A 57,671-nucleotide genomic window follows, 5' to 3' on the forward strand; every position below is an offset into this window, starting at 1 on the left:
TTTCAAAATCACTATATTAAAGTCGATAAAGTGTATTTGAAGTCTAATTGAGAAATGAGGAAGGGATGATGAAGGAACAAGTATCTATCTGAATGGGCAGTTTGTAAATAAAAAAGATGCTGTTGTATCAGTGTATGATTACGGTTTTTTATATGGAGACGGGGTATTCGAATGTATGAAGGCAATATTTTTCGGCTTCAAGATCGCATTAATCGACTTTATGACTCAGCAAAGTCAATCTTGTTATCCATTCCACATAGCAGAAAAGTAGTCATTGAAGATGGAATAAAAGTATATGAGCAATTAAATGTTCGAATTTTAAGATAGGAGTGAGTTAATATACGTAGTGACATGATTAAGAAAGGAGTCGACCGTGCTCCACACCGAAGTTTACTTTACGCAACGGGAGTAAAATTAAAGGATCTTGATAAACCTTTTATTGGCGTTTGTAATTCCTATGTAGATATTATTCCAGGACACATCCACTTAGACACCACTGTTGCTTTCGGTTCTGCTAACTGCGCACCTATGGCTGCTGGAAATCCAAACTCAATGGTAGCCCCTGGGAAAGGGTTACATGAAATGATTGGGGTGAAACCATGAAAAAGCAGAGAATCACGGCACTAATTCAAAATCAAAATGGAATCTTAACACGCCTAATGGGTCTATTTGCAAAGCATCAATTTCAAATCGAAAACCTTACAGTCGGATACACAGAGTTAGAAGGAGTTTCAAAAATGACTGTAATTGTAGAAGCAAAGGATAATCATAAGTTCTTGCAACTATTGAAGCAAATAAATAAACAGATTGAAGTTCTTTTCGTAACGGATTTAACTGATCAACAGGTAATTGAGGAAGAACTCGCATTGATTAAGGAACTTACTGATATAAAAACATTTGAGTCGAAAAAATAAACATACAAAAAGGAGTGATTTATGATGGTAAAAGTTTATTATGATGCTGATGTTAATGAGGGAATTTTAAAAGGAAAGACAATCGCAATCATTCCCCCTAAAACATAATTATATTTTTCCTTCGCTCATCTTTTTGTGCTGTAGATAATATTAGTAAAGAATTAAAGAAAGAAAACTTACAATTTACGTTACAACATGGGGAATTGAACAATAAACCTGTTGAATTCACAGTAAAATTCCCTGTTGAACAAAAAGTAGATAAAGCTTTAAAAGACAAGATACAGAGTATAGCTTCTAGTGTAATAAAGAAAAACAAATTTAATCCAGAGCAAATTAAAATCAATGTAATCAATGTTCTTTCCGAAACACAAGATTTTAAATCCCAAATAGACGATTTAGGTGGTCAAATTGGTCTTAAATTAATTGAAAATAACTACAAAGCATTTGCAATAGAACCTAATGCTTTATCTGAAAAAGAAGCTAAAATACACATTAAATTACCTGTTGAAAATCTTGATGAAAACACTAAGTTAAAAATACAAAAGATAGCTACAGATGTTATACAAGAACATCATTTTGATCTATCTAAATTTACGATTGATGTTCAAGGATATTTAGAAGGTCAAACATATTAAATTTACATTCCAAATTGTATTCCATTACTATTACCTGCACATGGTGAATATTGATAGGCTGAAGCATAATAGAAACCAGGTTTTAAATATTCCGTTACTGTAGAAGTACCATTAGTTGCCTTTAGATATGAACTAGCAACAACTTCATCAGTACCAAATTTAGTAATATCAAATTTCACAGTATTCCCTGGATTACTTTTAACAATAAAAACAACTTTACCGGTTTGTAAATTTTGTTCAAATATAGTTAATGAAACATTAATACACGCAGCTAAAGCAGAAGCTTCTGTTTCTTCAGAAGCTTCTGCTTTAGCCATATTTACTCCTGTAAAACCAAATAACCCTGTAATCAAAAAGATAGTTAACACAGTAAGAATCATTTTTTCTTCAACATTCTACTATCAATTTATACACTACATAAATATACCAATTCTACCAATATTTATTATATCCTTCTTAATTCGAGATAATTTTACTTTTATATATTTTCATACATGATAAGTTGACATAACAACAGAAAAAGGAAGTAAATTCCAAGTCAAATCCCTGTATTCTCAAGGCTTAAAAAATATCTCCCTACCACAACCAGTATCATTTTTTATACAAGGTTGATAAACGCTAAAGTGCAGACCATAGAAGACTCCTAACTATGTATAAAACCCTGCATTTAAAAAGCACTGCTCTACACCGAAAACGGCACCAACTATATAAAGAGCGTATCCTGACTCCTAAAAAAGCCCACCAGCATTAGTTTGGTGGGTTGTTTATATCTTTCAGCAAATACAACACCTCTACTCTATAATTTTCAGTTAGTTTTTGTTAATTTTTATTTTTATACTAGTTTTGTACTTATCCAACATTTCAATCAATGCAACTTCTACAAGCTGTGATACTACCAAGTCAAAAACGCGTTTTTGGGAAGTGTGCGCACACTTCCGTTGCTTGCCCTACTCTGACTAAACAAATGATTGATATATGATCGTTTTTAAATGGTCATGAGACAGGGTTAGCTTGTTTTGTTGGAGTCCCGTCAGATTTTTGTGGATTTACACCATGAAGGAAAAGGAAAGAATTGTGACCAAACTGCGCTTCGGAAACTTGTTTACTTCAATCAAGCGCAGAAGAGTTAAGTAAATATTGGAATTTTATGGTACTATTAAATTTACTTAATAAAGTTATTAAAAAGACAATTTTAACTCTACTGATGACTATACGAAAAAAAGCAACCAGACGACGAATGACGCTTTGGAGACTTTTTTTATTCAACTAACGGTGCAGAAGAGTTCAAGAAGAATTTTAACGGGAGGTGTCCAAATGGTAGGTTTAGTTATTGTACTTCCGATTATCTCTATTTTGATTGGACTATATTTTATAACATTAGGGCTATGGGAATTAAAAGAAGGCGTAAATAGAAAACAATACATAAAATATATGTTCACTGGCTTATTTTTGCTGGTGGTTTTATCCCCTATGATTTGGCTATTTTGAAGTAGCTAAAAAAGGACACCTTTATTAGGTGTCTTTTCTCAGAATTTCTACAGCTACTAAATTAATCAAGAAACCAAAACCTAGCACAATGTATATATGTTTTGGCCAATCAAAAATAAATGTCAAAATTACAAGCAATAAACAGATCAAAGCAATCTCTACATAATTTCGTAATCTACTTTGTTTCTTTTTCAAAAAGATAATAAGCGCTCCCTTATATTTCATTTTTGCTTACCTTCAATAAGAATTTATAACATATACATTCATAAAGCCAATAACGTTCCCAAATGATAGTGTGGGGGCACACCAAAAAGGCGAAACTGTTGATTTCACAACATTTCCGCCTTTTCTATTGGAACATTGTTTATGCGTGATTTTATACACTTTCCGACAAAGCCACTTGTAGCAGTAGTTGAACGCTCTTTTATAAAATTATGCATCATTTACTTTCTTGCATAAAATCCTGCATATCCTTAGCGTATGTTTTGCGCGTTTTGTTGGCAGGACTAGCACTATTTTCGTTTTCGGTTCGAGTTAGGCTGCTGTCTCATTCGCTGACGCTGTGCCTGCAACTTCTCAAACTCCTCATATTCAAGCTCATCTAAAATCCGATTAATCGCTTTTCCTTTAAAGAACTGCTCAAATAAAAATGGTGCACCGTACACTTTTAATTGCTTACCACCAAACGTATCATTGTAACGAACAACACCATCTTTCGTCTGCACAACCGTAACGGCTAAATGACGGTTTGCCTGTTCTTCCGATAAAATACCTTCGCCTATGCAATCACTTAATACAAAAGCTCGGTGACGAGGATGATTGAGGTCTTTCACAAGTCGTTCCTCTAACTGTTTCTGCAATGCTAATAACTGCTGAGGCGATGCCTGTTCACCTTTTAAAATCACAATGTCGTACGCTTGCTTAAGCATTAAATAACGATCCACCAATTGCAGCTGCTCTTTTTCATACTTTTTCGGTGGCATCCGAGGAAAATCCCTTAACTGCTCTTTCGTAAATACCTCGCCATAATAATCCATCGCTGTCACAAGCCATTCACGCTCTACAAGTGACTTATCCGTAACATCCAAACTTGGCATCCGTAAATGAATCCGTTCATCGTAGTAAGCACCAAAAACCTTCAATGCAAGCTGCAAAAGTTTCAATTCTTTTAACTGCTTTTCAAACTTTACACGTTCTGCCTTTGGTAAACGCTCAATCGTCGCTTTATTTTGCAGAGATACACCATGCTGTTGCATAAAAGCTGCTGTCTGTTGCTGTACTTTTTGTAATCGCTCCTCAGCTCCTACAACCGTAGCAATCGGCTGCTTCACAATCGACTGAATCTGACGAATAACTTCTTCAGCCCGAGCGTCCATTAAAACCTCATTTACTTCTGCCTCATTTAAAGTTTTTCCAAGACGAGCTGTACCATTTAATACCTCACGTTTTTCAAATGGCGTCCACGTGCTCGTATCAAGCGTAGAATAATATTTGAAGAGCAAACGGTCGGCTTCCTTTTCAAACAGCTCCTCAGCCCGTTTAAATGCCTTTTCCTGAGCTTCAAAACCTTTATAACTTTGCTCATTAAAATTCCCTAAATCTAACTGTACTTGCAGCTTCACATCCCATAAATAAAGCATCCTTCTTTTATCTGCTAATGTTTCCGGCTGCACATACATTTTCAACACTTTCGATAACTGGCCAAGCTCCTGTTTTTCAGCTGGCGATAATGCCTTTAAAATGAGTTCATGTTTTTCTAATTGCTCTAATCTTTGCTCAACGCCCTGAAGCGCTAGTTTCTTCTCATTACGCTCCTTCAATTCGCGATTAATGGCCACTCGATCAGAAGAACGCCCTTCTTGCTCCATCTTCCTTGCAACATACCCTTCATGAATCGTCGGCTGCTGCTCTAACCCTAATTCAGCATGTGACTTCTCTGAAATTTCTAAGTCCACCCCAGCAAGCAATAAATGCTGATTTGCATAAACTGCCCAAGCTGTTCGCCACTGCTGTAATTTCTCTTTTCGATTCCAATCATTCACATCAATTTTTCGAGACTTTTTCACACCACTTTCCGTAAATAAAGCCTTTCCGTTTTCGTCAACAATATATTCTTTTCGAGACTTCGCTCCCCATGAACCATCTTCTAAAAATGGACGCATCGTTAACATCACATGAGCATGTGGATTTTTAACATCATCACGGTGAATCGCCACATCTGCAACCATGCCCTCATCTACAAATACCTCTTGTACAAAATGACGCAGTAATTCTCTTTGTTGCTGCTTTGATAACTCTACTGGCAAAGCAACTGTAAATTCACGTGCGAGTTGTGCATTTTTCGCCTTCTCAATCTTCTCTACTTCATTCCATAGCCTCTCTCGATCTAAACACCACTCAGGCGCATGTACAGGCTTTAAAAGCATCGTTTCCGGTAATACATCACGGTGATGATAAGAACTCACCTTATCATACCGTTCACTATATAATTGTTCCCCACTTCGATAAGCTGCACTGGCGATTGCTGATTGTCCTTTACCTCTAGAAATAATCTGCATACTAAAATGATAAATTGCCATCAAGCATCCCTCTTTTCACATGAGCGCTAGCGAATTTTTCACGTGAAGCGTGACCGTGTTTTCGCACATACACCAAATGAGAGCGTAGCGAACAAATGGTGTATAAGTGCGCCCTTAGTTACACACATTTTATCATAAATCTCTTATTGTTTGAATTATTTTCTCTTTTATGCTCTAATATTGTTAAATATAATATTCAGGGATGAGAGGAGAACAACCTATGAATGACATTCGTAAAAAACTCGAAAAGCTGGAAGAAATGAAAGAACAAATTCGCCAAGAAAAAGAGAAAATGAATGCACACCTCGGACGCCAACTCTTAACGAAATTAAATATTCAACATGAAGATCTTTCTAAAACACAGTTTGATGACTTAATTGAAACACTGGTTACACTTTATCAAGATTACAACACACCAAAAACAACTCCTGAACAAAGCCATGACGAATAATTCATTACACAAACTAATTGCTGAAAAAAATCGCCTAGAACTTGAAATCACAAAGCTCACAAAGCAACAAAACCGTAGAGAACATACGCATACACTTATTCAAAAAGGCGCTTTACTAGACAAATACTTTGATACACACCATTTATCCATTGAAGAAACAGAAGAATTACTCCAACTCTTTTCAAACTTCATAAAAGAAAAACGACCACAGCGATTTAATAAATCTACCTAACAAAGGTGGAAATTTCTACTTTTGTTAGGTTACTAAAAGAGCCTATCTATACAACTATTATCAAATGCAATTAGAGACCATATCAAAAAAACTCATGCAAAAGCAAATCATAACAGTTTCTGAGCTAGCAAGACGATCTGGTTTAACCCAATCAACGGTAGATTCCGTACTTCATACACAAAATACAAATCCTCATATTTACACATTCCACAAAATAATTAAAATCCCTAACATATCTGTTCTAGAATTCTTTAATCATCCTAAATTTAAAGACCTTGAATAACCTTAAACAGAAGGTCCTCGCCCAGCAAGCTGGCCTGCGGAACGCCTCCCGCTCAGGGCTCTATTCTCCTACAAACATAAAAAATATACCTAAGAATCAACACCCATTCTAACCTATCTCCTCCACCAAAAACACACGTAATTAAAAATATGTAAGGCAGACTGGAGTATTAATTTAACTAGAGCCACGAATACGATGTTCATCTGTGACGGATGGGCTTTCTTTAAAGAATAGAGATTCTAAATAGCTCATTAATGGTGCATAGCCGGCAACGATTTCTAACCCCTCTGTCCATTCATTTATAACTTGAATCAGCTGCTTGCGATATGTCGCTTTTTTCTCTCTTGCCGTATTCATAAGCTCCATCGCATATTGAATGAACAGCTTTACTGTTGTCCAACCTGTTTTGGCACCTCTACCTTTTCCTGTTACCGTTTTAACGAGCTGCGTAGAACGCTTTAGCACCTCATTTAATGTACTTTGCGCCATACCGATTGCCTCACAAAGCTCTTTTTGTGTACGCCAAACAAACGGCTCTGAAGACGCTTTTTCAGCCGTAATGTATTTGATAATATCTTCTTCCCACTCATCATAATGGCTACGTGTACGGTCCTCTCGCTCCTTTTTAAACTTGTACCAGGCACGACTGCCAAATGACACCGTATATTCAGTCCCATTTTTCACGTGTAAAGCCAGTATCGCCTCTACATATTCCTTGCTTGGACCACTATATTTGCCTGAATACGCTGACTGTAAAATGGCATATAAGTCCTGACCATTTAAAGGATCTTGTAAGCGTGAGTTAAATTCATCTAAAAAGTTCTCAGTACGCTCTAAATCCCAGCCTTCTGCATAGCAAATAAGCGCTAGTGTAAACAGCGTATTATTACGCCCTAGCATGCCTTTATTGCCTTTAATATTCACCGTATGCACTAATGCATCAAACCACTCTGTATGCAGTACAGACTGCTTATGTTTCTTTGTAGGTAACACAAATAAAGGACGCTGCATATCATCATCCTGACGCATCGACCATTGAATCAGTGCCGCAATGGAATATTGATTATTGAAATCTTTATACACGATATTTTTTTCTGTTGGTAAACGGAAAAAGCCAAAGTCATTGCAAAACAAATCAGCTTCAACCGACTGCAAACTACGCTTTAAATTATCGCAAATGCGCTTGGCCACTTTTAAGCCACGAAAGTTTTCTTTATTCGAAATAAACAGTGGTGCTTCCAGTACAAAATACAGCTGATAACCACGATCAGATTCGACAATAAACGTAGGTAAACCAATTGAAGCGTCCATGCATGCCATAAGTAGCTCGTTCACGCTATATTTTTTCGTATCAATATCCACGACGAACGTATTAATTTGCTGGAGGTTACGCTCCTCAAACCCGTAAATAAAACGGCGTGAATCATCCGTATAACCAAACGTACGGTACACGTTCGGCGTAAAATGCGTTAGCGAAGGCGCGTCCTCTAATAACGTTTCCTTCGACGTCACAATGTACCCCTTTACGCCATTTGCTGTAAAATCTGCTTTTTGACGCACCACGAAAATTGCGCCTTGGCGTGTCGCTTGCTCCTTTTTCTCTTCTTCAACACGTGCCGGTAAGCTTGCTTTTGAATGTTTCTTTTTATATGTATGAATTCCTTTATGTAACAACGCATCAAATAGCTGCACCATCTCATGCTTTTCTAACGCAAAAATAGCCATGGATATAGCTCTCCTTTCTTCAAAGTGAGCGTCCACAGCTATCTCGTTCAAAGACACACCTAAAAAAGGGTGCATGAAGCCAATTTTCAATCAGAAATATTGAAAATTACGTCTACAATTGCTATAATTAGCGTAATATGTTTTACAAATGGCGTGTTACCAGCACACCATTTATTTAATCTAATTATAAGCAACAAATAGGCTTCTACCAAAAGCTCATTTTGTTGTAGATCAACGACGATAAGTTAGTTACCAGCTAACCGCTCGGACGCTCACTTATTTAGTTGTTATTTTTGTTGAAGTCATTCCTTGTCCTGCCAAAGACGAATAGGAATGGCTTTTTTATTTTGCCTAAAATCTTTATTACTATTAAATAAAACATAAAATGTGAGGGTTGTAAACTCATAAAAAGTGTTGATATTCTTATGTTTTCTCGCTATTTTCTACTTTTCCACTTTTGCGAAAAAGTTGACTTTGGGTAGAAATTGCAAATTTCCACTTTTCCACCTTTGCGAAGTAGAAATGATTTTTCGCGTTTTAAAAAGCACATAAAAATCTCCTCTCATGCCTTACTACATAAGGATTTTCATGAAAGGGGACGAATAGATACTTTCTTTCAAAAGTAGAAATTTCTACTTTTGTTAAGTAGATGTGTTTCTCGCAAAGGTGGAAATTTCTACTTTTCTACTTTTGTGAGGGAAGGGGCTTTATATTACATTTTTGTTACAAAAGAAATTGTTACTTGATTAACTCATTTTCTATTTGCTGACTCAATTGAACTAACCAAACTGCTTGCATAGACTTTAATATTTCCGCATTCATTTTTTCTAATTGTTGTGTTGAATTATCTAATTTTTGAATTTTTTTATTTTGTAACCTTAATACCTTAGTTAATTCATTGGTTTGCGTATCTAAATTTTCATTTGTCAGCTTTTCTAAATTAGAGATTTGTTCAGTAATGTAGAGATTATTGTTACTCACTACTTCCATTTGTTTATTGAGTAATAATAAAAATTGTTCATTTTGCTGAGACATCGTTTGCAAAATTTCATTCATTCTTGTTTCAACTATTTGATTTTTACTTTGATTTTCAATTATTTGCTTTAACAGCTGTATTTCTTCATGTAACTGTTCATTATCTTTCTTACTAGATAATCCTAAAATATTCCAAAAACCCACTATTTCTAACCCTCCTTAACTAACAGCCTCTTCTAGGTGCTCAACACTTTTTAATAATATAGCTGGTTTCAACTTAGCAGCTTCTTTATCAATCATTTCTCCATTAGCTTGTTCTAAAATCTCATTAAATTGAGATTGAATTTGATTTAAATTCTTTTCTTGTTGTTCTAACAATTGATTTAACAAATCATGTAATTCTAAATTATATTTTTGGACTGTCTGTTCTGTTTGCTTGGCTAATTGATCTAAACCTTCTTTAAGTACTTTGTTACCGAACTTATCCATTTTAGATGTTTTTTCATTTCCTGGTGCCAACGCTAAAATATCTAGACACTCTTGGTCATCAATAGATACTCGTTTTGCCAAATGAGATTTTAATTTCCCTTTTATATTTCGTTCTGTTTGTGTCATAGCTCTACGGAATTGTTTAGTCGGAATTTCAACTCCAGAATCCTCAATTTGACTAATAACATCTTCAAAATATTCACGAACATCTCTAAGTACATTTTCTTCTAATTCATCTGCTTGATCCTTAAGTTTAGAACTAAATAGGGTTAACAATTCATTAATGTTCGCTGTATCAGCAGCTGACGCCGTATCTTTATTATATGAATGGTACTCCCCAACATCACTACAGAAATCTTTTATATTTCGGCCTACATTTTCCCATTTTTCATTTCCAGTCAATATTCCAGCAGATTCTATAACCGTCCCTACAGCTCGTCCAACTGCCCTTCCGACTGAACTCACAGCCCTAGTAAACCAACCCATTATTAATCATTCCTCACTATTCTTATTCGAATATATATTCTATTTTTTTCATACTTTCTAACTTCTTATAAGCATCCAATTGAAGGTGTTCATTTTTTATATTACCTTCCTTATATGTGCCTTCTAGCAATATTAATTGCTTTAATAAATCTTCGTCTACTCGTTTAAGTTGTGTTATTTGTTCTAGTAAATCTTCTTCAATTATTGAGGATAAATAGCTAACTTCTTCTTGAAAAAAATCCGCAAAATTATTTAAGGACTTTTCAATAACCCTTGTAATGAGGTTATTAAGTGCTATCTCCTTTTTTTGACCTGGGAGCATCATCAAAATTTGATGTACTTCAGGATTCATTAAATTAATAGACGTAGCTATTTCTTGTTCTATAAAACCATTACATTGCTTGCTAATACGTCTGATTTCACGTTCATACTTCGATGTAGGAATATGATATTTTCCTTTTAAAATTGAATTCGATGTTAATAAAAAAACAAGTTGCTCTAAATACTCATTTATTTCTAATGCAACTTTTTTTTCTAATTCTTGTACCGTAGAACCAACTTGTTGCTGCAGTTCTGTAAACAATTTTTGCACTTCCTGAAAATCTGATGCAGAAGACTCTTTTGTTAAAGGTTGTTTTTCACTCACAGTTTTGATTTTCTTATCAATCCAGCTTTCAATTAACTGCCAAGCTTTTTTCCCAGCCTCAACTATCAAAGGTATCATTTTAGGGTCAATAGATGGAATAGGAGGTATAAATTTCATTATTTCACCGCCATTCCTCTAATAACCTGTGTAAGTTCTGCTACACGTGCTGAAGTCGTTTGTTTTACCATTGTTAGCAAAGATTCTAATTCCTTTTTATCTGTCTCCAATTCTAATACTTCCTGCTCCTGCTCTGCTTTTTTCTTTTGAATTTCTTGAATGTCCTTTTCACTATATTCAATAATCTCTAGTTGACCTGTTTTAATTTGTTTCGAAAGATTTAAAATATCTTCTTTACATAATAAATATGACTCTCTAATATCTTGCACTAATAATAATTTATGATTATTCACAATTTCCGTTTCAATTTGATGCTTTAGCGCATCTACGCCTGTAAAATCTAATAAACGCTGTGCATGTTCCCCTATATTATTTGGCATGATTCTAAATTTCATTAAAATAGAAGCCAAATCAAAATATTGTTCACTACCTTCTTCAATTTTGTCGTAATTTTTGATTAATGAATAAAGGTAGCCAGATACCGGAATTAAATTACGATTAGCCAATTGAGCGTCACCATAAGCTCCTTCATCCGTAATATATTTTAACCATTCAACACGTTGTTCTTTCCAGTTTTCTTCAGGTCGATTTAACGTGTCTAATTGTGTAGCAATAACATATACTTTTTCAGGATTGTATCGTGTATTCGCAAAAACGCTGTAAATAGTTGCCATTTCAGGTCCCGTTAGGGCATCAGATTTAACGCAAACCAATACTGCATTTGCACGATTAATATAATCTCTTGTAATATCTGATCGGTAAGCAACTACATCATCTAATCCTGGTGTATCGACAAAAACAACACCTTCTGGCATATCAAAGTCTGTTAGACCCACTTCTACTTCTTTAACAAAATAATGTGTCGCTGCTTTCGATGAACTCCATTTATGAATTTCTTCTTTTAATTCTTCAACAGTTTCACAGTATACGGTTAATGATTCGCGATTCAACCACTCATCTTTAATTGAATCAGCTTCAAGTTTTGCATACTCCTCCAAAAATACTTTTGCTCGTGAATCCTGTGCACTTTTCCAAAGGCGATCCCATTCGGCGCTAGAATAAAAGGAAACCTTCACAAAATTTTTATCTTTAGTTGAACGAAATTTTGTTAAAGAAGCAGTCTCAGGTGTAACACGTATTGAAGCTAGATTATAACCCAACAAAGCATTGATTAAAGTTGATTTGCCAGCTTTAATTGCGCCCACCAGTGCAATATGAAATTCTGCAGATTTGCATCGTTGCAATAGATTATCCATGTCTTTAAATGTTTTTGAGGCTACTTGATCTTTTATCATATCCAGATTAAGAATCTCTGTTGCTTTTTCAATTTTATGAGCAAATTTGGAAACGGACTCATCCCACATATAATCGGGACTTGGAATATTTGATTCTACAATAGTTGCAATCTCCGAAACCTTATTTTTAAACTCAACTTGTAGTTCATCATTATTAAAGATATATTTTTCATTCAATGTTTGACATTTTGGACAAAATAAATTTCTATTCCCAACTTCAGTATTACAATTAGTACAATTCACTCAAATCACTCCTATGTTTAATTACCCTTATTATACCTTATTTTGGGTTTTTTAAATATTTAATATCTATTTTTCGAAAGTAGAAATTTGCAAAGAAGTTTTTTGCAAAGTATCTTTTTATAAGTTATACTTTAGTTATTAAATGATAAGTTCGAAAATATATATTTATGAGGAGATGGTGAGATGGCAATAACAATCGTGGTTGGTAACTTTAAAGGTGGCGTAGGTAAGACGAAAGTGTCGGTGATGGCGAGTTGGGAGCTAGCTTTTGCACGTGATAAAAAGGTTCTTTTAGTCGATATGGACCCTCAAGGAAATGCGAGTACATTAATCGCTCGTTCAACAGGTGTAACGGAGATTAACACAAGTATTTTTGAAGGATTCCAGAATGGCTCATTGAAAGAGTGTATTGTTAAAATGACGGATAACCTACATATAATTCCGGCACAAGTATCATTCAAAAACTTTCCGAAATTTTTATATTCAAATATAAAGGAAGAAATCGACCAAGTTTCTTATTTAAAGAAGCTACTTGATCCAATTCGTGACGACTACGACTATATTTTCATCGATGTACCACCAACAATTAGTGACTTCTCGGATAATGCAATGATGGCTGCGGATTACGTACTAATTATCTTACAAGCTCAGGAACTATCGCTTGAAGGTGCTGAAACGTACGTAAAATACCTACAATTCATGGCCGACAACTACGATGCAGATATTCAAGTAGCTGGCGTATTACCAGTACTACTTCGTCCAGGTGGTCGTGTAGATATGTCAACAATTGAACGTGCCAAAGAAATGTTCGGTGAAGACAACGTAATGGAAAACGTCATCAAACACCTAGAGCGCTTAAAAGCTTGGGACGTAACAGGCATCACAAATAACGATATGCATGACAAAAAAGCCCACCAAGTGTTTTTAGACGTCATCGATGAGCTTGAAGAAAAATTAGCTCAGTTTGAGGAGGCAGGTAAGTATGAGTAATGAAAAAGGCGGTTTAATTAAGAAAAAGAAAAAACCGACAATCATGCAGCCAGCTGTTCCTGTAAAGAAAAGTGACATGGACTTTGGTTACTCGTCTCCTGCAAAACAAGACGAGCCGGTAACACCTGTTGAAGCACCTACTCCTGTGGTTGTTGAAAAAGAGGTAACGAAAATTGAGCCTGCTCAACCACGTAAAAAGCTTGGCGTTGGAAAATCGAACAGCACGAAAAGCTTGAAGGTACCGACTGTTATTCACAGTGAAATTAATTTACTTGGTTCGTTTATGGATGAAGGTAAAACGTATGTCATTTTGCAGAAGTTGATTGATAGTTATGTGAAGAACGAATTAACCGATCGTCAACAGCGACAGTTTGAGTTTATGGTTGAGGCGTTTCATGAGGAGAAGTAACAAAACAAAAAAGAGAACGCGTGTACCAAGCGACACGAGCTCTCTTTATCTGATACGCCAACGCGTGTACCAAGCGACACGAGTTAAACGTTTCTTTAGTAATTTATATTCCCATTATGTCAAAGAAATATACATTTTGTCAAGATTGGAGGTACAAATCAGTGCAATCTACTCATGAACAAGTTACAACAAATTTACTCATTTGTTTTGATGAAAGCGGAAAAAATAGCAGTGATCCTATACAATTAATGGGTGCTCTTTCTATCCCACTTAATATCTATATGCATCCAAGCTTTAATGATTTCCATGCGTTAAATCAAGAATTTTCATTTCATTGGACAAAATATGGTGGAGATTCAAAAATTGCTAGAGGTATTGAACAATTATTTGAACAAGCGCTCCCTTTAGCTGAATACATGAACTTTAATATGATTCGATATGCTAGTTCTGTTTTAAATTCACAGGCTCAAAATGTTTTTAAAGACATCTATAAACCTAAAAAAGCTATTGTTGATAAGACTATCTATACAAAATTACCTGAACGCATATGCTATGGTTTAGTTAGGGGTTATGGTGTACACAATGATGTACAAGCTAAAATTCTGATTGAGGAATCTTCTGAATATCGTTCACGAAATCTTGATTCTATGTTAAAAGAAGCTTTAAATATACATTCATTATATCGTGGAGAAAATTTTGTAATTAGTGAGTGTGGCTACCGTAGTAAAGGTGAAGAAATAGGCATTGAATTTATCGATATATTTTTAGGAATTGTAGGAATCATTTTTACATGCCCTTCTCATAAAGAAATATCAGGTAAGAAAAAAGCAAAGGTTAAGTTAGTTTTAAAATTATTAAAACAAAATAAATTACAGCCATTTCTCCAGAACTTACGCCTATTTGAACTACAACAATTCAATCAATTAAAAGAAGCGAATATAGAGGCAAGTATTAAATTATTTATTGCTAAAAATTATGAAGAATTTATTTCACTTTAGATGCTGTTTTTTAAATTAGCCGTAAAACCTAATTATTTTAGATCCCTACCAAATTATAACAAGAATAAGGTGCCTAATTATGGAAAATAAACAAATAAAATCAAAAAATCGTGTGGTCGATCATGGCGAAGTTTTAACACCTGATTGGTTAGTTAATGATATGTTGGATTTAATTCCATTAGACGCATCTAAAATTAGTAGTCGATATTTAGAAAATAGTTCTGGTGAAGGTGCTTTCCTTCTTGGGATATTACAAAGGAAATTAGATATAGTTTTCGAAATGTATGATGCTCCAGAAGAATTAGAATTTTATACAATCGTTGGCTTAGCGAACATATATGGAATAGAACTCCTAAAAGATAATTTAGAAATTAGCCAAGTACGATTACGTAGGCTAATTCAAGCATACTTCAAACAGCATTCCATTACACCAAGCCCAAGCTTTTTAGAAACTATTGATCACATTTTAAATATAAATATCATTAATATGAACGCAATAAACTTTTTTGTCCCCCTATTTAATAATCACGTGCTAGTACGAGATAACGAAAATAATATTCTATATGAAGATTTAGGTAGAATTTCTGAGTGGGAAATTGATTATCGTAATAAACAAATTCAACGTGTTGAATATATTTATAAAGACGTTGTCGAGGAACAACAAGGCCGTTTTCATTATGAGCAAAGTTTATTAAACGAGGAACCTATGCAATTGAGTTTGTTTGATTTAACAGGAGAACAAGATCTATTTGTTGAAGAAAAGTATATTAAAAAAGCAATACCCATTCGTATATTTGAAAAAGTACCATTTTTAGATTTAGTTAAGGCAACTATTGTGAAGGATGGCGAATTAAGTGACTAAAGATTATTATCAGACGTTTAATTTTAAAGTGATTTATATTTTTTCAATTCCACATGCATCTCATAAAGGGAGACTAAAAATCGGCGATACGGTTTTTGAAGGGAATCCTTACGATAAAGAAGCAATGAAAGTGGCTGTAAAACAACGTATTGACCAATATACCAAAACAGCAGATATAGAATACAATTTATTACATTTCGATCTAGCAGTAACGAATAAAGGCAAGGCGTTTAGAGATTATGACGTTCATTCTGCCTTAAAACGCTCAGGTATCAAACAAACTTCAACAACTAAAGGTCGAGAATGGTTTGAAGTTGACCTAGATACAGCTATCGCTGCAATTGAAGCTGTAAAAAAAGGAGAATCTTCTATTGGCCAGGTTAAGGTGACTGGTAATATAGAGCAAATTATTTTCCGTCCTGAACAAGAGAAAGCAATTGTTGAAACATTGACATCTATTGAAAAAGGAAAAACGAAAAAGCTTTGGAATGCCAAAATGCGTTTCGGTAAAACAGTTAGTGCTTTAGAGCTTGTAAAACGAGCTGGATTCAAAAAAACGATTATTATTACGCATCGTCCTGTTGTCAGTGCCGGATGGTTTGAAGATTTCCATAAGATTTTCAATAATAATTATCGCTTTGGTTCAAAATATAAAGGCGAATCCTTTACCAACTTAATAAAAGGAACAAATCCATTTGTATATTTCGCTTCTATGCAAGATTTACGAGGCTCCTCGAAAATTGGGGGAGACCATAATAAAAATGATTTAATCTTTGAAACTAAGTGGGATTGCGTAATTGTTGACGAAGCACACGAAGGTAATAAAACAGAACTAGCTCAAAGCGTACATAAACATCTCGAAAGATCCTTTACTCTTGAATTATCTGGCACACCATTTAACCTCTTTGAAGATTATGAGGATGAGACAGATATTTACACATGGGACTACGTTATGGAACAACAAGCTAAGTATGATTGGGATCGAAATAATTTTGGTGATTCAAACCCATACGCAAGCTTGCCTAAGTTATCCATCTTTACATATCACCTTGATAAAGAATTCATCAATCAGCAGTATGTCGACATTGAAGATAAAGCCTTTAACTTCAGAGAGTTCTTCAGAGCGCATGACAATAACGAGCCAGACTTTTCGTTACGTGGGAAATTTGTTCACGAGAAAGATGTATGGGATTTTTTAAATTTGATTTCTAAAAAAGATCGTTATGAAGAACATCAAACAAACTTCCCATTTTCAACAGATTATTATCGCGATAATTTAAGAAATACACTTTGGTTAGTACCAGGCGTTCAAGAGGCTCGCGCTTTAAGTGAATTAATGAAAGAACATGATGTATTTAGCCAATTTGATATTATTAATGTTGCTGGTTCAGGAGATAATAATTCAGAAAATATAGAGGCTTTAGAAAAAGTAAAGAAAGCTATTGGAGACGACCCAGAGAACGCTTATACAATCACTATTACATGCGGCAAATTAACAACTGGTGTAAGTGTACCAGCTTGGACTGGTGTGATGATGCTATCTAACACAACTTCGCCATCTACTTACTTACAAACAGCTTTCCGTGTACAAACACCTGCTAATATTGGTGGTCAAATTAAAACAGAATGCTATGTTTTCGATTTCGCACCTGATAGAACTTTAAAAATGGTAGCTCAAGCTGCGCAGTTAAATACAAAGGCCGGTAGTTTAAATTCACCAGATCAAAAGGCTGCAATGGCTACGTTCTTAAACTATTGCTCTGTTATTAGCAATGATAATAGTAAAATGAATGCTATTGATGTTGAACACATGTTACGCCAATTAAAAAGAGCTGCTGTCGATAAAGTTGTTTCAACTGGCTTTGATGATACTAATCTTTATACAGACGAGCTACTGCGTCTTAACGAAACCGATATTCAAGACTTCAATGATTTGAAAGCAATTATTGGTACATCCAAACAAGAAAAGAAACCTTTAGATGTAACGATTAATAATCAAGGTTTTGACGATGAAGAGTGGCAAAAAGCTTTAGATGCTGAAAAAAAGAAACCAAAACAACGCACACCTGAAGAACAAGAGGCAATTGATAAATTAAATGAACTAAAAAAGCAGAAGAAAACAATGATTAGTATCTTACGAGGTATCAGTATTCGTATCCCGATGATGATTTTCGGTGCAAATATTGATGCCGATAAAGAAATCACATTGCGTAATTTTGTGAATTTAGTTGATGAAAAATCATGGAATGAATTTATGCCACCTGGTGTGACAAAAGAGTTATTTAAAAAATTCAGAAAATATTACGATGCAGAAGTATTCGTAGAAGCTGGGTTGAAAATCCGTCGTAAAGCAAAAGCAGCCGATAATAGCAGTTCTGTAAAAGAACGTGTAATAAAAATTGCAGATATTTTCGCTACCTTTAAAAATCCTGATAAAGAGACCGTTTTAACACCATGGAAAGTTGTCAACCGTCATTTAATCGAGACGCTCGGCGGTGAATCATTCTTTGATGAAAAATTTGAATATGCCCTTCACGATGGAGAAAACACAAGACTCTATGCTAAGCCAAACATTACTAAAAACTCTTTAATGAATAGTGATAGCAAGGTTTTAGAAATCAATTCAAAATCCGGTTTATATCCATTATTAGCTTGTTACAACATCTATCGTCAACGAGTAAATGAATTTAGAGCACATGTGTCTAATGAGGTTTTATCACGCGAAAAACATTTCGAACTTTGGGAACAAACATTGCAAGAAAATATTTTCGTTATTGCAAAAACACCAATGGCCAAAACAATTTCTGAAAGAACGCTCAGAGGTTATAATGATTACTATACAAATGTAGTTTACTACGAGGATATTATGAACGATGTCAAAAATCATCGAGAAGAAATATCAAATAAAATTCAAACCCTATTTAACTATAAAGGAGGGGAAAACTTGAAGTTTGATGTTGTTATTGGTAATCCCCCTTATCAAGAAATGGATGGAGGAGCACAAGCCAGTGCAAGCCCAATCTATCATAACTTTGTTCGTGCCGCCAAAGCTATGAATCCAAAGTATATTTCTATGATTATGCCTAGTCGATGGTATGTCGGCGGAAAAGGACTTGATGATTTCCGTGAAGAAATGTTAAATGATCCACATATAAGAGAGTTGCATGATTGGCTAACACCTGAAGATATTTTTCCAAATACAAATATCCGAGGCGGTGTATCGTACTTTTTATGGGATCATTCTTACGATAACTTAAAATATGATACGCGTGTAGTTACACATGAACATAATAAGGTTGTTAGTGATTTATATAGACCTTTAAAATTCCAAGACTCAGATATTTTCATTCGCGATTCCAAAGCAATCTCTATTCTTAATAAAATTGATAGTAGTGTTGAAAACAGTCTCATGGATTATATATCAGCGCGTAATCCTTTTGGGTTTTCAACTAATTTCACTAAAAACCCAAAATTCAAATCTCAGCCAAATGAATTGAACTCACCAATAAAATGCTATGCTAATAAAGGAATTATTGGGTATATCGAAGAAAACGAAATCTCAAAAAACATCGATTGGATTCAAAAGTATAAAGTACTAACACCTTACTCTAATAATATTGGTACTGAATTAAATGATGATAACTTAAATACTGTCATTGCAGATAAAAATTCTATATGTACTGAAACTTATCTTGTTATCGGTGCTGATTTAAACTTAGACAGAATCTCAGCGGAAAATTTATCGCAGTATTTAAAATCAAAATTTGTACGCTATCTACACAGCCTAGCAAAAAGCAGTCAGCATGGTACACGAATTACTTATCGTTTTGTACCCCTTCAAAACTTCACTGAGGAATCAGAGATTAATTGGGAATTACCAATTAATTCAATTGATCAGCAACTATACGCAAAATATAATTTGTCAGACGCTGAAATTGAATATATTGAAGGGAAAATTAAAGAAATGAAATGAGAAAATAAAAATCTTATAATTCTCTTACTTAGGAGCCTGTTCTTCAATGAAGACAGGCTTTTTCTAAAAATAAAATGGATATGTTCTTCTGTTTAAAATCTCATAAATAGTTATCAACATCATCTGATTTCAACTTTATATAATGTTCCATAATCGTTTGCTGCGACTTATGACCAGATTGTTTCGCAATCGTTGGAATATCGGCACCTTTTTGATACATAGCGGTGATTTGTGTTTTACGAAATGTGTACGGTGCGAATCCAAGCCAGCTTTGAATAGCTTGATTATAACTGACCTCACTAATTTGTCGGCTTGTATGGTTACCCCATTTATCAGCTGCACCGACAAAATAATCTTCTGGTAACAACTCACACGTAGCAATATACTTTCGAATCGCCTGCACGCACTCTAGCGTCAGGTGTTTTTCTTTCATTTCACCCTGTTTAACCATCATCACTTGAACTGTCCGATTTTCTAAATCAAAATCACTCACTTTTAACCGTACCATTTCAGACGGTCGATTCGCTGTAATAAGATTCACTAAACAAATTGCTCGCTTGCGAATGTCACTCTTTTTATCCGTATCGTACCGATCAATGAGGCGCAGTACATCACTTTGCTTTTCAGCACGTTTCCCACGCATTGGCTTTAATCGTAAAAAATCCTCTTGATCGTACAAACTACGTAGTAATTTAATGCTTCCCTCGTGCTCTGAGGTGAATTGAAATCCGTATTCATGTACTAACCAGTACTTCACGCCGGCTAAACGTCGATTAAATGTCGATAATCGAACTTGTTGTTGCGTGATCAGGTCATGAAGATACAGTTCGAGTGCTTCAAAATCCTTTGAAAGGAAATGCTCATCACAAAAAGCTTGAAACAAATTGAAATCGGACTGGTACCGATTTAACTTATCCTGCCGAATCTTTTGTAGCGTTTCGTCTTTTTGCTTCGTCATTTTATATTGCTGCAAAGAAAATAGTGTTTCTTCCATTATATATGTCCCTCCTCGCGTTAAAATAAGTATATATTTCAAAAGTAGAAATTTCCACCTTTGAAAAGTTTCTTTTTGTGTTTTTTATATCTTCATATAAGAACTTACGTTTTTTTATTATAAAATTTTCAACCTTAAACAACAGTCTTTTTTTAAGGTTGATAGATATTTTCTATCCCTTAAATTTCTTTATTTTTAAAATAAATTCATACTTTCATAAATTGAGATAATGTTCATGAACACAGCAAAAAAAAGAGGAAATTATCAAAGCAAAGACAAGTCATCATCCCTAAATTTTATTTTGATGCTTTACAGATGTAAGATGTAAGAGGAAGTAAAGATTGGATAAGTATAAAATGGAATTAAATTGATCCAGTACATAAAATGGCAAACGATTTTACCGAACAACTATTAATTGGCTTAGTGGAAAATGATTCAGTGGACAGGAGCTAGTCAAAATGTTTAAAGAGGCAACCAAATCAACTGGTTGGACGGTTTTTCATTCTAAAAATGGAGATAACACTATATTATAGAAGAAACTCATGGTAAATTTGTTTTATTGAAGCTAAAAGATCCACGCCTTATTGCACATACAAAAAATACGTTGGGTTTTTATCCAACGCATTTTAGATATTAAGAAGATTTAATTAAACTCTTTCTTTAATACTCCTAGCGTCTTCAATTTCATTATCAATACTACCTGGTTCTCTATACTGGTCTTTTATATCTTCTATATCAACTTTTGTAAATTGATCTGGTGAAACTGATCCTTTTATTTTCATAGCAACATAATATGCAACAATAGAAACTATTAATGATTGAACAGCTGGTAATCCAAATGGGTATACATATTGAGTCAGATATCCCACAAAAGTACCTACGACAAGAGCAATAGTTGCCATCCAATTCCAACCTTCATTTTCAGCCCATTGTTGTTTACGTACTAAAAAGAAATCGCTCATCATTACCCCAGCGATTGCTGGATATATCAATGCTGTCATATATAGGAAATCTGTGAAATAATCTAAGATTCCTGCAAGAGCTATTACAATTGCAATGATTGTTCCACCTAATGTTAGTAATGCCCGCCCTTTCCCAGAGTTTACATTCAACATATTCGCTAGTGCTAATCCCATACTATAGTTATTTACAATTTGGCTAGTCCACGTCGCAAACCATAAGATTAGGAAGCCCCAAACAGGGAAGCCCATGTTTAACATAACAGTTACTATATCTGCTTCTCCTACGCCAACAGACATAATTGCCCCAACATAAAATAATGGAATTCCTACACCAACAATCCCTATAGGTATTAATAAATTATCTTTCACTTTCGGCTTCGCATATCTAGTATAGTCTGATGCTATAACCCATTGTGAAACGTTAACCCCAATAACAAGACTTATTGCTGCAAGGATCGTCATATTTGGTTCAGGATTCCAAGAAGTGATTGTGTCCCAACCTATATTCTTAAATGCTAAGTAAATTCCACCGATTATCAAAATAAGTCCAGCTGGTACTGCAATGTAATCAGTCCACTTCATTGATGAATAACCGATTATTGCAGGCAGGGCAAATAATGCTCCAGCTATCACGGTAATTAAAGCCCACTCACCCCACTCTGTAGTATAGTCAATTCCAAACATAGCAGATATAGCGTTACCTGCAACCGCAGTTTGAAGTGCCCACCATCCCATAGATACGATAAAAATAGTTAATCCTACAATAAATCTAGCTTGTAGAGCACCGAAACTTGATTTTGCAATAACTGAAGATGCACGACCCGTTTTTGCACCTATATAACCTTGTATAAAGTTTCCTGGCCATTGAAATACAACCATAGACAGTACTACTATTAGTAAAATCTCTGCTAAAGAAAAGCCACCTGTAAGAGAAGCCCCTACCATTAAAACAGGTATTGTAAACTCTAGACCACCAAAGATCATGGCTGGTGTCATCCAATGTTGCCTTTCATTTAAAGGTACTGCAGCTAATGCTTCATCTTTCCCAATTGCTGATTTTTTTTCTAGTTCACTCATTTCACTCACTACCTTTCTGAATTTTCAGACTTCTATAATGGCAACCTATTTTTTATAACTAGCTCTCTCGGATAATTATTAATACGTTCAAAACCAGATTGTGTAACCACTACAATATCTTCAATTCTGACTCCGAATTTTTCGCTAAGGTATACTCCTGGCTCTACACTTATCACCATACCTTCTTCAAGAAGTTGATCATTATTAAATGTCACAAATGGCTCCTCATGTACTTCTATACCTAAACCATGACCTGTCCTATGTGTAAATTGAGCGCCATAACCAGCTTCAGTAATTATATCTCTAGCTACTCTATCAATCTCTTTTAATGGTACGCCAGGTTTTATAGCTTTAACTGCTTCTTCCTGCGCATACTTAACTGTGTTGTATACAGTCTGCATTTCCTCAGTCACACTATCTCCAATGAATATAGTCCTAGTAATATCTGAGCAATAGAAATCTTTAATTCCTCCTATATCAATAACCACCATATCTCCCTCTGAAATTTTTGTTTCACCTGAATGATGGTGAGGAACTGCTCCATTTTTCCCTGCCCCTACAACAGGATTAAAAGACATCTTTTTGACATTATGCATCTCAAACAAACGTTGGATTTCATCAACAACTTCTAATTCAGTCATACCTACTTTAATAAAATCTATTGTTTTACCTACAACTTCGTCAGCTATAGCCCCTGATTTTTTCAATAATTCTATCTCATGTAAATCTTTTTTTAATCTTAATTTACCTATAATACTAGTACTATCTACAAATTTAATATTGTTATTAAGCTGAATTAAGTTTATTAAATTTAGACTTGGCCACTGGTTATCAATAGAAATAACCCCTTCATTAGGGAGAAACTCTCCTAAAATCTCAATAGATTTATCACCGTCCTTCCAAAATACAGTTTGAAATAGCGTTGGATTAGTAATTTCTTCTTTAGACATTTCATGTATAAGCATAATTGGCTGACCTGCTTTATTAATAACAATCGCCTGTAATCTTTCATGTGATTCTAGCCATGTCCCGCTAAAATAGAAAAAGTTTGCTGAAGACGTTACTAAAAGAGCATCTATATTTAAATCATTCAAAATTTCCTGAGCTTTTTGGATACGATCTTGGTATATCAATTCAACCTTCTCCTTTTTAAAAAGGCTTCCTTCTATTATTAGTGTAATAATAGAAGGAAGAACCCTCATGTAATTTATCTAGAAACTAGAGCCCATACTATTTCACAATCTTCTTGGCCATCATTATATGCCCAATGTTTTTCTCCGTGTGGAATAAATGTCGCTTGTCCTGCAACTACTCTATATTCTTTTCCGCCACTCATTGCTAGCATAGAACCCTTTAATATTAATCCATATTCATCCTGGGTATGAGATCCAGTACCTTCTAGAGGAATTCTAGCACCAGGCGGAATAATTACTGTTCCAAAAGCTGTTCTTCCACCTTCAATTACAGTTTCGTCAAATATAGTTTTCATAATAACTTCTGTTTGGCTGCTAGATTTCACATCACTAGTTGATACGATTTCCATTTATTCGCCCTCCTTTTGTTTGCGCTCTGCAGAAAGCCCCACGACTTCTAGTGTTTTAGGGTTTAAAGTAACACCATAGTCCTTTTCAGCTTGTTCCACTGTGATGTATTCATTTTTTACATCCCATATCACTTTATCGATAGGTCGATCTAGTGGATTCCCATAGCCTCCACCTGAACCAGTGACTAGTCTTGTAACATCATTTTTACTTAACGGGAATTGATTATACTTCCCATATGGTCCGAATGTTTCACCATTACTCTTAACAAATTCAAAGTAATTAGTAGAACCTTCTTTACCTTCATTTGTTCCCCATGTGTTATATTTATGACGACCAAAGGAACCAGTAAAGTACTGATTATCTGTTAATGAACGGTAGGCTCTTGTAACTCCATAACCACCTCTAAATTCGCCGGCACCCATTCCATCAGTATTTAAGCTATATTCATCTATTAATACACCATTTCTAGTTTCACAAACTTCTACTGGAATATTGAATGTTTCGCCATCTAATATACAGAACTGAGCAGAGGCACCATCTTTTTCTCTGTCTCCACCCCATCCACCTACAGATGGTTCAACGATTAAGAATGGTTCATTTGTATCTTGATGTTTTCCACCAAGAATAGCTACACAAACCGATAAGAAGTGCCCAGCAGATAGACGGTCAGGTACTAATGGTGCTAGAGCTTTCCAAACTAAGTCTGTTCCAAATAACATTGACTCCCAATACATAGATACTGGTGCAGGTCGTACTGCATTGAATATTGAACCTGCATCAGTAATTACACGTAAAGGTCGGAAAGAGCCATCATTTACATCTTGTGATGGATTAGTTACAGCAAGATAAATAGTTCGAACTGCTGAAATTAGACCAGTTAAGGTACAATTTATAGATCCAGTTACTTGTGGATGACTTCCTCGGAAATCACATATAAACTCAGTATCAGTAATTTCAACTTTTACTTGTACTTTAAAAGGACCTTTTTCAATTCCATCATCATCAATATAATCTACCGCTTCAAATGTTCCTTTAGGTAGATTTTTTAATGATTTAAGTGCAATTTGTTCTCCATGATCTAATAAATAGTTAATAGAGTTTACAACTGTTTCTTTATCGTATTTTTCGCATAATTCCTGAACTCGTCTCTCACCAGTTTTTAGAGCAGCAACTTGAGCCCACATATCTCCTAATGATAGATCTGGAAATCTCACATTCGCAGCAATAATTTCAACAACAGATTGATTTAAAACTCCCTGATCGTAAAGTTTTACACAAGGGAATTGTAAGCCTTCTTGGTAAATCTCTGTTGAATTTGTAGACATTGAACCTGCGTCTTTTCCTCCAACTTCTGTCCAATGGGCTTTATTAGCGGAAAATGCAATTAATTCCCCATTGTAGAAGATAGGCATAACTAACCCCACATCACATAAATGGGATCCGCCTCCACCATAAGGATCATTAATTAAAATGATGTCGCCAGGTTTTAAATCTCCATTTTTATTGTACTTTTCTAAGGTTTCTCTAACCATGAAACTTAGCATTCCAATAAAACCTGTTACACCGTTACCTTGAGTTAATAGTTGTCCCTTTGAATCAGTTAGACCACTCGCATAGTCTAAAACTTCATATATAATAGGACTCATTGAAGTACGAGCTAATGCATAGAACATTTCTTCTCCAATTGCTATTAAAGAATCCTTAACAATATCTAATGTAAATGCATCTACTTTCGTTGCTGTTGGATAAATTGTTTTCTCCATAATTTACACCCCCATATCGATAATTAAGTTTCCATATAAGTCGATTGTTACGGACTGACCAGGATAAACTACTGTTGAAGCGGATGATTCCTCTACAATCACTGGACCTTCTAAGAATGCATCTGGATTTAACTTTGTTCTATCGTATACAGGTGTATCAATCCATCCACTTCCTTCATATAAAACGGGTCTAACTTCTTTTAGTGCATCTTGTAAATCTAATCCATTATTTTCTATTTTAGATAACTCAGGTTTTTGTACAGATCCAAAAGCAATTAAGTGTAGATTTACAATTTCTGTCGGATTATTTTCTAACTTAAATGTGTATAATTGTTCGTGTCTATTATGGAAATTTTGTATCACATCTAACATTACCTCTTTTGTTACCTTCCCATTTGGTACAGGTACTTTTACCGTATGCTCTTGCCCAATATAGCGAATATCTATAAATCTAGTAAACATAACCCGATCTTCTGCTACACCTTCATCGGCATATTGAGCCAATGCCTTGCTTTCTTGATCCTCTAGAATATTGTTAAACTCTTCATAGTCAATCGTGTCTACACGACGTATATATGTTTGAATATAGTCATGTCTTAAATCTGTCATTAACATTCCCCAAGCAGAGAATACCGAAGCAGCAACTGGCACAATCACTTTTTTAACACCTAACTCTTTAGCAAGTGCAGGGGCATGCATAGATCCCCCACCACCAAATGCAACTAAAGTAAATTCACGTGGATCATAGCCCTTTCTAACTGAAATTAATTTTAGAGCATTCAACATATTTGAGTTTGCCATACGAATAATACCTAGAGCAGCTTCATCAGTTGAAATATTGAATTGGGTAGCGATTTTTTCATTTACTACTGCCTTCACTTTTTCCATATCTACTTCATTATCAAAATTTTTAGGTGAAAGTCTTCCTGTTACTAAATTTGCATCTGTAGTAGTAGGTTCTGTTCCGCCTTTTCCATATGCAATTGGACCAGGTAATGCACCTGCAGATTGAGGTCCAACTCTTAATGAGCCACCATCATCTATCCATGCAATTGATCCTCCACCGTTTCCAATCTCAACAATGTCTACAACTGGAACTTTGATTGGATATCCCGCAGTACGATCATCACGCTCAATATTGTATTCAGTGGTTACCTTCACTTCACCACTATCAATTAGAGAACATTTCGCTGTTGTTCCACCTATATCAAAGGCTATAATGTTTTCCTCACCAAGAATTTCCCCTAATATAGCAGCGCCATAAATACCTGCTACAGGACCAGACTCCACCATGTTAATCGGAGTTTGTTTTGATTGTTCGAAAGTAGTCGTACCACCATTAGATTGCATTATATATTTATTAGCTGAATTATCGATTTTGCTTAACTCTTTTTCAAGACGTTCTATATAAGCTGAGGCAATTGGCTTTACATAAGAATTTAGGACAGTTGTGCTAGTGCGTTCATATTCTCTCCACTCTCTTGTTACCTCATAGGATGCTGTCACAGCAACCTCAGGCCATAGTTCCTTTATAAGCTTAACTGTTTCAATTTCATGAATCGGATTACTATAAGCATGTAAATATGAAACCGCAATAGCCTCTACTTGTTCTTGTTTGAAGTATTCAATAATCTCTTTTACTCTATCAATTTCTAATTCTTGTATAACCTCACCTTTGTAATTTAAGCGTCCTGTTACCTCTTGACGTAAATATCGCGGAACGAAAGGCGTAGGTTTTTTATATTGAATATTAAATAGATCGGGTCTATTTCCACGAGCAATTTCAAGAACATCTCTGAATCCTTTGGTTGTAATTAAGCCTGTTTTTACACCCTTACGTTCAGTTAAAGCATTAATAATAACCGTTGTTCCATGAATAAATGTATCGAGTTCCTCAGTCTTTATACCACTTACTTCGATAACATTTAATACCCCATTTTCAAAGTTAGGAGGAGTTGTGTGACTTTTTGCTACACCAACTTTTCCTTGCTCGTCGATATAAACTAGGTCAGTAAAAGTTCCTCCGATATCTGTTGCTACTCTCATAAATCTAGCCACCTTTCTTATTTAATAAATCAATGTATAAAAATTCAGTTATTAAAAAATAACTGGTGTTACTACACTAAGGACTTTGGCATCTGCTTCTAATGGGTTTTTCACCGAATGTGAAAGTGTTGATGGAAAATGTATTGAGTCACCAGGTTTTAAAACATATTCTTTTCCATCCACCTCAAATATTAGTTCTCCTTCGAGTACATAATAAAATTCTTCACCGGGATGGCTGAAAGTTTTTTCAGGTGTAGGTCCTGGAGGGAAAGTTACAAGCATTGGCTCGATACTTCTTCCTGAAAACTCTCCACCCAGTCTTGTGTAAGTAACACTAGAACCTTCTAATTTAAAAGGTTTCTGTTCCTCTTTCTTCACTTGAAAATTTTCATTCGAAAAATCTTCAAAGAAGTTAGTAATTGGAACTTCTAACGCATCTGCAATTTTTTTTAAAGAAGTTATTGCAATTGACGAAGAAGCTCTCTCCACTTGAGATAAAAAACTTACAGATAATCCTGTTTTTTCACTTATCTCTTTTAGAGTTAAATCCTTTTCAATTCTTAATTCACGAATTTTGGTCGATACTTCTTTCATATTCCTAACCCCCAGTAAATCTAGGTTGTAATGTAAAACTATAATTTTATTTAAAAATTAAAGTAATACTGTAATTTGTATGTTATCACAGAAATTTTAAAATTTACAGTAAATTTTAAAAATTTAAATTAATTAATTTATTGATTGTTTTTAGGAAGTTTTTATTCTTTGGATGGGAGAGCTTCTTTGACCACTTTGTAAGCAGTTGTAGAAATGGAAAAATAATCGAACGGAACTGGCTATCGAGGATATTAGTTCTAACAAAGATGCTGTTTTAAATCTGTTTCTTAAAACATACCTTCCCTTTAATGAAACAATATTAGTCGATGTTGATTCAAAAGTTAAAGTGTGTAATTGCAGCTAAATTTAAATAGGTGTATTTGAATAATAGCGCATCAACTTTTTTAAAATCGATTGCCAATCAATTAATTGATCCAATTGCACTAACAGATGGCTCTTATCATACATAGCTAAATAAGCCTCCCGATTTTTTTCGATGGTCTGTCTTGAAGTAGTAAAGAACATAAAAATCCCTCCAACTCATTTCATAGAATTGAAAGGACTTTACCTGATTTTTCAAAAAATTTCATTGACTAAATAGTTTATCAACAGAAAGGGTTTTACATATTAGATATGACTAATATGTAAAACCCTTTCTTCTTTGTGTTAAATTTTATTATTGTATTCAGTTCATTACAAAATATCCATAGTGGTCTCCGACTACTTTTATGATATAATTGCTAAAAAATTTCGATAGGGGGGAGAGAGATGAATGTAGAAGATGCTTTAAAGATTGGCGAATTGTCAAAAGGTGAAGTGATTACAGGGAGAAAAGGTCTTTTACGAAAGATTGTTTCGATTGAGGTCATGGAAGTTCCAGAAGTAGGGAATTGGGCATCAGAAGGGATTTTGATGTTGACAAGCTTTTATTCGGTTAAAGATGATTTTAAAAAGCAATATGATATATTAAAAACGTTAATCGAAAAACGTGCTGCAGGTATGGTGGTGAAATTAGGAAGGTTTCTTGATTACCTGCCTGAAGAAATGATTGCGTTAGCAGAAAAAAATTCTTTTCCAATCATTTCAATTCCGAAAAATGTATCATATATAAATGTAGTAACCCCTTTATATGAAAATCTATATGAGGAAAAAAGAAGAGTTAAGCAGAATTCTTCCAATCCCTTCCATGATTTTATTGTCGAGGATTATGCCAAGGTGGAAGATGAGGTTGAACGTTTATCAGAAATCTTGGAGGCTCAAGTCTATATTGAGGATTGTGTAGGTCAATTACTTTATTGCTCAAAAACATTTTCATCAGATGGCTGGAGAAAATCTAATTTATTATTTTCTGTACCTTCCAATCCAAATTATAAGAAGCTAATAAAAGATTGGAAAAGCGATATCCAGCCTAGCTTATTAAGACGCGAAAAATTTTCGGATCAAAGGAATCGGCTGATTGTACCACTTTTATCGAAGAAGGATATTTTTGCGTTTATCCATCTTCCGTTTAAAAGTCAATCTAAGTTTCAAGAGGTTAAGCCCCATCATGTAGAACACCTGAGTCGTAAACTCTCTGAAACAATTTTGAGTGAGCAGTTAGATTTACAAAAAGAACGGATCAAAGAGAAGGCCAAATTGGAGTTACTTTTGGATAAGCATAATTCCGCAAATGTAAATCGCGAATTTGTCCTTTTGTATTTTTATAGAAAAAGTAAAGATATACCTTCTCTACAACCTTCTCCGTTGTTCGACATCAATTGTTTAGTAAGAAAAAATATAAAAGAATGGATGCAGACCCTGCTGTGTGAAGAGTGTATTCTATTCGAAAAACATAATCAAATTTTTTCCCTTATCCAGTCTTCAGAAAACGAGCATCAAAACATAGTGTCATATTTAAAAAATGTATGTAAACTATCATTGCAAAATTCCTCCATTATAGATGTCGCAGTTTCTGTTAGTGCTCCTTTTAGAAATTTAAAAGACTATGATGAGAAAATTAAATCTGTCGTTAAAATTATGGAAATAGGTCAAAAAGTGCGACCTGATGAAAAAGTTTATACCTATGATAAGTTGGGAATTTATGAAATTCTTATTAATTTGAGCACGAATTCAACTGCCATGCTATATGCGGATGAAGTTCTTTCACCTCTTACAAGTGATGATGGAGAGCTTTTAGAGACTTTAATTGCCTTCTTAAAAGAGAATGGAAATGTATCGCGTACTGCAGAGACATTATTTATTCATCGAAGAACGATGACCTTTCGGCTTCAAAAAATTAAAGAACTGCTAAACATGCAGCTGGATGATCCTGAAAACCTCTTTACTTTGCGTTTTTGTTTAAAATTGAAAGAGTTAATTTAAGTAAATTCATATGTTATTTTATTTAACCTGTTATTTTTATTTTAAGATTGTACAGGTTACCCATTCCATAGTCAAAAAAGCCGGAAGGAAAAAACTGTTCGTTTTTTCCTCCGGCTTTTATTTTAGAAATTTATTGACTCCCTTTTAGTGCAACACTCTATTTTATGAGAAAAGTGGAAATAGTGAGCAAAAACTCAATCTAAATCCTTCCCGGTTTGTACATTTGTCCAATTAGTTTAAATTTTTATAATTATTAAAAAAGGGGGGGTGATAACACCATGTTAGGAATTATTCGAGTTTTAACAACTGAAGATGAGTCTGTTTTGCAAGAACATGGAAATGAAATGAAGAAATATGCTGGGGTAGACTCTATTACAAAATGTATACAAGATCAACCTAATGGTATTTATAATGATGAATCTGAACAAGTAGCCATTCCAAAAATAGTAAAATTGGCTAAAAAAATGGCAGAAGAGTTTAATGTAGATGCAATCACAATTAGCTGTGCGGCTGATCCAGCTATTGATGAGTCACGAGATGTTGTGAATGTGCCTGTTTTAGGTGCAGGAGTATGTGGAGCACATACGGCTTGTATGGTTGGAAGTCGTGTTGGGGTAATTGGCATCACAGATTTTATACCAGGCCGGATGAAAAAGGAACTTGGTGAACACTATCATTCACATGACTATTCTGAAAAGTTAAGAAAAACTACGGATTTATTTAAAGAAGGTGCAAAAGAAGAGTTACTACAAGTAGCTCAAAGGCTAATTGATTCTGGAGCAGATGTTATTTTATTTGCTTGTACAGGATTTTCAACGATTCGCTTAAAGGAGTATTTTGTTAAGTACTTATCTGTACCAGTCATCGATTTAGTAGAAGCACAAGCAATAGCTTATCAATTGATAGAAAGGAGTGTAGGGAATGCATCAAAAAACGTTTGATTTCTCGTTTATCGTATTTTCGATATTAATCTCTATTTTTGGTGCAATCATAGGGATGCAGCTGATCACTTCTCTTGGAATTACTCCGAACACATCAATAATTGGTGCTTTAATTGCGATGGTTATAGCTCGGATTCCGATGCAAATGTTCTATAAATACAAGTCCTTGGATAATCAGAATTTAGTTCAAACGACTATCTCTGCTGCCACGTTTGGTGCAGCTAATAGTCTATTAATCCCTATTGGATTACCTTATGTTTTAGGGATGCCGGAGTTAATCATTCCTATGCTAATCGGAGCTGGGATTGCCTTATTTATTGATGCATTCATTTTATATAAAGTATTTGATTCGAAATTGTTTGGTGCAGATGAAGCTTGGCCCCAAGGTATTGCAACTGCTGAAGCCCTAAAGGCTGGAGATAAGGGTGGATCTAAAGCGAAATTCCTAGGTTTAGGAATTCTAGGTGGAATTGCTGGTTCTCATTTCGGTATTCCGATGTCAGCTTTGGGTGTTGCATTTATCGGAAACATATGGGCGTTATCAATGTTTGGTCTTGGTTTGTTATTAAGAGGATATTCTGTTCAGCTTTTTGGGGTGGACTTAAATGAGTACTATATTCCACATGGAATGATGATTGGTGCAGGAGTTGTGGCACTACTCCAATTTATAATGACTCTTGTTAAGTCTCGATCTCAAAAAGAACCTGATGTGGAAACGAATCATGAATATACACGAAATGAAAGTGATGTAAAAAAAGGATTTGGTCTTGGTTTAGTTCTTTATATAGCTGGGGCCGCACTTGTTGCTGTTATGGGTGGAATTATGGCTGAAATGCCTATCTGGCAACTGTTATTATTTGTTTTATATGCTTCCTTTGCTGCTATAGTAAGTGAAATTATTGTAGGGATTGCAGCGATGCATTCAGGGTGGTTTCCAGCATTTGCTATTACGTTAATTTCACTAATCATCGGAATGATCATAGGGTTTCCGCCAGTTGCACTTGCCTTACTTACAGGTTATACAGCGGCAACAGGTCCTGCTTTTGCAGACATGGGTTTTGACTTCAAAGCCGGTGTCCTGATTAGACGAGGTGTTTCAAGTGCTCAAGAGCTTTTTGCAAGACGTCAGCAATTTAAGAGTGCAGCGATTGGATTTGGTGTTGCAATAATAATGGTTGCTCTTTTTGCAGACTCCTTTTTCACACAAGACTTAGTTCCCCCAGTAGATCGCGTTTACGCTGCGACAATTGAAGCTGGGATTTCAGGTGACGTAACATCGTTAATATTATTGTGGGCTATTCCAGGAGCTATCATTCAATTAATTGGTGGGCCAAAGAGGCAAATGGGAATTTTGTTAGCGACAGGTCTATTGATTTCATCCCCAATTGCAGGCTGGGCAGTAATCATCGGGGTTCTCATCCGTATAACAATACTAAAAGTTCGTGGTCCAGAGGCGGAAAAAACAATGTACACAACCGCAGCAGGATTTATTGCCGGGGATGCTATATATAGCTTCTTTACATCGATTTGGAAAGCTAGATAAAGAGGGGGATCTAAATGACTAAAAAAATATTAACTAAAGATGATGCAAAGAAAGCAGTCTATGGAGGCTGTATTCTCGGAGGCGGAGGCGGAGGATGGATTCATGATGGTCTAGCAAAATCAGAATCTGCCTTTGAAATGGGCACTCCTAACTTGATTACAATTGATGAATTGCAAGACGATGACTATGTTGCATGTGTGTCCCTTGTCGGGGCACCTTCTGCAAAAGAGTTGTATGTTGACTCACAACAGCTAGTCCAAACGGTTCAACGCATGCAAAAAGAATTTCCGCAGCCAATCAAAGCTATTATGACAAACGAAAATGGAGCTTCTACAACGATAAATGGCTGGCTGCAGGCTGCAGGTACTGGCTTGCCGGTTATCGATGCTCCTTGTAATGGAAGGGCACATCCGACAGGATCGATGGGTTCTTTAAATTTAACCGAAGTGGATGGGTATTTATCAATTCAGACATTTTCAGGCGGAAAAAATGATAAAAAAATAGAAGGGATAGTATCTGCTTCCATTAACAAAGCTTCAAATGTAGTCCGTTCCATGTCTGTAGAGGCTGGAGGAATGGTAGGAGTTTGCAGAAACCCAGTGCAAGTTGATTATGTGAAAAAAAATGCTGCTGTGGGTGGCATCACTCAGGCAATAGAACTTGGTGAAGTCTTCCTATCCGTACCTGAGGGACCAGAGCGAATTGAAGCCGTTGCCTTATATCTAAAAGGGCGGGTTATTCATTCAGGAACGGTAAGTTCGTATGAACTGAATGAAACAGGCGGATTCGATGTTGGATTTGTGAAGATTGATGATTTAGAGCTTACTTTTTGGAATGAATACATGACTGCTGAGATAAATGGCGAACGTAAGGGAACATTCCCAGATTTAATTATGACTTTTGATGCTAAAACGGGGTGTCCATTAGTAAGCGCCGAGATTCAAGAAGGTCAAAGTATTGCGGTCATTTCAGTACCGAAAGACAACCTAAAATTAAGCTCAACAATGTTTAATGAAAAGCTTCTAAAGTCAATAGAAATGATTATTCATAAAAAGATTGTTTAAAGGGGAGAGAAGTAATGTCACTGAAATATACAATAGAAGTAATGGAATTGTTGGATCATCCAAAAGCAAATGGACAAATGATTTCCGAGCTTTTTGCAGATTTCTCGAATGTTGAGGCGACCTACGAAACTGTATCGGGTGATCGTGGGTCAACAGACTTTGTAAAAATTGTTGTAAAAGGATTTGAAGGGAAATTAGCAGGTGGTAATGCCCCTTCTCTAGGAGTAGTAGGTCGTTTGGGTGGACTTGGAGCCCGTCCTTCCCGTATTGGATTTGTTTCAGACGGAGATGGAGCCGCAGCCGCTATCACAATAGCGTTAAAGCTTGCGAGTATGGCTGAAAAAGGAGATCGTCTACCAGGTGATGTCTATATTACAACACATATTTGTCCAGTTGCTCCAACAGAGCCACATGAACCAGTTGATTTTATGGGGTCACCAGTTGATATCCTTACCATGAATCAGTATGAAGTTTTGCCTGAAATGGATGCCGTTTTATCCATTGATACAACAAAAGGAAATAAAATCATTAACCATCGTGGAATTGCCCTATCTCCAACTGTAAAAGAAGGGTATGTTTTAAAGTTCAGTGATGATTTGCTTCGAATCATGGAGATGTCTACTGGGGAATTACCTGTGACATTTGCTGTAACGACTCAAGATATTACCCCTTATGGAAACAATGTGTACCACATCAATAGCATTCTGCAGCCTGCTGTTGCTACGGATGTACCAGTTGTTGGTCTTGCTATTACGGCTAAATCAGCTGTTCCAGGCTGTGGAACCGGTGCAAGTCATGAAGTGGATGTAGCACAAGCTGTTCGTTTTAGCATTGAAGTAGCAAAGGAATTTACACGCGGGCAAATTGACTTCTATGATAAGGCAGAGTTCAGTCATCTTGAGAAATTGTATGGTTCAATGAAGAAGCTTCAAACACTAGGAAGTGTTTCGTCATGACACGAAAGTCAGTAGGTATTCTGACGATTGGACAATCCCCACGTGAAGACGTAACCCCTTCTATCCGCGCTCTTTTAGGGGATTCGATTGATATTATAGAGGCAGGTGGACTTGATCGACTTGGTGATGACAAAATAAAGTCAGTTTGTCCTGATGATCAAGAAATTACGTATATATCAAAATTAAGAAATGGCAAATCTGTTAAGATTGGAAAATCCAAGCTTTTACCATTATTGCAAGACGAGTTAACCAAGCTTGAAGAGAAGGTTACTGTCGTTATTATGCTTTGCACAGGAGATTTCCCGACCATTCATAGTAAGAAGCCACTAATTTATCCTGATAAGATATTGAACCATACAGTCCAAGCAATATTAAAAAAGGGGAAGCTGGGAGTGATTGTTCCATTAGAGGAGCAACGAAATACTTTAACTAAAAAATGGGGAAATCCAAATCTGGAACTTTTCGTTGAAGTTGCTTCTCCTTATGAAGATAGTGATGTAAAAGGAGCCAGCCAAAGGTTAAAGTCTCAGGGAGCAGAGCTAATTGTTCTCGATTGTATGGGATATTCTGAAACTCATAAAAAAGATGCCATGGAGGGGAGCAACTTGCCAGTTCTTCTTCCGCGGACCTTAACTGCTCGTATTACTGCAGAATATATACATTAGATTAGAGATCCGGTTTTCCGGGTCTTTTTTCTAAGGGAGAGGACTCAATATATGCCAATTATTGCACTGTTTGTTTTAAGCCTTCTTTGGGGATCTACTTTTTTTCTAACCAAATTATTGCTCATTGATTTTCATCCCGTTTCAATTGTCTTTTATCGATGTTTATTTGGAATGTTGGGGCTTTTACCATTTTTTCTTTGGAAAAAAAGGGAAGGTGATTTTGATAAGCTTCCTAAGCTTATCATGATAACCTTAATAAGTGCAGGTATTCCATGGGTTTTCATGAGTTTAAGTTTAAAAGGACTTGATACAACCATTAGTGGAGTGTTGAATGCTTCGGGTCCTATAATCGGAACTATTTTGAGTGTTGTAATCTTAAAAAGAGTTATTCCTAAGCACGAGATTTGGAGCGTATTAATAGGGTTTGCTGGAATTTGTATAACTATCCTTGCAGGAATGAATGGAAATAGCCAATTTCATGTTGGGTCTGCAGCATTGCTTTTGTTTGCTGTTTGTTTTTATTCAATGTCAGCTATCTTTTCGTCCATGTATTTAAAGCATTGTTCGGTGTATACTCTTTCTTTTATAACCATGGCACTTGGTACTATTTATTCTGGTGTATTTATGCTGTTTATTGAGCCGATGAGTTTCAGAAATTTTGTGGATTGGAAACCTTTTTTATTGTTTATTGCTATAGGCATGGTTAGTTCAGGATTCGGAAATATGCTCTATTATTATTTAGTTAAATCAAGAGGCGGCCTATTCGCTCTATTAGTAACATATTTAATGCCCATAATGACGATTTTATTAGGAGTTATTTTTCTTGGAGAAAACGTTAGCATCGGCATGGTGGTTGGATTATTCTTTGTTCTAGCTAGTGTTTATTTGATGAATAAAAAAAGGTTGTATAAAAAAGGAGTGACCAAGGATGAATATGCTTCATAGTATTGTTGCAAATATCATGTCAAATAACTTAGATGTTTCTAAATCGAGTTCCATATTAGTTTTAACAGATCATAGTACATCTTTGTTAGCCAAAAAGTTTAAAGATGCCTTAATTTCAAATGGATGGAATACTTCTTTTTATGAGATGGAGGACAGAACAAAATCAGGTGAAGAACCTACAAAGGAAGCGTCTGATAAGATACTGGAATACGATCTTGTTTTCTGCTTAACTAAGCATTCTTTAACACATACATTAGCTAGGAAAAATGCGAATATTCACGGAGTCAGTGTGATTACAATGCCAGGAATTACTGAGGACATGTTTTTACATGGGGCAATGAAAGCCGATTATCACCGGGTAGAAAAAGAAACAATGGAAATGACAGATAAATTGTCTAAAGCAGAAAGAGTAACAATCAAAACTGGAAGCGGATATCGATTAAGCATCCCCCTTTCTGGAAGAACAGGGGTTCCAAGTACAGGAGTTTTCAAAGGAAAAGCTGCATCAGGAAACTTACCATCAGGGGAGGCTTATATTGCACCTGTAGAAGGAGAGGCTGAAGGGGAAATCGAAATTAACGGTTCTATTACAGGTATCGGACTTTTAGAAAATCCTATTGTTTTAACACTAAAGAAAGGTAAGCTTATTGATGTCATCGGTGAACAAGGGGGAAATTTGCTTTCTTTGCTAGGTGATGGAGACGGGAGTTTACTATGTGAGCTTGGAATCGGAACAAACCATGCTGCAAGAGTTATAGGAAATATATTAGAAGATGAAAAAGCTTATAATACGATTCACGTTGCATTTGGTTCTAATCATACTTTCGGTGGTACCTTAAAAACAAATGTCCATATTGATTGTGTGACGATTAATCCTAAAATTGAATGGGAATAAACTACTTGAATAAGTGACAGGAACCATCCAGTTTTTGTGTGTTGCCTTCTCGTGGAGTTTAATTAGTATTTACTCAATTGATAGGAGTTTATGGTGATGAACCCGTTTTCTGCAAACTATCATATGCAGTTGGCAAATCTTTACCTTCGCTATGGTAGAGATGAAAAGATGAGATATGGCAATTACAGAAATGCCTATAATTTATTACGAAAGACAATGCTATTTAGACCCAATGATCCAGATTCATATTATCATTTGTCTTTTATTTTAGGAAAAGAAGAGAGGAAGTGGGAATCTTCTTTTTTTATGCAAAGGAAGCTCTATGAAATGGGATACGAGGAGAAAAGGAGTAAGTTAAGGTGTCATATGGCACTTGCATATGCCTGATGGGTTGTGAAGAATCCGTTTAAATTCTTTCGATTCCATTGTTAATTCTTTCATGAAAGACGACAACCCCTTTTCAAAAATTGTTCTTATTTTATAATTTCCCTTTGGTGTTTGCTACTAAGGGGAGATTTTGGACAAAAAGGAGAAGAAATTAACGTTTCTTACTTTTAAGATTGTTTACTTCTCCTTTTTATTGGTGCTCTTTTTCGATTTCTTATGAATCTCTATCATTAGTATATGTTAATTTTCCATTGTATTAAAATAATCACTTATCTTCCTTCGATTATCTCTCCAATACCTCTTCAACCAAAATATTCTTCTCTTACACCAACGCCTGCAGTCAAAAAATAAAGGCTCTTCCTTCCGAATCTTCGCAAGAAATAGAAAAGCTACAATCAAAAACGGAAAAGCTAGCGCAGAAAAATAAAGAATTAAATAAAAAAGTAGAGGGCATCCTCCAATCAAATAAAGAAGACATTGCCATTAAAATCCGAGAAAAACATATCGAGCAAACCGTGTTAAAGCGCCTTGAAAGCGAAGCACTTACACAATATGCCACTACAAAAGGACAGCAATTCTTCCGAAAACTTTTCCATTCTACGCAAATCGAAATCGAAAAAAAGCAATATATCGCAGCCTATATAGAAGAACATTTCCCTGAGCAATTAAAGCAGGCACTTCAGAGGTATCATGTGCGAGTAGTGGAATGAATGACAAACGTCAAAACGCTTCCTTTAGATCAGGAAGCGTTTTTGTAAGGCAATAGATTGATTTTTAATTCATCCGGTCAATTTATTGATTATACTTTTGCTTTAATTCCTGAATCGATAAATCTGATTTTAGAGCTGCGAGAATGATAATGGCATTTTCTTTCGTTAGTGATTGATCATATAATTCGTATTCCAACACCACTCTGCCTACACTGGAATCCTCCAAATACTCCTCTATATACATGAGACTTGTCGCTACCCATGTTAACAGTTTTGCGGACAGGATCTAGTCCCACGGGCCAGACGTTCTACCCCGACTACCGTTATAATAAGACCTAAAAGAAAAAGGTCAACCAGAAAAAACATATTACGATCGGGCCATATTGTAGAATAAAATTTTTTATGAAATGTTATAAAACGTAGCTTAGGGATCTTTTGATGGTAGTATTTTAATAAAAGATGAGGAGACTTTGTTAAGTTCAAAAACAGCATAGTTAAAGAAGAATTGCAATAAACATAAAAAATCTAATGGGATATATGATTTGTGTAGTGGTGTTATTTACAGCTAAATCTGCTGCATTTGTTTACGTTATTAGTTATCCAATAGGAAAAATTAAAGGTTTTGCCTTTTTGAATTTGCATCCGTCAAAGGATCAATATTAATATTGTATTTTATTTTAATGTCCATCTTCTCAAACAATTCAAACCATTTTTTTCCTTCTATTGGTTTTGAGAATGGTCTTTTAGTTTGTATGCCAAGCTGTAAAGGATCCACTTTCAATTCTTGAATCTTTTTAAATAGTTCATGTGTTTGTTTTTCAAGATGAGATTCGATATCTTTTTTCAAATTTTCTAATTCTTTTGGGTCAAATAATTGCTTCTCTCCCCGGTATTCCTCAATCCTAGTGTCTATATTCACGGTATAGGTCATTGTAGAATAGCTGCTATCGATATCTACTTTTATTTTAGATCTAACATGACCCAGTACAACTTCAAATTCTGGAATCGGTAGAACGTCTAGGTAGTGATCGTTGTTTATCAGCTGGAAGATACGATCATCTAAAGATGAAATAGTTTCAACTAGCTTGTCATCTTGAAACAAGGCTGTACCTTCATAGTTGATCCCATCCTCATCTATTTTGAATACAGGCAAGAAAGGATCTGAATAAGGAGTATAGAGCAAATTCTTAAATTGATGAAGATTAACGACAGTTAATTCTCCTTGATTTTTTTCCTCATAATGCTTCAGCATTCGATAAAACGAGTAATCAAAATTTTTACTTTTATCCAATTGACTTTCCAAGTATTTCTCAAAATTGCCTTTTACGATAACTAAATAGATTCTCAAAGAAATATCCGGATCAGTCAATAATACATTTATAATGGACATAATCCCGTCTTTTCCAAGTTCATCACTAATTACCAGCATCCGCATTTGTCCAGATTTCATTTCCTGGTAGAAGTTGAGGTTGTACTTCTGTACTCCCTCCTTTAATAAGCTGACTTCTTGCGACATAACATTCTTATTTTCTTTACTTAGAGGAGGCAAAATTGTACTGACTTTTAATTTCCCTTTATCCCCCTTACTAATTGCCAAAAAGGTAATGGGAGAAATTTCTTCAATAAGGTTATTTTCGGTAAAAGGGGCACAGCCAGATAAACAAATAGTCATAAAAAGAAGTATTAATCTATTACATGTCTTTTTATGTAGACGCATTTTTTCTAACCTCCCTTTTTTTCATTACTAAAACAATAACAAGTGGAACAAGAAAATAGCTTATGCTTCCAGCTATAATTTGAAGATTAAGTAAAAAGTTCTGCTTCTCCTCAGACTTCCAAAATAATTCATTCATAAGAACCATTCCGATGAAAATAAGGAAAACATTGGATAATAAACCTTTTCCACTGGTTGGCTTGCTCATTTTACCAAATGCTATTTTAGATGCTCCATAAAACAATAGTAGAAATAGAGAAACTGCAAAAACTAGGTTAAATAATTCAAAGGAAAGCATGATCATGTCAATTCGTTCAAACACTGGGTTTTGAAAATAACGGGCCATATTAATAATTGGATATTGACTTTTACTTAAATAATTGGAACCGAAATAAAGTAGGGATGCTATAAAGAGGAATACATACTCTGCAACGGTGATAGCGTTGCCGTAAGACAAATAGCGAAAGGTTTTATTATTTGTTTTAAGCCATGGCCCCAAAAATACTAGAAATTCTGGACCAGAATAGGAAGACAAAATTAAAAAAAAAGCTTTCCAATTTTCTACTTTCCACTCCATTGGAATAAGTGGATACAAATCACTGAGTTGAGCTATTGGGGGAAAGAAGAAACAAAAGAAAAATGTGATCATCCAAAATGTACAGAAAAAAGAAATCAACACAAAACGAACGGTATGTTCAACGCCCTTACCTGCGACATAAAAACAGAACAACAAAATAAAAAAGACAAGAAAATTTGTATCTGTTGATGGAAGCATAAATGTTTGAACAATTTCGCTGAACCCTAAGGTTATGACGGAAAGTTTAAGTAGAATAAAGAACAACCCGATGAAAGAGAGAAATCGTACCAATTTTTTTCCAAACAATTGGACAAATCCATTATATCCATTGCTAGATAAACGGGTTAAAAGCCACTTCGATAAAAGAAGAAGGTTTAGTTGGGATAATATCCCGATAGCTATAAGCACCCAAATCATATATGGATGGATCAAGATATTTGGCATTATCAGAAAAAAGTAAAGCATTTGGAGGCGATTTACCAACAACATGGCATAGAGCCCATTATAGGTTTCATTCTTTTTAAATAATTGGTAAGTTCCCATCAAGTCATCTCCTAGTTTTATATCTCTTCAGTTTTAGAGGTTTAAGATGCTCTGGACGCTCCAACATCTTGGCTAATGGCCCTCGAATGAATAAGTCTATCCAATCCTTTCTAAAGAAAGGGGAAACTGGTGAAAAATAGGGTTGCTTGATTGAAGACAAGCTATTAAGATGAGCTAAAATAGCAATGATTCCTAGTGCAATCCCAATTATTCCAAGTAAAGAAGAAAAAACAAGAAGCATCAATTGCATTAATGAATTTGCTTTTGTCATAAGGTAGTTGGGGATAAGAAAGGAAGCTATCGTCGAGATCCCAACCATGACAATTAATACGTTGCTAGCGAATCCAGCCTCAACAGCCGCTTGGCCAATCACAATACCACCAATAACCCCAAGTGTTTGACCTGTTTTTGTAGGCATCCTTAAACTTGCTTCTCTTATGATATCAATAAAAATTAACATGATAAACGCTTCCCAAAAAGGAGTGAAAGGAAGCTTGCTCCTTGAGTCGACCAAGACCAGAAGGGTTTGTATAGGAATCATTTGATAGTGATGAGTTGTCAATGCCACATAGAAAGGAATCAATGTGATTGACAGAACAAAACTGGCATATCGGATGATGCGCAAAAAACTGGCAACTACCCATCGATTAATATAGTCCTCGGGTGATTGGAATAAATGGAAAAAAGTAATGGGTGCAACAAGAGCAAATGGTGTATTGTCTACCAGAAGGGTGATCTTTCCTAATCCCAGAGAATAAGCAACTACATCAGGCCGGTCAGTTTGCTGAAACTGAGGAAAAATACTGTTTTGATGTTCCTCCATGAATGCCGCAATCTGAGAGGATTCAAAGAAGAGATCAAAATTAATTTCAGAAATCTTCTCTTTGACTGTTGAAACAAATTCTGGATTAGTCAGCCCCTCTATGTACATTAAAACAACACTTGTCTCACTCATAGAACCGACAGTAAACTTCTCTGCTTTCAGTTCATGTATGGGGAGTCGTCTTCGAATAAGCGTAATATTTTGTTCTACTTGTTCACTAAAGCTGTCTTTTGCTCCGAACAGGATGGTTTCTGTTTCGGAAGTTTCAATGGCACGTCCAATAGGATTTTTTAATGGCACAGCTAACCAAAGGTTTTGCGAAGAATCAAATAACAAAATGGAACCTGAAAACAACTGTTTTTTTGCCTCTATAAAATTAGGAATGTGAATAATTGAGGAATTCGTAATACAATCTTGAATAGACGGTTTGGAACATTTAGTTAAAGGTTTTATAATACTTTCATTTAATTTTTCTTGATCAATGAGAGTTCGTATGTAAACAAGATGAATTTTTCGAATAACGGAAATGTCAATTTCCACAAATTCTGCATCATCCATTTGAACGAGGCTTTTTTTCAGAGTTTCTATCGATAATTCTGATTCAGCTATTGATTCAGTAACAAGTTTACTTTCAATTTGTTTTTTTTTCCAAAACATGTACATCCCATCCCTCTTATTGAGAAAACATCGTACTTAAATATTTTATTCATACACATTATTTGCAATTTAATTTTAAAATATACATTAAACGTAGAGGAGCATAACAGGACAAAAAAGTGCATCCAAAGATACAGTTAGCTTTTGACACTTTATAAAAACCTTTAAGGTGAAGAAGGCCTTATCTATTATGGATTGCCGTTTTTCCTCTAGTTGGTACTCAACAATCGGGCGCTTTCTGGTACTGCACCCCAAAAATTAGAGTGAAAAACTAACTTTTGGGGTGATTTTTATGACTAAATATAGTGAAGAATTTAAATTGATGGTGGTTCAAGAATATTTAAGTGGCTCTATAGGATATCGAGCGATAGCGAAGAAGTATGGTATAGGTGATTCTCCATTAAGGAGATGGGTACGTGCTTATAAAGAGTTTGGACGTAACAGCTTATTAGTTAAGAAAACGAAGCAGTTTTATTCTGTTCATTTTAAAATAGATGTATTAAACTTTTTGAAACGAACAGGTGCTTCCTATCAAGATACTGCGATTCACTTTAACTTGAATGATGCAACTTTAGTTGCCAGTTGGTATCATCGGTTTTTAAAAGAAGGGATAGAGTGCCTGCAAAAAAATTCAAAGGGGCGCCCGTCTATGTCTAAGAAACAAAAGTCAACAGCGAATAACCAAGAAAAAACAATGTCACGTGAGGAGCAGCTAGAACGCGAAAATGATCTGCTTCGTTTAGAGGTGGCGTATTTAAAAAAGTTGAAGGCTTTTCGGGAGAATCAAGATGCCTTCCTCGAAAAGCACAAGCTGCCATCGCCTTCGAACTTAAACAAGAAGGATTTCGATTAAAAGATATTTTAAAACAAGTGGATATTCCAGAAGCGACGTATCATTATCATATCAAATTGATGGGGGAAAAGGATCCAGACGTAGAGTGGAAAGTCTTGATTTTAGAGACTTTTGAAAAACATGAAGGTCGATATGGCTACCGCCGAATTCATGCAGAATTAAGAGTGCAAGGACATACAATTAATCATAAAAAGGTACAACGAATCATGAAAAACCTAGGGTTAAAATGTATAAAATTCTTACGTAAATCACGCTATAGATCATACAAAGGAACAGTTGGGAAAGTCGCTAAAAACCTTTTGAATCGTAGATTCAGAACGTCATATGCCCTTCAAAAATTGGTGATTGATGTAACTGAATTTAAATGTACAGATGATGAAAAATTATATTTAAGTCCGATCATGGATTTATATAATGGTGAGATTATTGGGTTTAGTATGTCAAAACGGCCAAGCCTAGATTTTGTGTGAGATTCACTTAAACAAGCACTTCCAATTATTCTAAAGCGTGCTGAATATCGGACAACAATTCATTCCGATCAAGGATGGCACTATCAACACAATACGTGGGTGAAAACATTAAGGCAGAACAGGATTTTTCAAAGCATGTCTTGTAAAGCAACATGCGCAGACAATGCGGCCATAGAGAACTTCTTTAGCTTACTAAAAAATGGGGTAGATTAGTTACAAAACATCCTATCATTGTATCTTTATTATCCATTGCATTCCTTGCAATTCTTACAATTCCGTTCTTCCATATGAATTTGGGGCTACCATCTGATGGAACAGCTAAATCAACGGAAGGGTATGGAGAAGGCTTTAATGCACAATTAGTTGTTGCTGCAAAAGTTAGTAAAGTAACAGAGGAAACACCTCAAGTTATTGGGGAAATAGTGCAAGAAATTAGTGATTTAAAAGATATTAAATCTATATCACCACTTATACCTGGACCTTCAGGAGAAATTTTTATGATTCAAATTACACCAGAGTCCGGACCGGATGATATAGAAACAAAGGATTTGGTAAATCTTATTAGAGACAAATCTAAAGAAACAGAAAAAGAACATGATATTGAATTAATGGTAACAGGTAGCACGGCTATGAACATTGATATATCACAGCAATTGAATGATGCTTTACCATTATTTGCATCCTTGATTGTCGGTCTTGCTTATATACTTTTAGTAATGGTCTTTAGATCACTATTAGTACCGTTAAAAGCTGTTTTAGGTTTCTTGCTTTCTCTAGGAGCAACATTAGGATTTATGGTATTTGTAGTTCAAGATGGACATTTCATTAATTTCTTTGGATTCCCAGCAGAATCCCCAATATTAGCCTTTTTACCTGTTATTACAATAGGGATATTGTTTGGACTAGCTATGGACTATGAAATATTCTTAGTAAGTAAAATGAGAGAGATTTACATGCATACGGGGGATAGTCGTAAAGCTATTTTATATGGAATGAGAGATAGCGGCAGAGTAGTAACTGCTGCGGCTCTAATCATGATGGCAGTATTCTTCGGATTTATGATGAATCCAGATGCGATGATTAAATCAATCGGAATGGCACTAGCATTTGGGGTATTCTTCGATGCTTTTATAGTAAGAATGACAATAGTACCTGCTGTAATGACTCTAATGGGGAAAATAGCATGGTATATTCCGAAGTGGTTAGATAGGATTCTTCCTAATATCGATGTAGAAGGAGAGTCTATTACACATAAAGACAGAAATGAGGAATAGATCAAGGAAACTGCATTGTGCAGCTTTTTTGTTCTAATAAAAAGTATTCCTGTTATAAATGAAGAATGGAAATAGGTATTCCATTAAAGGGCGCTATTCCAGAGTAATTCTAATAGTCCAATTTCTTAATTTAAGGTTAAGAAATTGGACTATTTATATTTATTCACGATGCAAAATAGCGCTTAAAATAGGTGCAAAATAACTCCAAAAATGACACCTTGATTTTACTAGGTTGCTTTCGAGGAGTCAATACTGTTAAGTTATGACCTCTTTTTTTATAAAAAGTTCAATTTTATCATTTCCTTTTCTTAGATGCAGGCTTTACTCTCTTCTTCCTTCTTGGAATTTTCTTACTCTTAATATTTCTAGGTATTTTTCCTGTTGATAATTTTCCATTTAGATAATCTAAAAAATTCGGTGGATATGCAACAAACATAGATGTTTCAATCAAACCACCTGGACGTACTTTGAAAGGATATTTATGATAACAACAACTTTGAAATGTTCGTTGTGACCCGCATATACAAGGATAGGTTAAATAATTCAACACCTTCACTCACTTTCTACTAATTCTCTACTTAACAAATGTTACTTTCCAAATATATTATTTAAAAAATCTTCAGCATTTTCTTTTTCATTCTTTTCAATTAATATACTTAAATCATTTTGCTCGATAATTTTACTTGCTTCTCCGTAGACCTCTTGATCAAATTTACGCTGTTCTTTAATCATCTTCCTATGAACCTTCAAATAATCTAAATACATTTGATAGCGCCCAGAGTCATTCTTAAATATGATGTCATTATCTTTTTGTTTATATTTTTCACCTATTTTGATAGGCTTATTATCTTCATATAATACTCCACAAATAAAAATTGAATCTAATTTCGCATATGAGAAGTTATTCAATTTGAATAAATGTTCGCTTACTTCTTTAACAGAAATCTCATCATCAATATAAAAAGACTCATGCGTTAATATTCCATTTTCCTGCGCTCTATACACCATCATTTGTCCCCTAAAAACTAAACCTTCACTTTTTAAAATCTCTAATACATGCTCAATTTTCTTTGCATTTTCAACATAAAAATCAAAACATAAAACCATTTCATAATCTTTAACATGCTCAAAGTTTAGCTTACGTGTAATTAATTTTTCACAACGCTTCACTGCTTGTAGCTCACCAGCCTGCTCATAAGCATGCAAAGCTTGGTGAAAATTACCGAGTAATTCTAATTTTTTTCCTTCTTCTAGCCAGCGCTCTTTTGTAGATATCTCTGTATTTGCAAAGATTGTTTCAAATGTTGTATTTTCCATTTCGAAGTTTTGGAAAGAATTGGATTCTACAGATTCAATAAAATAAAGTTCATTTATCGTCCTAGAGGCAGCCACATAAACGGAATGTAGATACTGTTTCAATACATGCGACTCAATACGTTGTGCCTTTTCAAAATATGCTAATACGTTGTGACAATAAACCTTTTTATACTGAAGACCTTGGATTTCTGATATCAAGAATACACGCTTTAAACCGCTATCAATGTATTTTTGACGATCTTCATCGGTAGCGAGGACAACAATCACTTCTGCATCTGCATTGATTAAATCTATATATTTCTTTGGAATATCATTGTTAATAATTTTTTTAGGCATAACCGTTTTTCTAATAGCTATTTCACGCTGTACTTCTAAATCTATCACCTTATCTTTTAGATAATTTAAAAAGCTTACAACTTCTTCCCCTGATCTAAAATTTTTATAAATCGAATGGGTATTTCTTTTAATTTGCTGTTCTTTTAAAAGTGTATGAAGATGGTCAATTTGAAAGTTCGAATTTTGTATAGCTTGAAAAGAATCCCCTAATAACATACTATTTTCAGGATGTGCCATAATTTTTAAAAGTGCATTTAATTGCTTTGACGTTAATTCCTGCATTTCATCAAAAATAATAGAAGATATCGCATTAACAGAGCTTTGTAATACTTCATAAGCTATATCATTTAGATCAACATACTGATTTTTACTTAACCAGCTTTCATACATCGTTGCCACAAAATAAATTTGTTTTTTTCTTTGCTTTGCCATAGTCGATGGTAATTGTAAATACTGCTGTTGAGATAATAACTTTTCCTGACTCGCACCTTTAAGTACCGAGTTAATTTCTATATACACATCATTTTCGTCTAGTTCCAATGTGAAATTTTGCTTGTACCATTGCGTAAAATCTGTACGTGTTATTACTGTAAATTTTTTCTTTAAAACGCTTTCCATCAATTGCTGCCAAGACAAAAATTCAATTTGACTAGGTACACCATATTTTTTTAGATATAACTCTTTCGCAGCGTTCATTAAATATTGGGAATGCGTAACGTACACTGTCGGCACATGCAGCTCTTCATGTAATTTTAACTTTCGCAGTGCAATATTCGTCTTACCACTTCCTGCACACCCTTGAACAATACTTAAAGATTTGTTGGCTATGAGACAATTAAATTGCTCTAGGGTGAAAATATCTTCTGTTTCGAAAAGTTGTTTATCATCTAATAACAGTGAAATATATTCGTCTTCTATAACTTCTTCTTGACTAACTACACGTAACTTATTTATTAATTCTTCGTTAGCGTACTTATCGACAAGAATATCTTGATCATCATCTTCATAAGGAGATTGACTCATAACTAAATCTACAAATTGCGTTTCATTTTGCCTTTTAGCCGATTTAATTTGAGTATCATGCACTTCAAAACTTAAATATGTTAGCGTTTGATCTTCGTTAAAAGTGAATAAAATACGGTCTCCAGAATTAACACGGAACTTGTAAATATTCGTTCCTGCAATTTTTCGAATCCAAAATCCTTTAGGGACATCATGAAAAATTTTTGCATCAAGAATCGCAGTTGTAAATTGCTCTAACTTTTTATAAACCGTCTGTTGTTTCTCTATCGGTACATGCTTAAAAAAATCTTTAGCAATTCTCATATTACTGCCCCTTCATAGCTGCTTCTAAATAAGCTTGAGCTGCTTCAACACAACGTTTTTCATAGCCCGTAATCTGAGCCTGTGTCGGTTTTTTATAAGTGTATCGTTTTGTAGGATTAATAGACTGTAAATAATACTTCATAACATTCTCATCACTAGGTTCAATATTCTGCGCTAACAAACTATATCCTAGATGACGCATTGGCTCTAATTTTTTATGTCCTAATTCAAGAGCCGTTTGATATGATTTCACTGAAGCTTCATATTCTTCTAAAATGTATAAAATCTTACCTAAATTGTAGTAAGCCATACTACGCTTTGGCTCTAGTTTAATTGCCTGAATATATGTTTCCTTGGCCTTTTCATAATGACCTGTACGCTTGTACAAAATACCCAAGTCTAGTAATTCTACATATCCTTGATCATTGCTAGAATTTAAAGAGGTATTGACTCTATTTTTATTCCCCAAAAATTCCACGTACATTTGCTCCCCTGCACGAACACCGCCTAATGTAAATCCTTGATTACTATTCATACAACACTTTTTAAACTTCTTACCTGAGCCACAATGGCAAGGCGCGTTTCTTGATACCATAAATTCTATCTTCCTTTACAATTAAAATTATTTCACTCTAACACTAGTTACTATATTCTCATAAAGTAGTAAAACTAGGAATATATTAGATTTTAATTATAAAATTTACCCGCTAAATACTTCTAAATTAATACATTCATTTAACTAAATATGCATATTTAAAGGACTATTACAATCATTTACTAATGGATTTTATAAATTCCCAAAATAATATGTCCAATCGACAACTTAGTTACAAATAAGGTATTAAATATTACTTTTAAGATTTAAAATAAGTTCAACTATATCTAAAATCTATTTTTAAGTATTATATTTATGAACGATTAATCATTGAAGGACGGCTCTAATACTATGATATCTAACCATAACATCCCGAAATATTTTGTACTGACAAAGAATCTTGAATGTACATCACACAATCAATTTAGTGAGGCAATTATGAAATGCCAGTCTTTACTCACACAACAAAAACAATTTATAATTCTAGATTCTTCAAATATGTATACACAGCTCATCCCTGGCGAATTACACCGAAATAGATTTGTTCCTAATTTCGTAGATGAAGATTTCAATGAACCATTCGAAGAATTCTATCTTGTTAAATACACAATCTCAGCTTATGACTTTGATAAATATACATTTATTTGTTGCAACGATATTAATTTCAAAGAGATTTATAGCCAACCTTTAACTAATACAGAAACTTGGTTAGGTTTTTATCAAGCCTTGAGGGATAAACAATTTGAACGATTCACCCAAAAATTTGAAACCTTCCAACTTTTATTATTATCAAGTAGCAATATTGTTGAAGGCATTTTAAGTATCTTATATAGCAATAATGCCATTGAAAATGCATTATTACTTGATCAACATGCATATCCTTTACAGGCTGAAATCCAACGTTTAATTTTAAATAACGATTACATGGATCTTCGAAATAAATTACGTAATGAAGAATTAATTAAACAAAAACAACTTTATAGAAAAAAAAAGGCGCAAGAACGTCGGGCTTCTAGGTATGATAATCCCACATTAGAAGATTTAGCTTCTAATTTTGGAGATATCGAAATTGATCCTGATTCAATTTATGATAGAGATTAAAACTGTTAAGAGCTTAGCCATTCCATATAGGTATGAATAAATGAAAGCCCGAGCTATTATTTACATTGGGTATCTACAAAACAAAAATCCACTTACTTCCACCTAACAAAAGTAGAAAATTCTACTTTTGTTAGGTGGAGTCATTTAATCATCTAAAATACCTCTAGGCAGCTTCAGCTGCTCATCCGTTACGTCATAAAACACAGCAATTTTAATTAGCTTCCCGAATAGTGGCATGGATCTACCCGTTTCATAATAGCTATAAGCAACTGAAGCTATATTTAAAAAATCCACCATTTCAAGCTTCTTGAAACCATAATATTTGCGAAGCGTCTTTAAATTTTCACCAACAAACTCTGTCCCTAATTCATGGCTTCGTATCTTCATCACTCCCTTTTTAATCACCTTGCTCGCAAGGCGACACGATTTTTCTCTAAACTAATATTCCCAAATCCAATTTGAAAAGAGACGTACATATAGTACGCCTCTCTTACTTACATATAGCCTTTCTCCCTTAATGATAAAAATTGACTATCGGACACAATTACATGATCTAACACTTCCACGTCTAATAGCTTACCAGCCTCGACTAAACGTGTAGTTACATTAATATCTTCAGGGCTTGGTGAGCAGTGCCCCGATGGATGGTTATGACTGATTAAAATACTACCAGCGTTCTGTAAAAATGCTGTTTTAAACACTTCTCGTGGTGATACTATAGATGCATTTAATGAACCGATGTGGCATCGGTGAAGAGAAACAATTTCGTTTTTCACAGATAAACATGCGACTAAAAAAATTTCCCTGTCCTCATCTCCAATAAACTTCATGGCAATTTTAGCGAAATCTTCGGGACTACGTACAATATAGTTTTCAAGATTCTCAGATAAATATTTCTTTGGTAATTTACGACGCTCGGCTTTAATTTTTACAATTTCATAAATCGGCTGTAACGACTGATTGTTATTGTTTGTCATGGTATTTCCTCCTTAGATTTTTTCGATTGCTTGAGCCGCAATCACGAAGTCGGAAGGCTGAATTTTTTCCGATTTCTTGGCTATGCCATGCAGCTATTTGCAGCAATCAAAAAGCAAGGAATCGCCCTAGCGATAGCTCAAAAATTTTTGTAGCGTAAGCATGTTTAAACAAAAAATTTTGACGGTCCTTGCTTTTTGAGGTGAAACTCGGATAGCAGTGTGGTAGGCAGAATCTGCCACGCTGCTTGCCGCAAGTTGAACGCAAATGGCAAAGCCCAAGCAAATGATCTTGTTGCTTGAGCGTATGGCGAAAGAAATCGAAAAAATGCTCACAATAAAAGTGACTGCCGTGACAGTCACTTCCGATTTGTCTTTTGTATTAGATTTTGACCTTCGCCTCGTTTGGTATGGCGGCCTTGCCGTAAACGATACAGGAATCTACTCGCTGTTAGGCACTTACAGCGAGTGATTATCGGAACGTTTAATGCCAAAGCGACACGTACCCCTTCACACAAAGCGTTATTTGCTTGTGATGAAGGGGTAATGCAGGCGTTAAATTATAAGTAGTTTTTTATTAATATTTTCATTTTTTTGATTTTTATGACTTCCAACTTGAAAACATACGTTCCCTTTAGTATAGTGGGATTTAATGATTATATGGAGGTACTAAATGACAATTTCTACTACGTTAAGCCAAATAAAATCACTTGAAAAAGACATTTCATCACTGAATACTAAAATATCTAAAGAAAAAGAAAAAGAAGCTAAAGCCTTAGATAAAATTGCAAAAGCTACAAAAAAAATATCTTCAGCCAAAACTACTACCTCACTTAATTCTGCAACTAGAGAGTACCAAAATGCTCAAAAAGATTTAGAAAAATCACGGACTGAACAGGCAAAATTAGCTAAACAATTAGCGACTAAAAATTCAAGCCTTGCTAATAAACAAAAAGCTATATCAACTGCCCAAAGTAAAGAACGGGAAAAACAACAAAAAGAATTAGATACTATCCATCAACAGTTACTTTCAGAATCACAGAATAAATTAGAAGAATTTACAAAGTTCAACATTAATAAGCCTGTTACAAAAGAATATGATGTTTTCATTTCTCACGCATCTGAAGATAAAAAAGATTTTGTTGAGCCTTTAGCAGAGGCTTTAAAAAAAGCTGGCATAAATATTTGGTATGATTCATATGAAATTGGTTGGGGAAATAGCATTCGTCAGAGTATTGACAAAGGGTTAATTAACTCCCGTTTTTGCATAGTTGTCTTATCACCTGACTTCATCCAAAAATATTGGACAAACTATGAATTAAACGGCATATTTCAGAAAGCTTCTGATTCCGATGAAAATATTCTTCTCCCAATTTGGCACCGTGTAACAATGGGTGAAATAAAAAAGCATAATCTTTCTATTGCCGATACAAAGGCAATGAATACTGGAATACATGAAATTCATGAAATTGTAACTGCTTTGGTAAATTTAATAAAACTACCCAATGAAATTAAAGTACAGGAGGACATTTCATGAGCTACCGATTAAATATAGAATCCTTTTTAAACGTTATAACAGGAAAAACCTTCATTAAAAGTTGTGTCCTTTCAGAAGAACAAAAGACACTATTTATACATTTCTATAACTCTTATCTAGAATATCAATTTGATAACCCCGATACCAAAATCACAGAAGATATTTATTTGGATTATTTTGGTACATTCAATAAAATCGAAAAATGGATCGTCCTTGAACCTGCTCGAATTCTACGTGACTTTAAAGAAAGTAATTGTATAGAGATCACATTACCATTCGAAGAAAAGGTATATCATGCGACTGTCGAGCGTAATGAGTTAAATAAGTTTCTAGGATTTGATATTACTCTACTTGATCCCATTGATAAAACTTGGAATGAAAAATTTTCAGACGTCTATGGTTATGGATTAAAAAATGCAAAAAGAACAGCCTTATTTAACTATCTCACTAAATAATTAAATCATTGGAGTGCTTATGGGGAAATTGAGAGAAATTTTGTCCGATAAAGACTTTTGGAAAAATACATGGATTTTACCAAGTGCACTATTTGGTATTTCTGCTTTTTTAACAACATTTATAGAAATTGAAAATGTGCCCTTTAAAAAGATTTGGTTCTTATTAATTTTAGTATTTATTACAATACTATGGTTTCTTTATTCACTAATAAAAAATTATAGATTAAAAGAGACCAGTTTAAATATTGATGGCTCTGAAATTGAAATAAAAGAAGGAGATATTTTTAGTTATCCAAGAAATGTCTATAAAGTGATTGCTTTTAATGAATTTCTAGATACCTGCGTAGACGATAAAATTATTTCGAGTAGATCTTTAAATGGTCAATATTTGAAGAATTTCTGCTCCGATATTGAAGAATTAGACCAAAAGATAAATCAGGACCCTCGCATGCAATCCAAAATTATTGAAAGAAATGTGGAACGTCCTTTAGGTGGTAAAAACACTCGCTATCAATTAGGATCTATCTACAAAGAAATGGACTTCTTTCTCGTTGCATTTTCGAAATTTGATGATGAAAACAAAGCAGGTTTAAAGCTTCATGAATATGCTAATTGTTTAATTAACTTCTGGAATGAAGTTAATAATTTATATTCTCAACACGAAGTAGTAGTGCCTCTACTTGGTTCTGGAATTACACGGCATAAAGATTTCGATGCTACATCTCATCAATTATTAGAAGTCATGCTTTGGACTTTTAAAATTAGTAAAGTAAAATTTCGTGAACCTGCCAAAATCACGATTGTTCTCCATAAATCACATTACGAAAAGATTAACTTTTATAAATTAAAGGAGTTTGAAAAAAATGGCTTATAGAAACGGTGTTTATGCAGCCTTTGATGGTCAAGGTACTACTAATCCTACACAGTCCGATATAAAATACTATAACTTACTAAAATCTTGGGCTAGTGGAGAAAACTTCAGTTATATTGACAGTCATCAAAAAACACGTTCAGTTCGAGATTCTAGTCAAGCTGAAACATTAAAAAGGGTATTACGTGAGCGTTTAAGTAATTCCAAAGTTATGCTTTTAATTCTTTCAGAGGATTCTAATTATGATCGTGGCTTTTTAAATTATGAAATTGAACAAGCACTAGATACTTATAAACTACCATTAATCGTAGCTTATACTAATATTCCTCCTGCTATTGAACAACAATGGTCAACATTAGAAAAACGTTGGCCTAGAGCCCTAAGTGAACGTTTGAACAATTATAATAGTGACAAAACATTATCTGTTCTACACATCCCTTTCGCTAAACAAGATATCATTTCTGCACTTTCATCCATGACCATCCATAATAAAGTCTATTTAGGAAAAAAGTTAGTTTTAAAATAAATAACTACTAAATAAAAAATCGTAGCGAAAATATTAATAATTTTGATTCGCTACAATTTTATTTAATGGAATCTAATTTCATTTTTTTAGGTGAATCATTTAATAGTCCTTTTTCCAATTCAATATAGCTTTTAATTTTTCTACCCTGTATATGTTCGATTCGAGTTCTTTCCCCCTCCAACACCGCCTTAAACTGTTGCAACTCATCCTTCCCATACATATATGCCTTCACCGTCTGATTTTCAGATGCAGCTGCATGGAGAAACGAAGCTTTCGCCTCCTTCACTTCACTAAATCCAACAATCGGTGCATCCGTTTTCTTATGGTACAGCTCGATAATGGACTTAGGCATGTGTACTTCACGTAGCGCAAACTGTTCAGAAAAACTCTCGTACATCACCGCAGTTGTTGGGTGCCGATCAATCACATTCATCAGTAAAATTGTCTTTTCCTTTAGCATCACTCCGCTAATTGCCTCCCCTCGTTCGTCCATCAAATACTTCGTGTAACGGTCATACTTAGCAATTTCAAAACCATTGTAACGTGCATCAAAAACTTCAATCGCAATTTTTGGCGATTTTACATAAGAAAGGGCTGGTAAATGTTTCGTCAACTGCTCAAAGGAAACTTTGCTCTCTAATTTTGGTTCCTGAACAATTTGTTCTAATTGCTCATATAGTTGTGGGCGCAGCACAATATCTAATGTAGCTAACGTTTTTTCAAGAGTCGCCTGAATCTCAAATAATGCCTTGCGCATTAATTCCGTATCTTTTGCCCACATTGCAATATAACCTAGTGAAAAATGGCTTGTATCAAATCCTAAATACGCCATAGTCGCACAAGCAACGGCTTCTGCTTGCGCTTCTTTATGTGCACGTGTAGCTTCACGATATTCGCCACTACGCCCGTGCAGCTGAGCATGCGCAAATTCATGAATTAGCGTACTTAGTTTAGCAACAGGATTTTCTTCACTCGCATTAATAATAATTTCATTAGTTGATGGCACAAAATAACCACGTCCACTTTCTTTAATGGAATACGCCTTTTCTGCAATCTGTAATGGCTTAAACTGATTCAAATAGCTTTTAATATTCGTATATAAGCTTTCGGCATCTTCATCCGTTTGAAATCGCTCGTTAACGAAATCCCTCGTCACCTTCAATGGTTCTCCTGCCGTTTGTGCAATATCAAACACCGTTACCCATTTATACCGAACTAAGACGTTCTCCATCTTCAGCTCGCCGTTTTCATAAACGGGTTGCTTTGTTTTCGGGTCGAGTACTGGCTGCTGTTCAAAAATAGGGGCGCGAATTTGAATCCCCTTCTGCCCTTTTTGCACATAACGCTCATGCTTTTTCCATGCTTGAAAGCCAGCAACATAAGTAGCTTTCGGATTTTGCATAAAAATGAGGATTTGGTTATCTACCGAATACTGGCGCATACTTGCCATGAAAGTTAAATACCGCTTAAATTCAGCTTGGTTTGCAAATTGCGTAAGCTGTTCTTCGAGCTTTGTCGTAAGCTCTTTTGTTCGTTCCTCATATAAAGGCATTACGCCTCACCTCGCTTTTGATATAAAGGTACATAACGCTGTTCGTTTTCAAAGGACACTTCTAAATACGCAACAATGTCGTATGAAAGTAAATCTGGCACTTCTACAATCGTCAGTAAATCACGCTTATCACGGTAAATCGGCTTATCGCTAAACTCAACTTCTTCACGTCGATACATTTTTCTAACCCCCTTCTTCTTTTCAAAAGTAGAAATTTCTACTTTTGAAATGTATATATTTATACTTTTGTTATTTATACTTTTACCAAGTGTATTTTATTTACTAAGCTTTATCACTGCACCTTCCACTCGCTTACCGTCCTCATCTAGTTCATACAAAGTGATGTTTTCTTTATCTTCTTGCTCAATCTCATACTGGTAAGCAAGCTGTTTCTCACCGTTTTTAGTTGTATAAAGATTTAAAATCTCATCTTCAACCGACCATTCAAATGAATTATTGAACACACCCATTTCAACTAACACAGTATCATTGTCATTAAAGGTAACTATGCCTCCACCACCTGAAGATTCGGTGCCAGTCCATTCACCAAGTAAATCACTTTGACTATCCCCACACCCTGCTAATAAAAACGTTAATAATAAAATAGGCAACACACGCATCCACTTCATCATCTTAGCCTCCTATCTATTTTAAAAGTCGCATCATCGAAATACGAGTTGCTGACTTACCAAGAGAAATCCCACCTTTTGCACCTCCACTTGAATACCACATAGAGCGAAGTACACTAGGCCCACGAATAATTAACACACCACAACCTATAATTAACATGAAATCATACCAACTATTAAAATTAGCGAGTAACTGGACAATGGCTGCCATGAGTAGCACTTGCGTAACGATACTAACAATCTGGCTTAAAAATTCACGCCACCATACTTCACTAAAATCATAGTTTTCAGTCGCAATAGTAAT

General features: G+C 34.8%; 56 protein-coding genes and 1 pseudogene (1 of these 57 running past the window's edge). 31 read left to right on the forward strand and 26 right to left on the reverse strand.

Annotated elements, in window-relative coordinates; all coding sequences use genetic code 11:
• Window positions 1-82: 82 nt before the first annotated feature.
• From HCH28_RS22730 to HCH28_RS22745, 4 genes and pseudogenes are all read left to right on the forward strand, one after another.
• Window positions 83-255: pseudogene (locus tag HCH28_RS22730) on the forward strand (branched-chain amino acid aminotransferase); the annotation flags it as partial.
• Window positions 256-351: 96 nt separating this feature from the next.
• Window positions 352-603, forward strand: coding sequence for a hypothetical protein (locus tag HCH28_RS22735; protein WP_221683217.1), 252 nt, complete (start codon window positions 352-354; stop codon window positions 601-603).
• A complete protein-coding gene (ilvN, locus tag HCH28_RS22740) occupies window positions 600-914 on the forward strand; it encodes an acetolactate synthase small subunit (protein ID WP_221683218.1) in 315 nt (104 codons plus the stop codon). The genes HCH28_RS22735 and ilvN overlap by 4 nt, the downstream gene beginning before the upstream one ends.
• Before the next feature lie 203 nt (window positions 915-1,117).
• Entirely contained in the window at window positions 1,118-1,549 is a 432-nt protein-coding gene (locus HCH28_RS22745) for a hypothetical protein (protein WP_221683219.1), read from the forward strand.
• A gap of 2 nt (window positions 1,550-1,551) precedes the next feature.
• On the opposite strand, the gene HCH28_RS22750 is transcribed toward HCH28_RS22745, so the two are convergent.
• The gene (locus HCH28_RS22750; protein WP_221683220.1) at window positions 1,552-1,866 is read right to left on the reverse strand and encodes a hypothetical protein; all 315 of its coding nucleotides are present in this window, start codon (window positions 1,864-1,866) and stop codon (window positions 1,552-1,554) included.
• A gap of 997 nt (window positions 1,867-2,863) precedes the next feature.
• On the opposite strand from HCH28_RS22750, the gene HCH28_RS22755 reads away from it, so the two are divergent.
• Window positions 2,864-3,037 (forward strand): hypothetical protein, encoded by a 174-nt coding sequence (locus tag HCH28_RS22755; protein ID WP_221683221.1) that lies wholly within the window; start codon window positions 2,864-2,866, stop codon window positions 3,035-3,037.
• 512 nt (window positions 3,038-3,549) lie between these two features.
• Here the strand turns inward: HCH28_RS22755 and mobQ are convergent.
• On the reverse strand, window positions 3,550-5,616 hold the full coding sequence (mobQ, locus tag HCH28_RS22760; protein ID WP_221683222.1) for a MobQ family relaxase: 2,067 nt from the start codon (window positions 5,614-5,616) through the stop codon (window positions 3,550-3,552).
• Window positions 5,617-5,836: 220 nt separating this feature from the next.
• Between mobQ and HCH28_RS22765 the strand changes: the two genes are divergently transcribed.
• The 3 genes from HCH28_RS22765 (at window position 5,837) to HCH28_RS25520 (ending at window position 6,582) form a co-directional block, all read left to right on the forward strand.
• On the forward strand, window positions 5,837-6,067 hold the full coding sequence (locus HCH28_RS22765; RefSeq protein WP_221683223.1) for a hypothetical protein: 231 nt from the start codon (window positions 5,837-5,839) through the stop codon (window positions 6,065-6,067).
• Complete coding sequence (locus HCH28_RS22770; protein ID WP_221683224.1) at window positions 6,057-6,299, forward strand: hypothetical protein; 243 nt, start codon at window positions 6,057-6,059, stop codon at window positions 6,297-6,299. Before HCH28_RS22765 ends, HCH28_RS22770 begins: the two co-directional genes overlap by 11 nt.
• 94 nt (window positions 6,300-6,393) lie before the next feature.
• The gene (locus tag HCH28_RS25520) at window positions 6,394-6,582 is read left to right on the forward strand and encodes a helix-turn-helix domain-containing protein (RefSeq protein ID WP_221683225.1); all 189 of its coding nucleotides are present in this window, start codon (window positions 6,394-6,396) and stop codon (window positions 6,580-6,582) included.
• Window positions 6,583-6,756: 174 nt separating this feature from the next.
• Here HCH28_RS25520 and HCH28_RS22780 read toward each other — a convergent pair whose 3' ends face one another.
• The 5 genes from HCH28_RS22780 to HCH28_RS22800 form a co-directional block, all read right to left on the reverse strand.
• A complete protein-coding gene (locus HCH28_RS22780; protein ID WP_221683226.1) occupies window positions 6,757-8,307 on the reverse strand; it encodes a primase C-terminal domain-containing protein in 1,551 nt (516 codons plus the stop codon).
• A 738-nt stretch (window positions 8,308-9,045) separates the two neighbouring features.
• Window positions 9,046-9,486 carry a hypothetical protein gene (locus HCH28_RS22785; RefSeq protein WP_221683227.1) on the reverse strand — a complete coding sequence of 147 codons (441 nt, stop codon included), beginning with the start codon at window positions 9,484-9,486 and terminating at the stop codon, window positions 9,046-9,048.
• A gap of 15 nt (window positions 9,487-9,501) precedes the next feature.
• Window positions 9,502-10,257 (reverse strand): hypothetical protein, encoded by a 756-nt coding sequence (locus tag HCH28_RS22790; RefSeq protein WP_221683228.1) that lies wholly within the window; start codon window positions 10,255-10,257, stop codon window positions 9,502-9,504.
• A gap of 22 nt (window positions 10,258-10,279) precedes the next feature.
• Entirely contained in the window at window positions 10,280-11,020 is a 741-nt protein-coding gene (locus tag HCH28_RS22795; RefSeq protein ID WP_221683229.1) for a hypothetical protein, read from the reverse strand.
• The gene (locus HCH28_RS22800; protein WP_221683230.1) at window positions 11,020-12,558 is read right to left on the reverse strand and encodes a dynamin family protein; all 1,539 of its coding nucleotides are present in this window, start codon (window positions 12,556-12,558) and stop codon (window positions 11,020-11,022) included. Before HCH28_RS22800 ends, HCH28_RS22795 begins: the two co-directional genes overlap by 1 nt.
• A 183-nt stretch (window positions 12,559-12,741) precedes the next feature.
• Here HCH28_RS22800 and HCH28_RS22805 point away from each other — a divergent pair, with 183 nt between their 5' ends.
• From HCH28_RS22805 to HCH28_RS22825, 5 genes are all read left to right on the forward strand, one after another.
• Complete coding sequence (locus HCH28_RS22805; RefSeq protein WP_221683231.1) at window positions 12,742-13,548, forward strand: ParA family protein; 807 nt, start codon at window positions 12,742-12,744, stop codon at window positions 13,546-13,548.
• Window positions 13,541-13,957, forward strand: a complete 417-nt coding sequence (locus tag HCH28_RS22810; protein ID WP_221683232.1) for a hypothetical protein — start codon at window positions 13,541-13,543, stop codon at window positions 13,955-13,957. Before HCH28_RS22805 ends, HCH28_RS22810 begins: the two co-directional genes overlap by 8 nt.
• A gap of 161 nt (window positions 13,958-14,118) precedes the next feature.
• Entirely contained in the window at window positions 14,119-14,955 is an 837-nt protein-coding gene (locus HCH28_RS22815; protein ID WP_221683233.1) for a hypothetical protein, read from the forward strand.
• A 79-nt stretch (window positions 14,956-15,034) separates the two neighbouring features.
• The gene (locus HCH28_RS22820; protein WP_221683234.1) at window positions 15,035-15,817 is read left to right on the forward strand and encodes a hypothetical protein; all 783 of its coding nucleotides are present in this window, start codon (window positions 15,035-15,037) and stop codon (window positions 15,815-15,817) included.
• Complete coding sequence (locus HCH28_RS22825) at window positions 15,810-19,790, forward strand: Eco57I restriction-modification methylase domain-containing protein (protein ID WP_221683235.1); 3,981 nt, start codon at window positions 15,810-15,812, stop codon at window positions 19,788-19,790. The genes HCH28_RS22820 and HCH28_RS22825 overlap by 8 nt, the downstream gene beginning before the upstream one ends.
• A gap of 100 nt (window positions 19,791-19,890) precedes the next feature.
• Here the strand turns inward: HCH28_RS22825 and HCH28_RS22830 are convergent, their stop codons facing one another.
• The 8 genes from HCH28_RS22830 to HCH28_RS22865 all read right to left on the reverse strand — a co-directional run bounded on the left by HCH28_RS22830 (window position 19,891) and on the right by HCH28_RS22865 (window position 29,295).
• A complete protein-coding gene (locus HCH28_RS22830; protein WP_221683236.1) occupies window positions 19,891-20,784 on the reverse strand; it encodes a tyrosine-type recombinase/integrase in 894 nt (297 codons plus the stop codon).
• Window positions 20,785-21,431: 647 nt separating this feature from the next.
• Window positions 21,432-22,823 carry a purine-cytosine permease family protein gene (locus tag HCH28_RS22835; RefSeq protein WP_221683237.1) on the reverse strand — a complete coding sequence of 464 codons (1,392 nt, stop codon included), beginning with the start codon at window positions 22,821-22,823 and terminating at the stop codon, window positions 21,432-21,434.
• Between the two features lie 32 nt (window positions 22,824-22,855).
• On the reverse strand, window positions 22,856-23,956 hold the full coding sequence (locus HCH28_RS22840; protein WP_221683238.1) for a M24 family metallopeptidase: 1,101 nt from the start codon (window positions 23,954-23,956) through the stop codon (window positions 22,856-22,858).
• 74 nt (window positions 23,957-24,030) lie between these two features.
• Window positions 24,031-24,366, reverse strand: a complete 336-nt coding sequence (locus tag HCH28_RS22845; protein WP_221683239.1) for a cupin domain-containing protein — start codon at window positions 24,364-24,366, stop codon at window positions 24,031-24,033.
• Complete coding sequence (locus tag HCH28_RS22850) at window positions 24,367-26,130, reverse strand: hydantoinase B/oxoprolinase family protein (protein WP_221683240.1); 1,764 nt, start codon at window positions 26,128-26,130, stop codon at window positions 24,367-24,369.
• A gap of 3 nt (window positions 26,131-26,133) precedes the next feature.
• Entirely contained in the window at window positions 26,134-28,176 is a 2,043-nt protein-coding gene (locus HCH28_RS22855) for a hydantoinase/oxoprolinase family protein (protein ID WP_221683241.1), read from the reverse strand.
• Between the two features lie 51 nt (window positions 28,177-28,227).
• Window positions 28,228-28,770 carry a helix-turn-helix domain-containing protein gene (locus HCH28_RS22860; protein WP_221683242.1) on the reverse strand — a complete coding sequence of 181 codons (543 nt, stop codon included), beginning with the start codon at window positions 28,768-28,770 and terminating at the stop codon, window positions 28,228-28,230.
• A gap of 366 nt (window positions 28,771-29,136) precedes the next feature.
• The gene (locus tag HCH28_RS22865; protein WP_221683243.1) at window positions 29,137-29,295 is read right to left on the reverse strand and encodes a hypothetical protein; all 159 of its coding nucleotides are present in this window, start codon (window positions 29,293-29,295) and stop codon (window positions 29,137-29,139) included.
• Between the two features lie 243 nt (window positions 29,296-29,538).
• On the opposite strand from HCH28_RS22865, the gene HCH28_RS22870 reads away from it, so the two are divergent.
• From HCH28_RS22870 to HCH28_RS22910, 9 genes are all read left to right on the forward strand, one after another.
• The gene (locus HCH28_RS22870) at window positions 29,539-31,131 is read left to right on the forward strand and encodes a PucR family transcriptional regulator (protein WP_221683244.1); all 1,593 of its coding nucleotides are present in this window, start codon (window positions 29,539-29,541) and stop codon (window positions 31,129-31,131) included.
• A 278-nt stretch (window positions 31,132-31,409) separates the two neighbouring features.
• Window positions 31,410-32,072 carry an aspartate/glutamate racemase family protein gene (locus HCH28_RS22875; RefSeq protein WP_221683245.1) on the forward strand — a complete coding sequence of 221 codons (663 nt, stop codon included), beginning with the start codon at window positions 31,410-31,412 and terminating at the stop codon, window positions 32,070-32,072.
• Window positions 32,053-33,615, forward strand: a complete 1,563-nt coding sequence (locus HCH28_RS22880; protein WP_221683246.1) for an OPT/YSL family transporter — start codon at window positions 32,053-32,055, stop codon at window positions 33,613-33,615. The genes HCH28_RS22875 and HCH28_RS22880 overlap by 20 nt, the downstream gene beginning before the upstream one ends.
• 14 nt (window positions 33,616-33,629) lie before the next feature.
• On the forward strand, window positions 33,630-34,679 hold the full coding sequence (locus HCH28_RS22885) for an S-methyl thiohydantoin desulfurase family protein (RefSeq protein ID WP_221683247.1): 1,050 nt from the start codon (window positions 33,630-33,632) through the stop codon (window positions 34,677-34,679).
• Between the two features lie 14 nt (window positions 34,680-34,693).
• On the forward strand, window positions 34,694-35,635 hold the full coding sequence (locus HCH28_RS22890; RefSeq protein ID WP_221683248.1) for a DUF1177 domain-containing protein: 942 nt from the start codon (window positions 34,694-34,696) through the stop codon (window positions 35,633-35,635).
• Window positions 35,632-36,300, forward strand: a complete 669-nt coding sequence (locus HCH28_RS22895) for an AroM family protein (protein WP_221683249.1) — start codon at window positions 35,632-35,634, stop codon at window positions 36,298-36,300. Before HCH28_RS22890 ends, HCH28_RS22895 begins: the two co-directional genes overlap by 4 nt.
• Before the next feature lie 51 nt (window positions 36,301-36,351).
• On the forward strand, window positions 36,352-37,245 hold the full coding sequence (locus tag HCH28_RS22900; RefSeq protein WP_221683250.1) for a DMT family transporter: 894 nt from the start codon (window positions 36,352-36,354) through the stop codon (window positions 37,243-37,245).
• The gene (locus HCH28_RS22905) at window positions 37,229-38,140 is read left to right on the forward strand and encodes an aminopeptidase (RefSeq protein ID WP_255601737.1); all 912 of its coding nucleotides are present in this window, start codon (window positions 37,229-37,231) and stop codon (window positions 38,138-38,140) included. Before HCH28_RS22900 ends, HCH28_RS22905 begins: the two co-directional genes overlap by 17 nt.
• A 902-nt stretch (window positions 38,141-39,042) precedes the next feature.
• Window positions 39,043-39,237 (forward strand): hypothetical protein, encoded by a 195-nt coding sequence (locus HCH28_RS22910; protein WP_221683251.1) that lies wholly within the window; start codon window positions 39,043-39,045, stop codon window positions 39,235-39,237.
• A gap of 613 nt (window positions 39,238-39,850) precedes the next feature.
• On the opposite strand, the gene HCH28_RS22915 is transcribed toward HCH28_RS22910, so the two are convergent.
• Genes HCH28_RS22915 through HCH28_RS22925 form a run of 3 tightly spaced genes read right to left on the reverse strand, consistent with a single transcriptional unit; the run spans window position 39,851 to window position 43,551 of the window.
• Entirely contained in the window at window positions 39,851-40,954 is a 1,104-nt protein-coding gene (locus tag HCH28_RS22915; protein WP_221683252.1) for a Ger(x)C family spore germination protein, read from the reverse strand.
• A complete protein-coding gene (locus tag HCH28_RS22920; protein WP_255601739.1) occupies window positions 40,941-42,071 on the reverse strand; it encodes a GerAB/ArcD/ProY family transporter in 1,131 nt (376 codons plus the stop codon). Before HCH28_RS22920 ends, HCH28_RS22915 begins: the two co-directional genes overlap by 14 nt.
• Window positions 42,072-42,075: 4 nt before the next feature.
• Window positions 42,076-43,551 (reverse strand): spore germination protein, encoded by a 1,476-nt coding sequence (locus tag HCH28_RS22925; RefSeq protein WP_255601740.1) that lies wholly within the window; start codon window positions 43,549-43,551, stop codon window positions 42,076-42,078.
• Between the two features lie 292 nt (window positions 43,552-43,843).
• Between HCH28_RS22925 and HCH28_RS22930 the strand changes: the two genes are divergently transcribed.
• From HCH28_RS22930 to HCH28_RS22940, 3 genes are all read left to right on the forward strand, one after another.
• Window positions 43,844-44,404 carry a helix-turn-helix domain-containing protein gene (locus HCH28_RS22930; protein ID WP_221683255.1) on the forward strand — a complete coding sequence of 187 codons (561 nt, stop codon included), beginning with the start codon at window positions 43,844-43,846 and terminating at the stop codon, window positions 44,402-44,404.
• A 17-nt stretch (window positions 44,405-44,421) separates the two neighbouring features.
• Window positions 44,422-44,874 carry an IS3 family transposase gene (locus HCH28_RS22935; RefSeq protein WP_221683256.1) on the forward strand — a complete coding sequence of 151 codons (453 nt, stop codon included), beginning with the start codon at window positions 44,422-44,424 and terminating at the stop codon, window positions 44,872-44,874.
• 287 nt (window positions 44,875-45,161) lie between these two features.
• Window positions 45,162-46,148 (forward strand): MMPL family transporter, encoded by a 987-nt coding sequence (locus tag HCH28_RS22940; RefSeq protein ID WP_255601741.1) that lies wholly within the window; start codon window positions 45,162-45,164, stop codon window positions 46,146-46,148.
• 588 nt (window positions 46,149-46,736) lie between these two features.
• Here the strand turns inward: HCH28_RS22940 and HCH28_RS22945 are convergent.
• Window positions 46,737-49,127, reverse strand: coding sequence for a UvrD-helicase domain-containing protein (locus HCH28_RS22945; RefSeq protein WP_221683257.1), 2,391 nt, complete (start codon window positions 49,125-49,127; stop codon window positions 46,737-46,739).
• 1 nt (window position 49,128) lies between these two features.
• Entirely contained in the window at window positions 49,129-49,722 is a 594-nt protein-coding gene (locus tag HCH28_RS25235; RefSeq protein WP_255601742.1) for a tetratricopeptide repeat protein, read from the reverse strand.
• A 438-nt stretch (window positions 49,723-50,160) separates the two neighbouring features.
• Here HCH28_RS25235 and HCH28_RS22955 point away from each other — a divergent pair, with 438 nt between their 5' ends.
• Window positions 50,161-50,823, forward strand: a complete 663-nt coding sequence (locus tag HCH28_RS22955; protein ID WP_221683258.1) for a hypothetical protein — start codon at window positions 50,161-50,163, stop codon at window positions 50,821-50,823.
• Between the two features lie 144 nt (window positions 50,824-50,967).
• Here HCH28_RS22955 and HCH28_RS22960 read toward each other — a convergent pair whose 3' ends face one another.
• Together HCH28_RS22960 and HCH28_RS22965 are read right to left on the reverse strand one after the other, a co-directional pair.
• A complete protein-coding gene (locus HCH28_RS22960; protein WP_221683259.1) occupies window positions 50,968-51,213 on the reverse strand; it encodes a helix-turn-helix domain-containing protein in 246 nt (81 codons plus the stop codon).
• Between the two features lie 104 nt (window positions 51,214-51,317).
• Window positions 51,318-51,800 carry a JAB domain-containing protein gene (locus HCH28_RS22965; RefSeq protein WP_221683260.1) on the reverse strand — a complete coding sequence of 161 codons (483 nt, stop codon included), beginning with the start codon at window positions 51,798-51,800 and terminating at the stop codon, window positions 51,318-51,320.
• Window positions 51,801-52,065: 265 nt separating this feature from the next.
• On the opposite strand from HCH28_RS22965, the gene HCH28_RS22970 reads away from it, so the two are divergent.
• The 5 genes from HCH28_RS22970 (at window position 52,066) to HCH28_RS22990 (ending at window position 55,186) form a co-directional block, all read left to right on the forward strand.
• On the forward strand, window positions 52,066-52,269 hold the full coding sequence (locus HCH28_RS22970; RefSeq protein WP_221683261.1) for a hypothetical protein: 204 nt from the start codon (window positions 52,066-52,068) through the stop codon (window positions 52,267-52,269).
• 201 nt (window positions 52,270-52,470) lie between these two features.
• Window positions 52,471-53,334: a toll/interleukin-1 receptor domain-containing protein gene (locus HCH28_RS22975; RefSeq protein ID WP_221683262.1), complete on the forward strand. Its 864-nt coding sequence runs from the start codon at window positions 52,471-52,473 to the stop codon at window positions 53,332-53,334.
• Complete coding sequence (locus HCH28_RS22980) at window positions 53,331-53,789, forward strand: hypothetical protein (protein WP_221683263.1); 459 nt, start codon at window positions 53,331-53,333, stop codon at window positions 53,787-53,789. The genes HCH28_RS22975 and HCH28_RS22980 overlap by 4 nt, the downstream gene beginning before the upstream one ends.
• A gap of 19 nt (window positions 53,790-53,808) precedes the next feature.
• Entirely contained in the window at window positions 53,809-54,663 is an 855-nt protein-coding gene (locus tag HCH28_RS22985; protein WP_221683264.1) for a macro domain-containing protein, read from the forward strand.
• Complete coding sequence (locus HCH28_RS22990; RefSeq protein WP_221683265.1) at window positions 54,653-55,186, forward strand: TIR domain-containing protein; 534 nt, start codon at window positions 54,653-54,655, stop codon at window positions 55,184-55,186. The genes HCH28_RS22985 and HCH28_RS22990 overlap by 11 nt, the downstream gene beginning before the upstream one ends.
• A gap of 58 nt (window positions 55,187-55,244) precedes the next feature.
• On the opposite strand, the gene HCH28_RS22995 is transcribed toward HCH28_RS22990, so the two are convergent.
• The 4 genes from HCH28_RS22995 to HCH28_RS23010 all read right to left on the reverse strand — a co-directional run.
• Complete coding sequence (locus HCH28_RS22995; RefSeq protein ID WP_221683266.1) at window positions 55,245-56,738, reverse strand: ArdC family protein; 1,494 nt, start codon at window positions 56,736-56,738, stop codon at window positions 55,245-55,247.
• Window positions 56,738-56,917, reverse strand: coding sequence for a hypothetical protein (locus HCH28_RS23000; protein WP_221683267.1), 180 nt, complete (start codon window positions 56,915-56,917; stop codon window positions 56,738-56,740). Before HCH28_RS23000 ends, HCH28_RS22995 begins: the two co-directional genes overlap by 1 nt.
• A 96-nt stretch (window positions 56,918-57,013) precedes the next feature.
• Window positions 57,014-57,370, reverse strand: coding sequence for a hypothetical protein (locus tag HCH28_RS23005; protein ID WP_221683268.1), 357 nt, complete (start codon window positions 57,368-57,370; stop codon window positions 57,014-57,016).
• A 13-nt stretch (window positions 57,371-57,383) separates the two neighbouring features.
• On the reverse strand, window positions 57,384-57,671 hold the end of the coding sequence (locus HCH28_RS23010) for a conjugal transfer protein TrbL family protein (RefSeq protein WP_221683269.1). It continues 549 nt past the right edge of the window; 288 of the gene's 837 nt are visible here — the last part of the coding sequence; its start codon lies beyond the right edge, outside the window; its stop codon occupies window positions 57,384-57,386.

Origin of the sequence: Lysinibacillus sp. K60 (assembly GCF_019731275.1) — a bacterium.
Classification (GTDB): domain Bacteria; phylum Bacillota; class Bacilli; order Bacillales_A; family Planococcaceae; genus Lysinibacillus; species Lysinibacillus capsici.

Bases quoted from the DNA above. Each gene is read 5' to 3' on its own strand.
- HCH28_RS22765 (WP_221683223.1), top strand. From the start codon at position 5,837: ATGAATGACATTCGTAAAAAACTCGAAAAGCTGGAAGAAATGAAAGAA.
- HCH28_RS25235 (WP_255601742.1), bottom strand. From the start codon at position 49,722: ATGGTATCAAGAAACGCGCCTTGCCATTGTGGCTCAGGTAAGAAGTTT.
- HCH28_RS22975 (WP_221683262.1), top strand. From the start codon at position 52,471: ATGACAATTTCTACTACGTTAAGCCAAATAAAATCACTTGAAAAAGAC.
- HCH28_RS22980 (WP_221683263.1), top strand. From the start codon at position 53,331: ATGAGCTACCGATTAAATATAGAATCCTTTTTAAACGTTATAACAGGA.
- HCH28_RS22845 (WP_221683239.1), bottom strand. From the start codon at position 24,366: ATGGAAATCGTATCAACTAGTGATGTGAAATCTAGCAGCCAAACAGAA.
- HCH28_RS22795 (WP_221683229.1), bottom strand. From the start codon at position 11,020: ATGAAATTTATACCTCCTATTCCATCTATTGACCCTAAAATGATACCT.
- HCH28_RS22820 (WP_221683234.1), top strand. From the start codon at position 15,035: ATGGAAAATAAACAAATAAAATCAAAAAATCGTGTGGTCGATCATGGC.
- HCH28_RS25520 (WP_221683225.1), top strand. From the start codon at position 6,394: ATGCAAAAGCAAATCATAACAGTTTCTGAGCTAGCAAGACGATCTGGT.
- HCH28_RS22850 (WP_221683240.1), bottom strand. From the start codon at position 26,130: ATGGAGAAAACAATTTATCCAACAGCAACGAAAGTAGATGCATTTACA.
- HCH28_RS22855 (WP_221683241.1), bottom strand. From the start codon at position 28,176: ATGAGAGTAGCAACAGATATCGGAGGAACTTTTACTGACCTAGTTTAT.
- HCH28_RS22925 (WP_255601740.1), bottom strand. From the start codon at position 43,551: ATGTTTTGGAAAAAAAAACAAATTGAAAGTAAACTTGTTACTGAATCA.
- HCH28_RS22780 (WP_221683226.1), bottom strand. From the start codon at position 8,307: ATGGCTATTTTTGCGTTAGAAAAGCATGAGATGGTGCAGCTATTTGAT.
- ilvN (WP_221683218.1), top strand. From the start codon at position 600: ATGAAAAAGCAGAGAATCACGGCACTAATTCAAAATCAAAATGGAATC.
- HCH28_RS22870 (WP_221683244.1), top strand. From the start codon at position 29,539: ATGAATGTAGAAGATGCTTTAAAGATTGGCGAATTGTCAAAAGGTGAA.
- HCH28_RS22965 (WP_221683260.1), bottom strand. From the start codon at position 51,800: ATGACAAACAATAACAATCAGTCGTTACAGCCGATTTATGAAATTGTA.
- HCH28_RS22865 (WP_221683243.1), bottom strand. From the start codon at position 29,295: ATGTTCTTTACTACTTCAAGACAGACCATCGAAAAAAATCGGGAGGCT.
- HCH28_RS23005 (WP_221683268.1), bottom strand. From the start codon at position 57,370: ATGATGAAGTGGATGCGTGTGTTGCCTATTTTATTATTAACGTTTTTA.
- HCH28_RS22970 (WP_221683261.1), top strand. From the start codon at position 52,066: ATGGCAAAGCCCAAGCAAATGATCTTGTTGCTTGAGCGTATGGCGAAA.
- HCH28_RS22990 (WP_221683265.1), top strand. From the start codon at position 54,653: ATGGCTTATAGAAACGGTGTTTATGCAGCCTTTGATGGTCAAGGTACT.
- HCH28_RS22915 (WP_221683252.1), bottom strand. From the start codon at position 40,954: ATGCGTCTACATAAAAAGACATGTAATAGATTAATACTTCTTTTTATG.
- HCH28_RS22885 (WP_221683247.1), top strand. From the start codon at position 33,630: ATGACTAAAAAAATATTAACTAAAGATGATGCAAAGAAAGCAGTCTAT.
- HCH28_RS22835 (WP_221683237.1), bottom strand. From the start codon at position 22,823: ATGAGTGAACTAGAAAAAAAATCAGCAATTGGGAAAGATGAAGCATTA.
- HCH28_RS22860 (WP_221683242.1), bottom strand. From the start codon at position 28,770: ATGAAAGAAGTATCGACCAAAATTCGTGAATTAAGAATTGAAAAGGAT.
- HCH28_RS22895 (WP_221683249.1), top strand. From the start codon at position 35,632: ATGACACGAAAGTCAGTAGGTATTCTGACGATTGGACAATCCCCACGT.
- HCH28_RS22890 (WP_221683248.1), top strand. From the start codon at position 34,694: ATGTCACTGAAATATACAATAGAAGTAATGGAATTGTTGGATCATCCA.
- HCH28_RS22880 (WP_221683246.1), top strand. From the start codon at position 32,053: ATGCATCAAAAAACGTTTGATTTCTCGTTTATCGTATTTTCGATATTA.
- HCH28_RS22920 (WP_255601739.1), bottom strand. From the start codon at position 42,071: ATGGGAACTTACCAATTATTTAAAAAGAATGAAACCTATAATGGGCTC.
- HCH28_RS23000 (WP_221683267.1), bottom strand. From the start codon at position 56,917: ATGTATCGACGTGAAGAAGTTGAGTTTAGCGATAAGCCGATTTACCGT.
- HCH28_RS22955 (WP_221683258.1), top strand. From the start codon at position 50,161: ATGAAATGCCAGTCTTTACTCACACAACAAAAACAATTTATAATTCTA.
- HCH28_RS22995 (WP_221683266.1), bottom strand. From the start codon at position 56,738: ATGCCTTTATATGAGGAACGAACAAAAGAGCTTACGACAAAGCTCGAA.
- mobQ (WP_221683222.1), bottom strand. From the start codon at position 5,616: ATGGCAATTTATCATTTTAGTATGCAGATTATTTCTAGAGGTAAAGGA.
- HCH28_RS22985 (WP_221683264.1), top strand. From the start codon at position 53,809: ATGGGGAAATTGAGAGAAATTTTGTCCGATAAAGACTTTTGGAAAAAT.
- HCH28_RS22900 (WP_221683250.1), top strand. From the start codon at position 36,352: ATGCCAATTATTGCACTGTTTGTTTTAAGCCTTCTTTGGGGATCTACT.
- HCH28_RS22750 (WP_221683220.1), bottom strand. From the start codon at position 1,866: ATGGCTAAAGCAGAAGCTTCTGAAGAAACAGAAGCTTCTGCTTTAGCT.
- HCH28_RS22810 (WP_221683232.1), top strand. From the start codon at position 13,541: ATGAGTAATGAAAAAGGCGGTTTAATTAAGAAAAAGAAAAAACCGACA.
- HCH28_RS22805 (WP_221683231.1), top strand. From the start codon at position 12,742: ATGGCAATAACAATCGTGGTTGGTAACTTTAAAGGTGGCGTAGGTAAG.
- HCH28_RS22875 (WP_221683245.1), top strand. From the start codon at position 31,410: ATGTTAGGAATTATTCGAGTTTTAACAACTGAAGATGAGTCTGTTTTG.
- HCH28_RS22905 (WP_255601737.1), top strand. From the start codon at position 37,229: ATGAATATGCTTCATAGTATTGTTGCAAATATCATGTCAAATAACTTA.
- HCH28_RS22830 (WP_221683236.1), bottom strand. From the start codon at position 20,784: ATGGAAGAAACACTATTTTCTTTGCAGCAATATAAAATGACGAAGCAA.
- HCH28_RS22930 (WP_221683255.1), top strand. From the start codon at position 43,844: ATGACTAAATATAGTGAAGAATTTAAATTGATGGTGGTTCAAGAATAT.
- HCH28_RS22790 (WP_221683228.1), bottom strand. From the start codon at position 10,257: ATGGGTTGGTTTACTAGGGCTGTGAGTTCAGTCGGAAGGGCAGTTGGA.
- HCH28_RS22940 (WP_255601741.1), top strand. From the start codon at position 45,162: ATGAATTTGGGGCTACCATCTGATGGAACAGCTAAATCAACGGAAGGG.
- HCH28_RS22770 (WP_221683224.1), top strand. From the start codon at position 6,057: ATGACGAATAATTCATTACACAAACTAATTGCTGAAAAAAATCGCCTA.
- HCH28_RS22755 (WP_221683221.1), top strand. From the start codon at position 2,864: ATGGTAGGTTTAGTTATTGTACTTCCGATTATCTCTATTTTGATTGGA.
- HCH28_RS22945 (WP_221683257.1), bottom strand. From the start codon at position 49,127: ATGAGAATTGCTAAAGATTTTTTTAAGCATGTACCGATAGAGAAACAA.
- HCH28_RS22735 (WP_221683217.1), top strand. From the start codon at position 352: ATGATTAAGAAAGGAGTCGACCGTGCTCCACACCGAAGTTTACTTTAC.